This window comes from Oleomonas cavernae (genome assembly GCF_003590945.1).
Lineage (GTDB): Bacteria > Pseudomonadota > Alphaproteobacteria > Zavarziniales > Zavarziniaceae > Zavarzinia > Zavarzinia cavernae.
Genome location: NZ_QYUK01000011.1, coordinates 549179 through 604746, shown reverse-complemented (window position 1 = coordinate 604746; position 55568 = coordinate 549179). Strand labels below are relative to the sequence as shown.

The 55568-nt window shown below is 66.8% G+C and carries 57 protein-coding genes (1 of these 57 cut by a window edge); 32 read left to right on the top strand and 25 right to left on the bottom strand.

Going from position 1 to position 55568, the window contains the following annotated elements; all coding sequences use genetic code 11:
* Positions 1-1185, bottom strand: partial view of a DUF1329 domain-containing protein gene (locus tag D3874_RS06350; protein ID WP_119777337.1) — the 5' portion only. Its footprint begins 198 nt before the window's first position; the window shows 1185 of its 1383 coding nt (coding positions 1-1185); it begins with the start codon at positions 1183-1185; its stop codon lies off the left edge, out of view.
* Between the two features lie 364 nt (positions 1186-1549).
* Between D3874_RS06350 and D3874_RS06345 the strand changes: the two genes are divergently transcribed.
* Complete coding sequence (locus D3874_RS06345; RefSeq protein WP_119777336.1) at positions 1550-2428, top strand: helix-turn-helix transcriptional regulator; 879 nt, start codon at positions 1550-1552, stop codon at positions 2426-2428.
* Between the two features lie 136 nt (positions 2429-2564).
* Here D3874_RS06345 and D3874_RS06340 read toward each other — a convergent pair whose 3' ends face one another.
* The 4 genes from D3874_RS06340 to D3874_RS06325 all read right to left on the bottom strand — a co-directional run bounded on the left by D3874_RS06340 (position 2565) and on the right by D3874_RS06325 (position 5078).
* The gene (locus D3874_RS06340) at positions 2565-2987 is read right to left on the bottom strand and encodes a hypothetical protein (protein ID WP_119777335.1); all 423 of its coding nucleotides are present in this window, start codon (positions 2985-2987) and stop codon (positions 2565-2567) included.
* Entirely contained in the window at positions 2977-3225 is a 249-nt protein-coding gene (locus D3874_RS06335; protein WP_119777334.1) for a type II toxin-antitoxin system Phd/YefM family antitoxin, read from the bottom strand. The genes D3874_RS06340 and D3874_RS06335 overlap by 11 nt, the downstream gene beginning before the upstream one ends.
* A gap of 93 nt (positions 3226-3318) precedes the next feature.
* Positions 3319-4194, bottom strand: coding sequence for a universal stress protein (locus D3874_RS06330; protein WP_119777333.1), 876 nt, complete (start codon positions 4192-4194; stop codon positions 3319-3321).
* A gap of 89 nt (positions 4195-4283) precedes the next feature.
* On the bottom strand, positions 4284-5078 hold the full coding sequence (locus D3874_RS06325; RefSeq protein WP_233559859.1) for a Crp/Fnr family transcriptional regulator: 795 nt from the start codon (positions 5076-5078) through the stop codon (positions 4284-4286).
* 229 nt (positions 5079-5307) lie between these two features.
* Between D3874_RS06325 and D3874_RS06320 the strand changes: the two genes are divergently transcribed.
* From D3874_RS06320 to D3874_RS06300, 5 genes are all read left to right on the top strand, one after another.
* Positions 5308-6231 carry an EamA family transporter gene (locus tag D3874_RS06320; protein WP_119777331.1) on the top strand — a complete coding sequence of 308 codons (924 nt, stop codon included), beginning with the start codon at positions 5308-5310 and terminating at the stop codon, positions 6229-6231.
* A 191-nt stretch (positions 6232-6422) separates the two neighbouring features.
* Positions 6423-7565: an extracellular solute-binding protein gene (locus D3874_RS06315; RefSeq protein ID WP_119777330.1), complete on the top strand. Its 1143-nt coding sequence runs from the start codon at positions 6423-6425 to the stop codon at positions 7563-7565.
* A gap of 181 nt (positions 7566-7746) precedes the next feature.
* Entirely contained in the window at positions 7747-8820 is a 1074-nt protein-coding gene (locus D3874_RS06310) for an ABC transporter ATP-binding protein (RefSeq protein ID WP_119777329.1), read from the top strand.
* 1 nt (position 8821) lies between these two features.
* Positions 8822-9706: an ABC transporter permease gene (locus tag D3874_RS06305; protein ID WP_119777328.1), complete on the top strand. Its 885-nt coding sequence runs from the start codon at positions 8822-8824 to the stop codon at positions 9704-9706.
* The gene (locus D3874_RS06300) at positions 9703-10497 is read left to right on the top strand and encodes an ABC transporter permease (protein WP_119777327.1); all 795 of its coding nucleotides are present in this window, start codon (positions 9703-9705) and stop codon (positions 10495-10497) included. Before D3874_RS06305 ends, D3874_RS06300 begins: the two co-directional genes overlap by 4 nt.
* A 154-nt stretch (positions 10498-10651) precedes the next feature.
* Here the strand turns inward: D3874_RS06300 and D3874_RS06295 are convergent, their stop codons facing one another.
* Positions 10652-11494, bottom strand: a complete 843-nt coding sequence (locus D3874_RS06295) for an aminoglycoside phosphotransferase family protein (protein ID WP_158595867.1) — start codon at positions 11492-11494, stop codon at positions 10652-10654.
* A 121-nt stretch (positions 11495-11615) separates the two neighbouring features.
* On the opposite strand from D3874_RS06295, the gene D3874_RS06290 reads away from it, so the two are divergent.
* The 6 genes from D3874_RS06290 to D3874_RS06265 all read left to right on the top strand — a co-directional run bounded on the left by D3874_RS06290 (position 11616) and on the right by D3874_RS06265 (position 18217).
* Positions 11616-12995, top strand: coding sequence for an aspartate aminotransferase family protein (locus D3874_RS06290; protein ID WP_119777325.1), 1380 nt, complete (start codon positions 11616-11618; stop codon positions 12993-12995).
* Positions 12992-14371, top strand: a complete 1380-nt coding sequence (locus D3874_RS06285; RefSeq protein ID WP_119777324.1) for a glutamine synthetase family protein — start codon at positions 12992-12994, stop codon at positions 14369-14371. Before D3874_RS06290 ends, D3874_RS06285 begins: the two co-directional genes overlap by 4 nt.
* A 9-nt stretch (positions 14372-14380) precedes the next feature.
* Positions 14381-15205, top strand: coding sequence for a C13 family peptidase (locus tag D3874_RS06280; protein ID WP_119777323.1), 825 nt, complete (start codon positions 14381-14383; stop codon positions 15203-15205).
* Between the two features lie 117 nt (positions 15206-15322).
* Positions 15323-15844, top strand: a complete 522-nt coding sequence (locus D3874_RS06275) for a hypothetical protein (RefSeq protein ID WP_119777322.1) — start codon at positions 15323-15325, stop codon at positions 15842-15844.
* Positions 15841-16467, top strand: a complete 627-nt coding sequence (locus tag D3874_RS06270) for a YqiJ family protein (RefSeq protein WP_119777321.1) — start codon at positions 15841-15843, stop codon at positions 16465-16467. The genes D3874_RS06275 and D3874_RS06270 overlap by 4 nt, the downstream gene beginning before the upstream one ends.
* A 13-nt stretch (positions 16468-16480) precedes the next feature.
* Positions 16481-18217 carry a flotillin family protein gene (locus tag D3874_RS06265; protein WP_199698964.1) on the top strand — a complete coding sequence of 579 codons (1737 nt, stop codon included), beginning with the start codon at positions 16481-16483 and terminating at the stop codon, positions 18215-18217.
* A 114-nt stretch (positions 18218-18331) separates the two neighbouring features.
* Here D3874_RS06265 and D3874_RS06260 read toward each other — a convergent pair whose 3' ends face one another.
* The gene (locus D3874_RS06260) at positions 18332-19216 is read right to left on the bottom strand and encodes a branched-chain amino acid aminotransferase (protein WP_119777320.1); all 885 of its coding nucleotides are present in this window, start codon (positions 19214-19216) and stop codon (positions 18332-18334) included.
* Between the two features lie 135 nt (positions 19217-19351).
* On the opposite strand from D3874_RS06260, the gene D3874_RS06255 reads away from it, so the two are divergent.
* From D3874_RS06255 to D3874_RS06240, 4 genes are read left to right on the top strand one after another with little or no spacing between them, the layout of a single operon-like run.
* A complete protein-coding gene (locus D3874_RS06255) occupies positions 19352-19852 on the top strand; it encodes a MarR family winged helix-turn-helix transcriptional regulator (RefSeq protein WP_119777319.1) in 501 nt (166 codons plus the stop codon).
* 11 nt (positions 19853-19863) lie between these two features.
* Positions 19864-20556 (top strand): response regulator, encoded by a 693-nt coding sequence (locus D3874_RS06250; RefSeq protein WP_119777318.1) that lies wholly within the window; start codon positions 19864-19866, stop codon positions 20554-20556.
* Positions 20544-21899 carry an ATP-binding protein gene (locus D3874_RS06245; RefSeq protein ID WP_233559858.1) on the top strand — a complete coding sequence of 452 codons (1356 nt, stop codon included), beginning with the start codon at positions 20544-20546 and terminating at the stop codon, positions 21897-21899. The genes D3874_RS06250 and D3874_RS06245 overlap by 13 nt, the downstream gene beginning before the upstream one ends.
* The gene (locus D3874_RS06240) at positions 21896-22579 is read left to right on the top strand and encodes a hypothetical protein (RefSeq protein ID WP_119777317.1); all 684 of its coding nucleotides are present in this window, start codon (positions 21896-21898) and stop codon (positions 22577-22579) included. The genes D3874_RS06245 and D3874_RS06240 overlap by 4 nt, the downstream gene beginning before the upstream one ends.
* Positions 22580-22821: 242 nt before the next feature.
* On the opposite strand, the gene gor is transcribed toward D3874_RS06240, so the two are convergent.
* From gor to D3874_RS06210, 6 genes are all read right to left on the bottom strand, one after another.
* A complete protein-coding gene (gene gor, locus D3874_RS06235) occupies positions 22822-24207 on the bottom strand; it encodes a glutathione-disulfide reductase (protein ID WP_119777316.1) in 1386 nt (461 codons plus the stop codon).
* A complete protein-coding gene (locus D3874_RS06230; RefSeq protein WP_119777315.1) occupies positions 24204-24878 on the bottom strand; it encodes a hypothetical protein in 675 nt (224 codons plus the stop codon). Before D3874_RS06230 ends, gor begins: the two co-directional genes overlap by 4 nt.
* On the bottom strand, positions 24875-26335 hold the full coding sequence (gene gabD, locus D3874_RS06225) for an NADP-dependent succinate-semialdehyde dehydrogenase (protein WP_119777314.1): 1461 nt from the start codon (positions 26333-26335) through the stop codon (positions 24875-24877). Before gabD ends, D3874_RS06230 begins: the two co-directional genes overlap by 4 nt.
* 740 nt (positions 26336-27075) lie before the next feature.
* Positions 27076-27543 (bottom strand): GNAT family N-acetyltransferase, encoded by a 468-nt coding sequence (locus D3874_RS06220; protein WP_119777313.1) that lies wholly within the window; start codon positions 27541-27543, stop codon positions 27076-27078.
* Entirely contained in the window at positions 27540-28865 is a 1326-nt protein-coding gene (locus tag D3874_RS06215; RefSeq protein ID WP_119777312.1) for an SAM-dependent methyltransferase, read from the bottom strand. Before D3874_RS06215 ends, D3874_RS06220 begins: the two co-directional genes overlap by 4 nt.
* Positions 28866-28965: 100 nt before the next feature.
* Positions 28966-29391: a GFA family protein gene (locus D3874_RS06210; protein ID WP_119777311.1), complete on the bottom strand. Its 426-nt coding sequence runs from the start codon at positions 29389-29391 to the stop codon at positions 28966-28968.
* A gap of 170 nt (positions 29392-29561) precedes the next feature.
* On the opposite strand from D3874_RS06210, the gene D3874_RS06205 reads away from it, so the two are divergent.
* The gene (locus tag D3874_RS06205) at positions 29562-29813 is read left to right on the top strand and encodes a hypothetical protein (RefSeq protein WP_119777310.1); all 252 of its coding nucleotides are present in this window, start codon (positions 29562-29564) and stop codon (positions 29811-29813) included.
* A 74-nt stretch (positions 29814-29887) separates the two neighbouring features.
* Here the strand turns inward: D3874_RS06205 and D3874_RS27870 are convergent, their stop codons facing one another.
* Positions 29888-30448 carry a hypothetical protein gene (locus D3874_RS27870; protein ID WP_147385546.1) on the bottom strand — a complete coding sequence of 187 codons (561 nt, stop codon included), beginning with the start codon at positions 30446-30448 and terminating at the stop codon, positions 29888-29890.
* Positions 30445-31032 carry a ComF family protein gene (locus D3874_RS06200; protein WP_119777309.1) on the bottom strand — a complete coding sequence of 196 codons (588 nt, stop codon included), beginning with the start codon at positions 31030-31032 and terminating at the stop codon, positions 30445-30447. Before D3874_RS06200 ends, D3874_RS27870 begins: the two co-directional genes overlap by 4 nt.
* Before the next feature lie 90 nt (positions 31033-31122).
* Between D3874_RS06200 and D3874_RS28430 the strand changes: the two genes are divergently transcribed.
* A complete protein-coding gene (locus D3874_RS28430) occupies positions 31123-31287 on the top strand; it encodes a hypothetical protein (RefSeq protein ID WP_158595866.1) in 165 nt (54 codons plus the stop codon).
* On the opposite strand, the gene D3874_RS06195 is transcribed toward D3874_RS28430, so the two are convergent.
* Positions 31284-32183 carry a LysR family transcriptional regulator gene (locus D3874_RS06195; RefSeq protein ID WP_199698963.1) on the bottom strand — a complete coding sequence of 300 codons (900 nt, stop codon included), beginning with the start codon at positions 32181-32183 and terminating at the stop codon, positions 31284-31286. The two genes, D3874_RS28430 and D3874_RS06195, sit on opposite strands and share 4 nt — an antisense overlap.
* 92 nt (positions 32184-32275) lie before the next feature.
* Here D3874_RS06195 and D3874_RS06190 point away from each other — a divergent pair, with 92 nt between their 5' ends.
* Positions 32276-33277, top strand: a complete 1002-nt coding sequence (locus D3874_RS06190; RefSeq protein ID WP_119777307.1) for an SDR family NAD(P)-dependent oxidoreductase — start codon at positions 32276-32278, stop codon at positions 33275-33277.
* A gap of 153 nt (positions 33278-33430) precedes the next feature.
* On the opposite strand, the gene D3874_RS06185 is transcribed toward D3874_RS06190, so the two are convergent.
* On the bottom strand, positions 33431-33892 hold the full coding sequence (locus D3874_RS06185) for an SAM-dependent methyltransferase (RefSeq protein ID WP_119777306.1): 462 nt from the start codon (positions 33890-33892) through the stop codon (positions 33431-33433).
* Between the two features lie 91 nt (positions 33893-33983).
* On the opposite strand from D3874_RS06185, the gene D3874_RS06180 reads away from it, so the two are divergent.
* The gene (locus D3874_RS06180; RefSeq protein WP_119777305.1) at positions 33984-35015 is read left to right on the top strand and encodes a 2-dehydropantoate 2-reductase; all 1032 of its coding nucleotides are present in this window, start codon (positions 33984-33986) and stop codon (positions 35013-35015) included.
* Between the two features lie 168 nt (positions 35016-35183).
* Here D3874_RS06180 and D3874_RS06175 read toward each other — a convergent pair whose 3' ends face one another.
* Complete coding sequence (locus D3874_RS06175) at positions 35184-37253, bottom strand: oxidoreductase (RefSeq protein WP_119777304.1); 2070 nt, start codon at positions 37251-37253, stop codon at positions 35184-35186.
* Positions 37254-37381: 128 nt separating this feature from the next.
* Between D3874_RS06175 and argE the strand changes: the two genes are divergently transcribed.
* Positions 37382-38533, top strand: coding sequence for an acetylornithine deacetylase (argE, locus tag D3874_RS06170; protein WP_119777303.1), 1152 nt, complete (start codon positions 37382-37384; stop codon positions 38531-38533).
* Here argE and D3874_RS06165 read toward each other — a convergent pair.
* The 4 genes from D3874_RS06165 to D3874_RS06150 all read right to left on the bottom strand — a co-directional run bounded on the left by D3874_RS06165 (position 38466) and on the right by D3874_RS06150 (position 42215).
* The gene (locus D3874_RS06165; RefSeq protein ID WP_119777302.1) at positions 38466-39470 is read right to left on the bottom strand and encodes a LysR family transcriptional regulator; all 1005 of its coding nucleotides are present in this window, start codon (positions 39468-39470) and stop codon (positions 38466-38468) included. The two genes, argE and D3874_RS06165, sit on opposite strands and share 68 nt — an antisense overlap.
* Positions 39471-39482: 12 nt before the next feature.
* Complete coding sequence (locus D3874_RS06160; RefSeq protein WP_119777301.1) at positions 39483-40157, bottom strand: DUF1028 domain-containing protein; 675 nt, start codon at positions 40155-40157, stop codon at positions 39483-39485.
* 133 nt (positions 40158-40290) lie between these two features.
* A complete protein-coding gene (locus tag D3874_RS06155) occupies positions 40291-40704 on the bottom strand; it encodes a RidA family protein (protein ID WP_119777300.1) in 414 nt (137 codons plus the stop codon).
* 8 nt (positions 40705-40712) lie between these two features.
* Complete coding sequence (locus D3874_RS06150) at positions 40713-42215, bottom strand: 4-hydroxyphenylacetate 3-hydroxylase family protein (RefSeq protein ID WP_119777299.1); 1503 nt, start codon at positions 42213-42215, stop codon at positions 40713-40715.
* 186 nt (positions 42216-42401) lie between these two features.
* Here D3874_RS06150 and D3874_RS06145 point away from each other — a divergent pair, with 186 nt between their 5' ends.
* On the top strand, positions 42402-42704 hold the full coding sequence (locus D3874_RS06145) for a hypothetical protein (protein ID WP_119777298.1): 303 nt from the start codon (positions 42402-42404) through the stop codon (positions 42702-42704).
* The gene (locus D3874_RS06140; protein ID WP_119777297.1) at positions 42701-43123 is read left to right on the top strand and encodes a PIN domain-containing protein; all 423 of its coding nucleotides are present in this window, start codon (positions 42701-42703) and stop codon (positions 43121-43123) included. Before D3874_RS06145 ends, D3874_RS06140 begins: the two co-directional genes overlap by 4 nt.
* A gap of 36 nt (positions 43124-43159) precedes the next feature.
* On the opposite strand, the gene D3874_RS06135 is transcribed toward D3874_RS06140, so the two are convergent.
* Positions 43160-43687, bottom strand: a complete 528-nt coding sequence (locus D3874_RS06135) for a GNAT family N-acetyltransferase (RefSeq protein WP_119782170.1) — start codon at positions 43685-43687, stop codon at positions 43160-43162.
* A 66-nt stretch (positions 43688-43753) separates the two neighbouring features.
* A complete protein-coding gene (locus tag D3874_RS06130) occupies positions 43754-44179 on the bottom strand; it encodes an Lrp/AsnC family transcriptional regulator (RefSeq protein WP_233559857.1) in 426 nt (141 codons plus the stop codon).
* Positions 44180-44329: 150 nt separating this feature from the next.
* On the opposite strand from D3874_RS06130, the gene ald reads away from it, so the two are divergent.
* Both ald and D3874_RS06120 read left to right on the top strand, forming a co-directional pair.
* On the top strand, positions 44330-45448 hold the full coding sequence (gene ald, locus D3874_RS06125) for an alanine dehydrogenase (RefSeq protein ID WP_119777296.1): 1119 nt from the start codon (positions 44330-44332) through the stop codon (positions 45446-45448).
* 134 nt (positions 45449-45582) lie between these two features.
* Entirely contained in the window at positions 45583-45819 is a 237-nt protein-coding gene (locus D3874_RS06120) for an RNA-binding protein (protein WP_119777295.1), read from the top strand.
* Here the strand turns inward: D3874_RS06120 and D3874_RS06115 are convergent.
* Entirely contained in the window at positions 45816-46823 is a 1008-nt protein-coding gene (locus tag D3874_RS06115) for a P63C domain-containing protein (protein ID WP_199698961.1), read from the bottom strand. The two genes, D3874_RS06120 and D3874_RS06115, sit on opposite strands and share 4 nt — an antisense overlap.
* A gap of 125 nt (positions 46824-46948) precedes the next feature.
* On the opposite strand from D3874_RS06115, the gene D3874_RS06110 reads away from it, so the two are divergent.
* The 7 genes from D3874_RS06110 to D3874_RS06080 all read left to right on the top strand — a co-directional run bounded on the left by D3874_RS06110 (position 46949) and on the right by D3874_RS06080 (position 55499).
* The gene (locus D3874_RS06110) at positions 46949-47830 is read left to right on the top strand and encodes an IS1 family transposase (RefSeq protein WP_199698960.1); all 882 of its coding nucleotides are present in this window, start codon (positions 46949-46951) and stop codon (positions 47828-47830) included.
* A 22-nt stretch (positions 47831-47852) separates the two neighbouring features.
* Positions 47853-48800: an alpha/beta hydrolase family esterase gene (locus tag D3874_RS06105; RefSeq protein WP_158595865.1), complete on the top strand. Its 948-nt coding sequence runs from the start codon at positions 47853-47855 to the stop codon at positions 48798-48800.
* A 94-nt stretch (positions 48801-48894) separates the two neighbouring features.
* Entirely contained in the window at positions 48895-49491 is a 597-nt protein-coding gene (locus D3874_RS06100; protein WP_119777292.1) for a DUF1989 domain-containing protein, read from the top strand.
* Positions 49492-49651: 160 nt separating this feature from the next.
* Positions 49652-51175, top strand: coding sequence for a hypothetical protein (locus D3874_RS06095; protein ID WP_119777291.1), 1524 nt, complete (start codon positions 49652-49654; stop codon positions 51173-51175).
* Positions 51175-51573 carry a hypothetical protein gene (locus tag D3874_RS06090; RefSeq protein WP_119777290.1) on the top strand — a complete coding sequence of 133 codons (399 nt, stop codon included), beginning with the start codon at positions 51175-51177 and terminating at the stop codon, positions 51571-51573. Before D3874_RS06095 ends, D3874_RS06090 begins: the two co-directional genes overlap by 1 nt.
* A 3-nt stretch (positions 51574-51576) precedes the next feature.
* Positions 51577-53625, top strand: coding sequence for a hypothetical protein (locus D3874_RS06085; RefSeq protein WP_119777289.1), 2049 nt, complete (start codon positions 51577-51579; stop codon positions 53623-53625).
* A gap of 152 nt (positions 53626-53777) precedes the next feature.
* Entirely contained in the window at positions 53778-55499 is a 1722-nt protein-coding gene (locus tag D3874_RS06080) for a DEAD/DEAH box helicase (protein WP_119782164.1), read from the top strand.
* Positions 55500-55568: the final 69 nt, after the last annotated feature.

Sequence of the window (55568 nt, the reverse complement as noted above, 5' to 3'; positions counted from 1 at the left end):
ACGCCAGAGCTGGCCGCGGCCGTCGTACAGGTCGGCGGCGACGATGTTCCAGCTATCCTCATCCAGATAGAAAGTGCGCCTGGCATAGACATGCCGGGTGCCTTCCTTCAGCTTGGCCTCGACCACCCAGGTGCGGTGCAGCTCATAGCGGTTGAAGTCGGGATTCAGGTGCACGGCCGTCAGCACCTCCTTGTAGGGGTGCTTTTCCGACATCAGCTCGTAGGCGTTGTAGCCGATGTATTTCTCGGTCGGCGCCTTCAGCTCGAAATCGTAGCGGTCGGTGGCACCGTTATACATGTCGAACTGGTCGGTCGTCGCCAGCCCGTCCGAATTGAACAGCGGGTTGTCGTAGGCCAGTTCCGGGGCGCGCAGCACCCGCCTCGTGCCGGGGTTGTACTGCCACGCCTGGCGTGGCAGTTCCTTGGCGTTGATCGTGTCCAGGACCAGGATGATCGACCCCGCGAGGCGGGACGGCGCCGTGGTGATGTTGAGGTACGAGATGCCGATATTCTTGAGCTGCTTGATATCGGTCACGTCGCCGATGTTCGCGAGGCCCGGCCCCGAATAGTGGATGATGCCTTCGTCCTGGGTCTTGAACAGCAGGAAGCTGCCGTCGCGATTGACCGCCGCGCCGCCGAAGAACCGCCGGAATTTGAAGCCGCGGTAGCGCAGGCGGTGGTTCCAGATCGCCTCGACGCCCGACTTGGGAATCGGGAAGGGAACACCCAGCAGCGCATCGTTGAGGCCGTTCTGATCCTCGGTCATGGTCGCGGTGATCGCGTTGCGCTTGCTCGCCTCGTAGACCCGCTCCGGCAGGGCGCAGGAACGCCGCGACTGATAGACGTTCAGCTTGTAGGTCGGATAGATCTTCAGCATCGCCAGCTGGCCGGCCGTCAGCCTGGCCGCATGCTGGCCGGCGTTCTGACCCGTAATCGTCAGCTTGATTGGATCGGCGGCAAAGGGGCTGATGTGATGCATGCCCGGCTTGTAGCCGGCGGGCGGCGCCGTGATGCCGCCCTCGTAAGCCGGAACGCTGCCATCAGCATTCCCGGCTTTCATCGCGCCGATCGATGTCAGATCCCGGCCCAGGCGATCAGCCTCGGCCTGCGGCACCTTGGCCTGCACCGAGCCCACGCCCGTCGCGGCAAGAACCATCCCGGCCATCGCCATCGTAATCTTATGCATCTCCAATCCCCCAACCGTTTTTCTGACAGCCGTTTTTATGGCCCGGACGACTTCGGGCAAAGCTTCGCCCTGGCAAGAAACACATGCCATGACAGCGGCCATTCCGCGCGAACGGCCGATTGATACTTGTAATGTTACTTTTCTGCCCTCAGGCAAAAGCGCTCCCCTGAGCCGACGCAGCGCAATGCGTTGGCTCCGTGCGAGCGTGTCTCTCCTCCGCGAACCACTCGGGATGGAGGAATAGCAGCCGGAATGGTTCAGAATCTCTCACAGGGCTGAACTAAGTTTTTCATATTTCTGTCGCGTTCCCCTACCGTGCGGGTAACGGGCGGCACGAAAGATCGCTCACCAAGTGGGGGAAGGCATGCTGGAGCTGTTTCAGCGCGATTTCGATTATGTCCGTCACGCCCTGTCGACCGAGCCCGTCGCGCGCTATGTGATCGACGGTGACCGCCCCGCGATGCTCGGCCATTGGCGCAAGCACGTCGGCATTTTCGACATGGCCCCCCTGGCGCATTGCGCTGTCGCCGTGCTGCTGGGCGGCAAGGCCGGCACCCGGTACCGGGTGGGCGACCGCTGGTCGGAGCGCGATGCCGCGCCGGGCTCCACCCAGTTCATCCCGGCAGGCCGCCGCATCGCCTGGCAGATCAACGGCGAACTCGATCTGCTGACCGTGCAGTTCATTCCTTCCGGGCCGGCGCGCGCGCTGATGGCACCGGCTGTGTTCATCGACGAGTTGCAATTCGCCGTCGCAGACCCACTGTCGCTTGCGCTGGGCCTTGCCGTGGCGAACGAACTGGAACGCACGGGCGATGGCCTGAGCCCCAACCACATCAGGGCCCTGGCCGACGCCCTGTGCAGTCACCTCGAGGTGAAGGCGTTGCGCCAGTCGCCAGCCGTGCAGCCCTCCAGCGGCCGGCAGTCGTTCCGCAAGGCCGCCCTGCTGGAATTCATCGAGAAAAACATAGAACGCTCGATCGAGGTCGACGAGATCGCCCGGCTGTTCGACGTCAGCCCGTCCTATGTGTTCCGCTTCTTCAAGTCGGAATTCGGCATGACCCCCCATGCCTTCATCACCAGGGCGCGGGTCGACCGGGCCTGCGTATTGTTGCAATCCACCAGCGTGCAACTGGCCGAACTCGCGGACCAGATCGGCTTTGCCAGCCAGAGCCATTTCTCACTGGTCTTCAAACGCCACCTGGGCGAGACCCCCCAGCAGTATCGCCAGCGCCGCCACCTGTGACCACCGCGGGCAGGTCCACGTTATGGATCTCTGCCCTGCCAATCGCCGGCCTAGTGCGCCAGCAGCACCGGCACCGGGGCGCCGTCCATCACCTCCTGGTGCAATTGAGGCCGGCCCGTAGGCGGAGACTTGCCAATCAATCTGTTTGTGTGCGATCGACACGGGCCTTGGGATCGACCAGGTATTTCCGCAGCAACCGGTAGATCTGCTTGAGGAATGCGTCGCTGAACTGCCCCATCGGTTTGCTCGACGGATCGAAATAGAACGAGGCTTCAGCAATGTCGAAGTTGTATTCCGACATGGTGATCCAGGCCGGCTTCGTCTCATCGAGGCCGGCGCGGCGACGCTCCAACTGAGGAATCTCCAGGGTTACCTGGTCAGCCAATGGCGCCGTGCCCGAAATTGGCAGCAGGATCAGGACCGTCGAACCGCGCAGTTCGCCGGTAATGGCCAGGCAGACCGGGCGCTCCTTGCGTCCTTCCGTCTCGCCTTGAGTCCGCTGCCGGCGCCAGAGATACGGGTATCGGATGACCGAGCCCCGCGGCAGCTCATGGCGCATCGTCGTCGCCCAGAACCTTGTCGATTTCACCAAGCATGAAAGCGCGCAACTCGTCGGGCGTCTCCTCGATCGCGTAGGCTTTCCTGGGGTCGCGATTGGTGATCCGCTCGTAATCTTCCACCGTCATCAGAACGAACCTCGGCTTGCGATACTGCGTGATGGAGACCGGGCTCTTGGCAGCGGCGAAAATGACCGTCCGCAGATCCTTCAGCAGGTCGACGGTGGAAAAGGTCTTCATGGCGTCACTCGCGGGGTGAATATTCTCAATAGGAGAATTATTCGCATATTTCGCAAGATTCATCAATCCCGACCCTGCGGATCGTGTGCGTGTCTAGTGCGCCAGCAGTACCGGTACCGGGGCGCCGTCCATCACCTGTTGGGTCAGGCCGCCCAGCAGGTATTCGCGCAGCCGGCTGTGGGTGTAGGCGCCCATCACGATCATGTCGGCCTCGCGCTCCACCACGCGGTCGAGCAGGACCTTGGCCAAGGTCTCGCCGTTCGAGGCGACACTCTTGCCCGTCACCTCGATGCCGTGGGTCAGGAAATAGTCGCGAACCCGGTCCAGCGCCTCGCGGTCGACCGCGTTGTCGATGGTCAGGATCTCGACCGCCACGGCCTGCACCAGCATGGGCAGGGCCGCCGCGATCGCCCGCGAGGCTTCGGCGCTGCCGTTCCAGGCGACGACGATACGCTCCGGGCGCTTGCCGTTGGCGGAAAAGCTGTCTTCGGCGCCCGGCACCAGGATGACCGGCCGGGCACTGGCCCAAAGGGCGCCGGCGAGGCAATCGGTCTCGCCCCGGCTGCCGTGGGGTGCCCGGGCCACGATCGTCACGTCGGCGATCCGCCCCCGCCGCGCGACCAGCCGCTCGGGCGGCCCGATCGCCGTTTCGAACGATATCGAGAAACCAGCCCGGTGGCCGCGCGCGATGTCCGAGCAGCCGAGCGAGGCCAGTTCGCCTTCGATCATGGCCTTGATCTCGGCATGAAGGTCATCGGCACTTTTTTGTGCCTGGGCCAGCAACTCGGGCGCGTAGGCCATGCCCGAGAGGCCGTCGAAAACCGGCGGCAGAACCATCGCCGGGTCGAGTTGGGGATGAAAGACCTCGACATGAGCGTCCAACTCCCGCGCCAGCTCCAAGGCATAGCGCAGGGCCGTCCGGGCTGTCTTCGGCCGTTCGACCGGAACCAGAAGCTTTCGGAAGGACATGGCCGTCTCCTTGTGATCGCGGCACCGAGGCCATCAGTTTACTGGAGATAAGCCTGGAGGAGGATCAAAGTTGCAGGCCTTGCGGCAGATCAAACCACCGGATCGCCGAGTCCCATGTCCCGGCCGGATTCCTCCATCAGCCGATCCATCTCCAGGATGGCCAGGGCATGATGGCCCTTCAGCGCGATCAGGCCCTCCCCTTTGAGCTGGGTGATGGTCCGGCTGACCGTTTCGATGGTCAGGCCGAGATAGTCGCCAATGTCGCCCCGGGTCATCGGCAGGTCGATCAGGTCGGCCGGCCGGTGTTGGCGGACCGCTCGGTCCGACTGCATCAGCAGGAAGCAGATCACCCGTTCCCGCGCGGTTCGCCGGCCCAGCAGCAGCATCTGATCCTGCGCAATCAGCAAGTCGTCGGTCATCATGCGCAACAGTTGCCGGCCCAGCTTGGGGCACTCGTCCAGCAGCGGGCGCAGACGCGGCCGTTCGAACCGGCACAGGGAAAGCGGTGTCAGCGCCACGACGCTGTAGGGATAGAGGCCGTCGCGCGACAGGCCGATGAAGTCGCCCGCCGTGAAGAAGCCCGTGACCTGGCAGCGGCCGTCGGGCAGCAGCTTGAAGGCCTTGGCGACGCCGTGGGTCAGGTTGAAGGCATGGTCGGCCGGCGCTGCTTCCTCGATCAGGGTCGCCCCGGCGTCGAGATGCAGCGGCGTCGAGATGGCCTTGACCTGCGCCAGTTCGACCGCGTCGAGGTCGCGGCACATGTTGAACTCGCGGCCTTCGCATTGGCTGCACACCCTGGTGTCCGGGCGCGGGCGCCGCGACGCTGGGCGCGCCAGACCGCCGTGCATACCCGTCTCGCTCCTGAAGGCTGGAACCCGATCCATGTCCGCCGATCCTCGCTGATCACCCCCTGCGAGTGCCTGACATTGCCGCCCTACCTCTTGACATGGATCAATCTTGCCCTCGATTGCGCTTGCCTGCGGCAATGCGCAGCGCCTGCCGGCAACCGGCTGGCAGCACTGCCCTGCTATCCGGGCATGGGGCCATGGCAGCGGCGGTGATTGCGGTGCTGGTCGCCATCGGCTTCGATCAGGGGTGGAGGAGCTCCCCAAAATGACCAGTGCCATTTCGGCGACGGCCGATGTTGTCCCGCGGCCGCCGCTTCTGCTGGTTCTGCTGGCCTTCGGCGCGATTTATTTTGTCTGGGGCTCGAGCTACCTGGCGCTCAAGATCGCCGTGGGCGAATTTCCGCCGCTGGCAGCGATCAGCGTGCGCACCTTGAGCGCCGGGGTGATCATGCTGATCCTGGCGCGGGCCATCGGCATTGCCCTGCCCCGTGGGCGCGAGATCGGGCGTTGCGCGCTGGTCGGCATCCTGTTCTTCGGCAGCGGCCATGGCGTGCTGGCCCTGGTGCAAGGACGGGTGCCGTCGGGGATTGCGGCCGTGATCATGGCCCTGGTGCCCCTGCTCATCCCCTTCGTCGACTGGGTGCTGCCCGGCGGGCGGGCGCCGCGCCCGGTGACCGTGGTCGCCTTGCTGATCGGTTTTGCCGGCATCGTCGTGCTGTTTGCCCCCTCGGACGCCGGCCCGCCCGTCGGTCTCGTCGACTGCCTCCTGCTGATCGTGAGTGCGGCCTCCTGGGCCCTGGGCACCGGCGTTGCCCGCCGTGCCCCGCAGGCGACCCAGGGCACGGTTGCGACCGCTGCCGTTCAGCACCTGTTCGGCGGCGGCCTGATCGCCTTGCTGGCCCTGAGCCGCGGCGACATCGCGAGCTTCATCGACACCCCGCCCTCGGCCGCCGGCTGGGCCGCAGTGCTTTATCTGATGGTGTTCGGCTCGCTGGCCGGCTTCCTTGCCTTCACCTGGCTGCTGAAGGTCTCCACGCCGGCACGGGTAGGGACCTACGGCTTCGTCAACCCCGTCGTCGCCCTGTGCCTGGGGGCTGCCGTAGCGGGCGAACCGCTCAGCCTGACCGGCATTCTGGCCTCGGCCATGATCATCGTCGCGGTGGCCATTGTGCTGTTGCGAGATCGCTGATTTTCCAAGGCACAGCACCAGTTTCAGAAATCCGACGAGCGCGTCGTAATCCCACAAATACCGCGACGCAGCATAAGAATCGCACTCGGGTACGCAGTATTTTCTTGTCACACGGCGGTCACAGCAACAGCCTATTGTCCGCCATCGCCGCTGTAACATGCGATGGCCCAATAGGTTGGGGAGACCTCAAGATGATCGACAAGACCTTGTCCGCAGCCGCGGCGTTCAATCGCCGTACCCTTTTGAAATCCGCCGCCGCGGTCGGCCTCGTGGCCGGGGCAGGCGCGCTGGTTTCCCGCCGCGCCCTGGCTTCGTCGGGCGAAGTGCGCGTGTTCGCCTGGTCCGCCCACTTCACCCCTGAACTGCTGAAGAAGTTCGAGGCCGACACCGGCATCAAGGTGGCCCTGACCGAATACGGCACCAACGACGAGCTGCTGAACCAGCTCAAGGCGACCAACGGCGAAGGCTTCGACGTGGTCATGCCGACCGTCGACCGCGTCGCCAACTATGTCGAGCTGGGCCTGGTCCAGCCGCTGGACGAGAAGAAGCTGAAGGTCGACAACATGCTGTCGGGCCCCGCCGCGGGCACGGGCGGCAAGGCCGGCGTGGGCACGGGCGCGCGCTACATGTCGCCGGCCGACTGGGGCACCGAGGCGATCCTGTTCGACAAGAAGAAGGCACCGATCGAATACGGCTTCTCCCTGGGCGACCTGTGGAAGGACGAGTACAAGGGCAAGGTCTCGGTGCGCGGCCATTCGGGCCTGGCCGGCGTCGGCCGCTATCTCGACGCCGAAGGCAAGCTGCCCCATCCCTTCCTGGAGGGCTTTGCCGACGAGACCAAGATGAAGGCGATCTGGGACGAGATCCTGAAGTTCGCCGTCGCCCACAAGGGCAACATCGGCAAGTTCTGGTCGAACGGCAATGAGGCGACCGCGGCCTACCTGGTCGAAGGCTGCACCATCGGCCAGAACTGGGACGAGACCGCCGCCGCCCTGATCAAGGAAAAGAAGGACGTCGGCTATCTCGCCCCCAAGGAAGGCGCCTTCGCCTGGCTTGAAGGCTATTGCGTGCCGGCCAAGGCTGCCAACCTCGACCAGGCCTATGCCTGGATGAACTGGTTCCTGGAGCCCAAGAACTCGGCCGAATATGTCGCCCCCCTGGCCTTCAACCCGGTGGCCAAGGGTGCCGACAAGTTCCTGCCCGAGTCGGCCAGCAAGTTCTTCGCCGACGCCTATCCCAAGGACGCGCTGGACAAGCTGTGGTGGTGGCCGGCCCAGGCCGCCTGGTACGTCGGCAAGCGCAACGAATACCAGGACAAGTTCCTGGCGGCGTAAGAAACCGGCCGTCGCCATTCGGCGTCGGCCCAAGTCTCATCGTCATGCCCGGCCTTGTGCCGGGCATCCACGTCGGGACGCCGCCAAGCCCGTTGACGGAAGAGGCAGCTTGCCGACGTGGATGGCCGGGACAAGCCCGGCCATGACGATTAAGGGGTTCATCCTGACCTAAGGGTACCGCATGACCGCCGCTGTCGAGATCGATCACGTCACCATGCGTTTCGGCGACTTCGTTGCCGTGAAGGACGCGACGCTTACCATCCAGGCGGGTGAATTCTTCTCCTTTCTCGGGCCGTCGGGTTGCGGCAAGACCACGCTGCTGCGGCTGGTCTCGGGCTTCATGGACCCGACCGAGGGGCGCGTCTCGATCGGCGCCAAGGACATGCGCGGCATCGGCCCCAACAAGCGGCCGACCGCGATGATCTTCCAGAACCTGGCCCTGTTCCCCTTGATGTCGGTGGCCGAGAACATCGCCTTCGGGCTCGAGGTGCGCGGCCTGTCGAAGGCCGACCGGCGCAAGCGTGCCGATGAATTGCTGGAGCTGATCGCCCTGCCCGGCCAGGGCGACAAGAAAGTCTCCGAACTCTCCGGCGGTCAGCGCCAGCGCGTGGCGATCGCCCGCGCCCTGGCCGTCGAGCCCCAGGTGCTGCTGCTGGACGAGCCGCTGTCGGCGCTGGACCTGAAGCTGCGCCAGCACATGCGCGCGGAACTCCGGGCGATCCAGAAGCGTACCGGCGTCACCTTTATCTACATCACCCACGACCAGGGCGAGGCGCTGGCCATGTCCGACCGTGTCGCCGTGATGCGGGCGGGCAGGATCGAGCAGATCGCCAGCCCCAGCGAACTCTATGATTATCCCCAGACCGCCTTCGTCGCCGGCTTCGTCGGTGAGACCAATCGCGTCGCCGGCACCTTGGTGCGCACCGAGGCGCAGTTCGCGGTGCTGGAAACCGCTTTCGGCCCGCTGGGCGCGCGGCTGACCCGCGAACCGCAGGCGGGCGAGAAGCTGGGCCTGTTCGTCCGCCCCGAACGCCTGACCCTGGGCGACGGCGGCGGCCCCAACCGGGTCACCGCAACCCTGGAGAATTCGAGCTTCGAGGGGGCCCATATCCACCTGGTCGCCCGCCTCGACGATGGCGCCCCCTTCCTGGTCCAGGTGCCCAATTCCGGCAGCGCGCTGAGTGTGGCACCCGGCGAGCGTTTCACCGTCTCGTTCCGGGTCGAGGACGCGGTCGCCCTGCCGGCGGAGGCCTGACATGACCATGCTGTTCAAGCGGCATGGCTGGCCCCTGGGCGGGCTGATGCTGCTGATCGTGGCGTTCTGGATCGTCATGCAGGTCGTCCTGCCGCAGATCCTGATGATCGATTTCTCGTTCAAGCCCAATCTGCTGCCCAGCGAGATCGGCACCGAGAAAGATGTCTACACGCTGAGCAATTACGAGACGCTGTGGGCGAACTCGATCCACTTCGGCATCTTCGTGAAAACCATCGTCGCCTCGGCCCTGGTAACCCTGGTCACCCTGGTGGTCTGCTACCCGATCGCCTTCCACCTCGCCTACGAGCTCAAGGGGCCGAAGGCCGCGCGGCTGATGCTGGTGCTGGTGATCCCGTTCTGGATCAACGAGGTGCTGCGCACCTTTGCCTGGTACATCGTGCTGGCCTATGCCGGACCCCTGAATGCCGTGCTGGTCTGGCTGGGCATTCTCGATGAACCGGTGCGGTTCCTCGACGGCAACGCCGGCGTGATGATCGGCATGGTCTATGCCTATCTGCTGTTCATGGTCTTCCCGCTCTACAACGCCATCGAAAGCCTGGACCCGGCGCAGGTCGAGGCGGCGCGAGACCTGGGCGCCTCCTGGGGCCGGATCCACCGCCGGGTGGTCCTGCCCCATGCCAAGCCGGGCATCGCCACGGGCTGCATCATGGTCTTCATGCTGGCCGCCGGCTCCTATGCCGTGCCGTCCCTGCTGGGCTCGCCCAACAGCCGCTGGTTCACCGAGATCATCTACAACTGGTTCTTCGAAGGCGGGAACTGGAACCAGGGGGCGGCCTATGCCTTCCTGCTGCTGCTGATGTGCATCGGCTTCATCGGCGTGATGATGCGGACCTTCAAGGTCAGCCTCGGGGAGCTGACCCGATGAACGGCAACCATTCCTCGCCGGTGATGCGCGCCTATCTGGCGGTGTTCCTGATCTATCTGTTCCTGCCCCTGGTGATCATGGGGCTGGCGACCTTCAACGACAGCCGCTTCCCCACCATCACGCCCTGGGTCGACTTCACCACCAAGTGGTTCGATGCCCTGTTCACCGACGGCAAGATGTGGGACGCCTTGTGGTCCAGCATCGTCATCGGCTTGGGCGTCATCGCCCTGGCCGTGCCCACCGGGGTCGCCGCCGCGCTGATCCTGCAATCGGTGCACAAGCGCGCCCGCACCGTGCTGTACGGCATCATGGTCTCGCCCCTGCTCACCCCCGGCGTGATCATCGGCATCTCGACCCTGATCTTCTGGCGCGAGCGCTTCGGTGTGGGCGGCGGGCCCTTGCTCACCATCATCGCCCAGGCGAGCTTCATTTCGGGCTACGTCATGCTGATGGTCGCGGCCCGGCTGGAGCGCTTCGACCGCACCCTGGAAGAGGCGGCGCTCGACCTCGGCGCCACCCAGGGCATGGTGTTCCGGCGGATCACCCTGCCCTATCTGGCGCCCAGCCTGATCGCGGCGGCGTTCCTGGCCTTCCTGCAATCCTTCGAGAACTACAACACGACCATGTTCGTGCGCGGCATCGACACGACCCTGACCGTCTACATCGCCTCCAAGGTGCGTACCGGTGTCACCCCGGCGGTCAATGCCCTGGGCCTGATCCTGATCGCGCTGACCATCCTCGGCGCCGTGTTCTATGAACTGAAACGCCGCCGCACGCCGGCTACGCCTTAAGGCCCTCTCCGCCGCTTGCGGGGGAGAGGGAGGGGACCCGGCGCGTAGCGACGGGGAGGGTGAGGTGGTGGCTTGGGCCAAAGCGAGCTTTATGCCACCAACCCACCTCACCCAACCCTCTCCCCCCTGAAGGGTGGAGAGGGCTATATGCCCGTCACGCCGCCGCCCGGCGGAGTCTCCGGGCCAGGTGCTTGAGATGGCGCCTGATGGCCGGATCGCTTTCCTGCTCGCGGCGGCGGCGGACGATCTCGAACATCAGCCAGGCCAGGATCGGGCGCGGTGGCGTGCCGGTCAGCCGGCAATATTCGGCCAGGTAGATTTCGGCGAGCCGGTTGCGGAACGCCAGTTCCACCTTGCCGATCCTGCGGCTGTCAGTCGGCCCCAGCGACAGCCAGGCCAGGGTGCGCCCGACATCGGCGGCGACCGGGCCGCGCCCGGCACGGTCCCAATCGATCATGATCAGGCCCCGGGCGCTGACCAGGACATTGCCACCGTGGAAATCGCCATGGCAGAAGCCTTGCGAGGCCGCCGCCGCCACCTCGCGCTCGACCAGCGCCGCCAAGGGGGCGGACAGGCCCCGCAAGAATCCCCTGATGCGCTTGGGATCGTGAAGCCGGGCGGGCTGTTCGACGACCACCGGCGTGGTGTGCAGCCTGGCCTGGATCGCGGCCAGTGCCCGCAGCAGCCGCGGGATGCGCCAGGGCCGCCGACGCATCTGGTCGCTGACGCTGGGACCGTCGACGAAATCGCCCAGCAGCGCGCGCCAGCCGCCCTCGAGGATCAGCTCGTGGACGGGCCAGCTCGGCAGGCCGGCCCGGTTGGCGGCCTGGGACAAGGCGTATTCGGCCTGGACCACCTCGTCGGGGATCTGCGGATGGTAGAGCTTCAACACCCGGCCATCGGCCAGGCGATACAGGGTGGCGCGCTGGCCCTGGCCGATCACGGCCAGCCCATCGCACACATCCGCCACCGCCTGCCTTGCTATTTCGTCCGACAACGGCCCCAACCCTCCTTGCGCCCCTAAGGCACCTAGCACGCCTTCCTTCATGATCCTATTGCCCAATTCAGGGGCGTCGACGCATCATCCCGGCCGGCTTTGTAAAATTTCAGGTTCTTGAATGGATGCCCTCGTCGCCGGAATCAAGTCCAGCCACATCGATTCCGTGCTGGCCCGGGAAACCGAACGCTTCGTCGCCACCCACCCCAGGTCGGCGGCCCTGGGCCAGAAATCCCGCGCGCACTTCCCCGACGGCGTGCCGCTGCACTGGATGACCGACTGGGGCACGCCCTTCCCGCTGTTCGTGGCCAAGGCCCAGGGCGCCAGCCTGACCGATGTCGACGGCAACCGGTATCGCGACTTCTGCCTGGGCGACACCGGCTCGATGTTCGGGCATTCGCCCGAGCCGATCCTGAGGGTCCTGGCCGAGCAAGGCGGCCATGGCCTGACCTATATGCTGCCGACCGAGGATACGCCGGCGGTGGGCGAACTGCTGGCCATGCGCTTCGGCCTGCCGTTCTGGCAGGTCGCCTCGACCGCGACCGATGCCAACCGCTTTGCCCTGCGCTGGGCCCGGGCCATCACCGGCCGGCCCAGGATCCTGGTGTTCAACGGCTGCTATCACGGCACGGTGGACGAGACCTTCCTGCGCCTGGATGCCGACGGCGGCGCCATCCACCGGCCCGGCCTGCTGGGCCAGGTGACGGACATCGCGACCGTCGCCAAGGTGGTCGAATTCAACGATCTCGAGGCGCTGGAAGCGGCGCTGGCGGACCGCGATGTCGCCTGCGTCATCACCGAACCGGCGCTGACCAACATCGGCATGGTCCTGCCGGAAGCGGGCTTCCTCGACGGCGTGCGCCGCCTGACCCGGGCGACCGGTACGCTGCTGCTGATCGACGAGACCCACACGATCTCGACCGGGCCGGGCGGCTGGACCCGCGCCCACGGGCTCGAACCCGATTTTTTCGTGGTCGGCAAGGCGATCGCCGGCGGCGTGCCCTGCGCCGTCTGGGGCTTCACCGCGGCGGTCGCCCAGGCGATGAAGGCGGCCCGCGCCAGGACCGGCCCCGGCCATTCCGGCATGGGCACCACCTTGTCGGCCAATGCGCTGGCGATGCGGGCCTTGCGGGCCAACCTGGAACAGGTCATGACCCCGGCCGCCTATGCCCAGATGCTGGCGATGTCCGAAGGCGTGGAGCGGGGGCTGCGCCGGATCATCGAAGTACGCAGCCTGCCCTGGCACGTCTCGGCGGTGGGGGCGCGCGCGGAATTCGTCTGCGGCCCGACCCCGCCGCGCAACGGCACGCAGGCGGCCAAGGCGATGCACGGGCCGCTGGAAGCAGCTATTCACCTCTACCTGATGAACCGCGGCGTGCTGATCGCGCCGTTCCACAACATGACCCTGACCTGTCCCGCGACCACCATTGCCGATGTCGACCATCTGGTCGCGACCGTCGCCGGCGCCTGCGACGCCCTGATTTCCGGAGTTGAATCGTGAGCACCCCCCACCCCGCCGCCACCGACGGCGCCGAAGCCGCCCGCTTCCTGGCCGCCAATCCCGATATCACGGCGGTGCAACTGGTCTTGACCGATACCAGCGGCGTTGCCCGCGGCAAGACCGTGCGCGCCCACGAGCTCGCCTCGGTCTACGTCAACGGCCGCCCCCTGCCCTGCTCGATCTTAGGCCTGGACGTGACCGGCGCCGATGTCGACGAGACCGGCCTGGTGTGGGAGGAAGGCGACGCCGACCGTCTCGCCTTCCCGGTGCCCGGCACGCTGAAGCGGGCGCCCTGGCTTGCCGGCACGGCGCAGGTGATCCTGACCGTCCATCACCTCGACGGCCGGCCCGAGGAAGCCGATCCGCGCCATGCCCTGGCCCGTGTCGTCAAGCGTTACGAGGCGCTGGGCGCAACCCCGGTGGTCGCGGCGGAACTGGAATTCTATGTCGTCGATCCCAAGCTGGGCGATGACGGCATGATCAGGCTCGCCTCCTCGCCGCTGACCGGCCGGCCGCTGGTCACCACCCAGGTCTACGAGCTGAACGCGCTGGAGGAATTCGGCGCCTTCCTGACCGAGTTGCAGGCGGCGGCCGATGCGCAAGGCTTGCCGGCCGAAACCGCGATCAGCGAATTCGCGCCCGGCCAGTTCGAGATCACCCTGCGCCACCAGCCCCATGCCATGAAGGCGATCGACGATGCCATCTTCTTCAAGCGCACCATCCGCGGCGTGGCCCAGAAGCACGGCCTGATCGCCACCTTCATGGCCAAGCCCTTCACCGGCCGCACCGGCTCGGGCCTGCACCTGCACCTGAGCCTGAACGACGCGGCGGGGACGAACATCTTTGCCAGCGTCGAGCCCGCCGGCCCGCCGATCATGCAACAGGCCATCGCCGGCCTGATCGAGACCATGGAAGCGGGCACGGCGATCTTCGCCCCCAACGCCAATTCCTATCGCCGCTTCCGCCTGGGTTCCTACGCCCCGATCGCGCCGTGCTGGGGTGTCAACAACCGCTCGGTCAGCGTGCGCGTGCCGATCGGCCCGGCCTCGAGCCGGCATATCGAACACCGGGTCTGCGGCGCCGATGCCAATCCCTATCTGGCAGCGGCGGTGGTGCTGGCCGGTGTCCATCATGGCATCACCAGGCAGCTCACGCCGCCGGCCATGGTGATCAAGGACGGCTATGCCGAAACGGCACAGCGCCTGCCGACCCAGTGGAACGATGCCATCAACCTGTTTGCCGCCTCCGATCTGATGCGCGACTATCTGGGTGCCCGCTACGCGGATGTCTTCACCGCGATCAAGCGGGCGGAACTCGATCGCTTCAACGCCCAGGTGACGGCACTCGACTACACCTGGTACCTGCGTAACGCCTGAGGAGGTTAGATGCGGTCTTGGCGCGTTGCCCCGGTTCTGCTTGGCCTGCTGATGCTGGCGGGCTGTGCTGCCGATGGCCAGAAGGCGTCGGGTGCCTTGCCGACGCCAATCGCGGCCCCGGCAGCACCCGTCCCGCCGCCGGCGCCGGGCAACGCCGCCGGCTTTGCCAACTGGGCCGCGGTGGTGGTCGCCGGCGACTGGCGGTCGGGCGAAGGCGTGCCCAGCGCGACCTTCGACAATGCCCGGCGCGACCTGAGCGCAGCCTTCGTGCGGGCCGGTTTCTCGCCCGCCAATATCCGCCAGTTCTCAGCCGGCCCGGGACCGGATCCTGTCGCGGAAGCCAGCCGTTTCGGTGACGTCGCCTCGACCCTCGGCCGCCTGTTGACCCGGGCCGGCGAGGGTTGCCTGGTCTACATCACCTCCCATGGCAGCGAGGACGGCGTGCTGATGGGCCACGACCTGATCGCGCCGTGGGCGATGGCGCAGTTGTTGGATTCAACCTGTGCCGGCCGCCCCACCGTGGTCGTCATCTCCGCCTGTCACTCGGGCGTCTTCCTCCCCGCGCTATCGGCCCCCAACCGCCTGGTGGTGGCCGCAGCGCGGGCCGACCGGTCGTCGTTTGGCTGCAGCGAAGATGACCGGTATCCCTATTTCGATGCCTGCACCTTGCAGAATCTCCCTGCCGCGGGCAACTTCCCGGCCCTGGCGGAGGCTGCCCGCGTTTGCGTTTCACGGCGCGAGCAAGCCGAGAATTTCGTCCCGTCCCTGCCCCAGATCAGCTTGGGGAGCAGCGTCGCGCCGACGCTCGAACGCCTGCGTTTCCGCGACCGCTGATGAAAATCGGCGCAACCCTGCTTGAAGCCGGGTCGGCACAATCACATCTTTTACGCGATCGGGGTCTCGCCCCGTGACGTTCCCTGCGGCATCCTGTGCTTCAGGGAAAGGGCCAGGATGATCCGCGAATCCTCAACCGCAGCAACGTCGCCGGCCACCGGCGACAGCCTTGCGGCATTGACCCAGGCGTTGGCTGATCTGACCGCGGGGGCCGATACCGGCGGCGCCATGATCGCCGCCATTCGCGAGGTCGTCCCGCGGTTGAGCCTGCCGCCCGCCCGCCGCAGCCTGATCAGGCGCCTTTGGGGCCGCGTGCCCGGCGAACAGGCCGGCCCGGACGATGCCGTCGTCGCCATGACCGGCCGCCTGCGCGACCTGATCGCCCATGCCGAGGGCCGGGCGGCCACCATCGACTGGATCGCCGACCAGGCGAAAGCGCTCGCCGTCGCCAACGGCGGCGAGGAAAGCGTGCGCCTGCAATTGCTGGCCGCCGCCCAAGCCGCGCTCAGGGCGGAGCACGCGGCGGCGGCCTGGGGCCGTCATTTTGTTGAAACGACGCTGCCTTTGTGGCGGGCGACACAGAATACAGTGGCGCGCCATGCCATCCTGACCGCCGCCCTGAAGCCTGAGGACCAATGATCCACGAGATCTTTTCCGGCCCGAATACGCCCTTTGCCATCGCCATCGTGTTCCTGGTGGCACTGGTCGCGATCGAGTTGATCGGCACCCTGACCGGCCTGTCGCTGAGCGGGCACGGCGACCATGCCGATGCGCCCCATGTCGACGGCGATGCCGGCGTGTTCGACTGGCTGGGTCTGGGCAAGGTGCCCTTGCTGATCCTGATCGCCGAATTCTGCGCCGCCTTCGCCGCGATCGGCCTGAGCCTGCAGGCAATAATTGAGCATTTTTCGAACGGCGTGCCGCTGACCGCCTGGCTCGCCGGCCTGGTCACCCTGCCGCCTGCGATCTTCGCCACCCGCTGGCTGTCGATCGGGGTCGCCCGCGTGCTGCCGCGTGAAGAAACGGAAGCCGTCACACAGGATTCGCTGGTCGGCCGGATCGCCGAAGTGACGACGGGCACGGCCCGCTCGGGCAGCCCGGCGGAGGCGCGCGTGCGCGATGCCCATGGTCACACCCACTACGTCCGCGTGCGCCCGGCGATCGACAGCGAATCCCACCCGCCCGGCACCCGCGTGGTGCTGCTGGCCCGGGAAGGCACCGTCTATACCGCCGCCGCCATGCCCGATGCCGACAAGATCTGAGGAGGATTAGACCATGGAAGAGATGATCCCGACCATCCTGGTGCCCGTCATCCTGGGCCTGGTATTGCTGTTCGCCATCGGCCTGGTGTTCGCGCGGCTCTACCGCCGGGCCTCCAAGGAAATGGCCTTCGTGCGCACCGGCCTGGGTGGGTCCAAGGTGATCCTGGACGGTGGCGCCCTGGTCCTGCCGGTGTTCCACGAGATCACCGCGGTGAACCTCAAGACCCTGAAGCTGGTCGTGCGCCGGGCCGAGAACGAGGCCCTGATCACCAACGACAAGCTGCGCGCCGACGTGACGGTCGAATTCTTCGTCCGCGTGAAGCGCGACAGCGACGCGATCCAGATGGCGGCGCAGAGCCTGGGCACCCGCACCAACGACACCATGGCCCTGAAGGAACTGGTCGAGGGCAAGTTCGTCGACGCCCTGCGCGCGGTCGCCGCCCAGATGACCTTGGAAGACCTGCACCTGAAGCGCGCCGATTTCGTGCAGAGCGTGCAGAACGTGGTGGCCGAGGATCTGTCCAAGAACGGCCTGGAGCTTGAATCCGCCTCGCTGACCGGCCTTGACCAGACCGACCAGAAATTCTTCAACCCGGAAAACGCCTTCGATGCCGAGGGCCTGACCAAGTTGAAGGAGAAGACCGAGATCAAGCGGCGCGAACGCTTCGTCATCGAGCAGGACACCGAGGTGGCGATCAAGCGCAAGAACCTGGAGGCGACCCGCGAGAAGCTGAGCCTGGAGCAATCCAGCGAGGACGCGACCCTGGCCCAGGAACGCGAGATCGCCTTCATGCGCGCCGCCGCCAAGATGGAAATCGCCAAGCGCGAAGCCGACTCCGACCAATTGTCCGAGAACGCCCGCATCGAGGCGCTGCGCAAGGTCGAGACGGTGAAGATCGCCAAGGACCGCGACCTGGAGATCGAACGCCAGAAGTCCCAGATCGATATCGCCAAGCAGTCGGAAGCCCGCGTCGCCGCGGAAGCCTCGGCCGAGCAGGCGCGCATCACCGCCGACCAGCAGGTCCAGACGGTGAAGATCGAGACCGAGAAGACCGTCGCCATCACCCGCCAGCAATCGGAAATCGCCATCGCCGAACAGTCCAAGGCCCGCTCCGCTGCGGAAGCCGCGGCGGCGCTGGCGAGGGCCGAGGAAGTGCGCGCCGATGAACGGGTCGAATCCGCCCGTGCCATCGAACAGGCCGAACGGCGCAAGGCGGTCGAACTGACCGAGGCACGCAAGGAAGCCGAGAAGGAAGCCTTGAAGGTGACCGTCGGCGCCGAGGCCGACCGCACGGCAGCGGATGAACGCGCCGAGGCCCTGCGCATCGAAGCCCAGGCGTCAGCGGATGCCGAGCGGATCCGCGCCGATGCCCGGGCGCGCAGCTACGAGGTCGACTCGGCGGGCCAGCGCGCCTTGAACGAGGCGCGCAATTCGCTGTCGGAGAAGATGGTGGAACTGGAGCTGCGCCTGCGCATCGTCGAGGCCCTGCCGGCCATCGTCGCGCAGATGGTCAAGCCGATCGAGAAGATCGACTCGATCCGCATCGTCGACATGGGCGGCCTGGGCAAGGCCACCGAAGGCGCCGAGAGCAACGGCGAAGCCGGCGACAACCTGGCCGACAAGGCCGTGGCCGCGGCGCTGCGCTACCGCACCCAGGCCCCCCTGCTCGACCGCCTGCTGGGCGAGTTGGGCCTGGGCAAGGGCCTGGACGGCCTGGTGCCGGAGATCGGCCGGAAGGCGGAGGAGTAAGGTCAGTAACCTCAATCGTCATCCCGGCGAAAGCCGGGATCCATGGTGGTGGAACGCGAGATGGATCTTGACTGCCACGGCAATGGATCCCGGCCTTCGCCGGGATGACGATTGTTAGTCCCTGAGCTTGCCGCGGACCAGGTCGTCGTAGGTGTGCATCAGGGTCTGGGTGATCGTGCCGACTTCGAAATTATAGGGGCCGATCTCGCGCAAGGGGGTCACTTCCGCCGCGGTGCCGGTCAGGAAGGCCTGCTCGAACCCTTCCATCTCGCCCGGCATGATCGCCCGTTCGACCACGTCGATCTGATGCTTTTTCGCGATATCGATGACCGTGCGCCTTGTGATCCCGTCCAGGAAGCAGTCGGGCTTGGGCGTGTGCAGCTTGCCGTCCTTCACGAAGAAGATGTTGGCGCCGGTCGCCTCGGCCACCTGGCCGCGGTAGTCGAACATCAGGGCATCGTCGAAGCCCGCCTGCTCGGCCTTGTGCTTGGAGAGGGTGCAGATCATGTAGAGGCCGGCCGCCTTGGAACTGGTCGGCGCCGTGTCGGGCGACGGGCGCTTCCAGTCGGCGATGGCCAGGCGCAGGCCCTTCAGCTTGGCCTCGGGCGAGAAATAGGACGGCCACAGCCAGCAGGCCATGGCGACGTGGATCCTGTTGGCCTGGGCCGAGACGCCCATCATCTCCGAGCCGCGCCAGGCCAGCGGGCGGACATAGCCGTCGACGATGCCGTTGGCCGCGACCACGGCGCGGGTGGCGTCGTCGATCTCCTGCACCGTGTAGGGCAGTTCGAAGCCCAGGATCCTGGCCGAATCGGCCAGGCGCTGGGAATGCTCGGTCAGCTTGAACACCGTGCCGCCATAGACCCGCTCGCCCTCGAAGACACAGCTTGCATAGTGCAGGGCATGGGTGAGGACGTGGACCTTGGCGTCGCGCCAGTCGATGAGTTCGCCATCGAACCAGATGAAGCCGTCGCGATCGTCAAAGGGTTGGGTTGCCATGGCCGGATCCTGGGGTCGTTTGTCGATTTTCGAGGGAGCGTAGTCTGGTCCGCGGCCGGTTGATACGTCAATAGACCTGACTTATGCAAAGCTAGCGACTTGCGCAATTTTGCGCGTTGGGCAGGATGACGCCCCATGAGCAGCCCGCCCCCCGGATCGAGACCCAACCCCCTGTTCCTGCGCGACGAGGAAATTCGCCAGGGCATCGAACTGCTGTTCTTTGCCTATCGCGATTTCACCCTGGACGCCGATACCGTGCTGGCCCGCCACGGCATGGGCCGGGCCCACCACCGGGTGATCCATTTCGTGGGCCGGCGCCCCGGCATGACGGTAAACGAGCTGCTGTCGATCCTGCGCATCACCAAGCAGAGCCTGTCGCGCGTGCTCTCGCAACTGATCGAGGAAGACCTGGTGGTGCAGGTCCAGGGCACGCGCGACCGGCGCCAGCGCCTGCTGTCGCTGACCGCCAAGGGCACCGAGTTGGAGCGCCAGTTGTCGGGCCTGCAGCGGGCCCGGGTGACCCGGGCCTATCGCGAGGCCGGCGCCGAGGCGGTGGCGGGGTTCCGCAAGGTTCTGGTCGGCCTGATCGACGAGGCGGACCGCGAAAGCATCCTCGCCGCCGTCGACCGCGACTAGGGCACCACGCCATGGCCGAGCCCCAAGCCCATATCCTGATCGTCGACGACGACGCGCGGCTGCGCGCCCTGCTGGCCAAGTACCTGGGCGACCAGGGCTTCCGCATTTCGACCGCCGGCGACGCGGCCGAGGCGCGGCGCCAGCTCGACATGCTGACCTTCGACCTCCTGGTGCTGGACGTGATGATGCCAGGCGAGGATGGCATCAGCCTGACCCGCCAGTTGCGCGAACAGTCCCGGGTGCCGATCCTGCTCTTGACCGCGCGGGGCGAGCCCGACGACCGCATCGCCGGCCTGGAAGCCGGCGCCGACGACTACCTGCCCAAGCCGTTCGAGCCGCGCGAGCTGACCTTGCGCATCGGCACCATCCTGCGCCGGGCGATCCCGGCCGATCCAGGGCCCAGCACCGAGGCCGACATCGTGCGCTTCGGCGCCTGGCGCCTGGACCTGAAGCGGGGCGAATTGCAGCGCGGCACGGAGACCGTGCGCCTGACCTCGGGCGAGCTGACCTTGATGCGGCTGCTGGCCGAGCGGCCGGGCACCCCGGTCAGCCGCGAGGAACTGGCCGAGGCCACCGGCCAGGCCCAGGAGCGCACGATTGACGTGCAGGTCACCCGCCTGCGCCGCAAGATCGAAGACGATCCCAAGGCGCCGCACCACCTGCAGACCGTGCGCGGCAAGGGATATGTCCTGTGGCTGAACTGACCGGGCAGCCCAACCCGTTCGACCGCCTGGCGCAACTGATCAAGCGGTTCATGCCCAAGAACCTGTTCGGCCGCTCGCTGATCATCATGGTGGCGCCGGTCCTGCTGTCGCAGTCGATCCTGTCCTTCATCTTCATCGACCGCCATGTCGAGCTGGTGACCCGGCGCATCTGCTATCTGGTGGCCGGCGACATCGCCTATGTCGTCGCCGAACTGGACATGACCCCGGGCGGCGACAACGAGCGCACCTATCGCCTGGCGCGCCAGACCATGCAGCTCGACGTGAACTACAAGCCCGGCGCCGAGTTGCCGGCCCCGGGCGAGGTTCGCTTTCCCATCCTGGAACGGGTGCTGCGCACCGAGTTGACCCGGGTGGTCGGGCTGCCGGTCGAGATCGACACCATGTCGGACCCCGACGAAGTGCGCATGAGCTTCGACCTGGGTGACGGCATCCTGAATGTCATCGTGCCGGTGAAGCGCATCACCACCTCGACCAACGAGCTGCTGTTCTTCTGGATGGTCGGCCTCGCCATTCTGCTGCTGACCGTGGCGATCCTGTTCCTGCGCAACCAGATCCGTCCCATCGTGCGCCTGACCGAGGCGGCCGAGGCCTTCGGCAAGGGCCAGCGGGCGGACGATTTCAAGCCCTCGGGCGCCACCGAGGTGCGCCGCGCGGCGGCGGCCTTCATCGCCATGCGCCAGCGCATCGAACGTCACCTGCGCCAGCGCACCGAGATGCTGGCCGGCATCAGCCACGACCTGCGCACGCCGCTGACGCGCATGAAGCTGCGCCTGGCCATGATGGGCGACGGCGAGGACGAGGACGAACTGGCCCAGGAGGTCAACGAGGTCGAGCGCATGATCGAGGAATTCCTGGCCTTCGCCCGCGGCCAGGAAGGCGAACAGCCCGACGATGTCGACATTGCCGACCTGGTCGAGGAAGTGGTCGAGGAGGCCAATGCCGGCGCCCGCGGCACCCCGGTCGAGACCGACATGCTGGGCTCGCTGACCGTCAAGCTGCGGCGCCAGGCGATCAAGCGCTGCCTGACCAACCTGGTCGACAATGCCCAGCGCCATGCCGCGGCGGTGAAGGTCTCGATCACCGCCTCGAACCGCTGGATCGAGATCGTGGTCGACGACGACGGCCCCGGCATCCCTGAAAAGCTGCGGGAAGAAGCCTTCCGCCCCTTCGTGCGCCTGAACGAGGCGCGCACGCCGGCCGACGGCGGCGTCGGCCTGGGGCTGGCCATCGCCCGCGATGTCGCGCGCAGCCATGGCGGCGACATCTTCCTGGAACCCAGCCCGATGGGCGGGCTGCGCGCGCGCATCCGGCTGCCGGTATGACCAGGCACTGGCTGGTTGCCGCCGCCCTGCTGTCATTGCCGGCCGGTGCGCGGGCGCAGGATGACACCGCCTGGCGGGTGGAGTGTGCGCCGACCTCGACCATCATCGGGGGCAGAATGACACCGGCCGGCGCCTGCGCGGCCCTGCTCGCCGGCGAGACCGGCCTGCGCCTGTGGACCGCCGCACGGACGGCGGACGGGCGCGAGGTGCGCGCGCCCTCGGTGGCGGTCGATTTCGCGGTGCCGCCCGACCGCGTCGCCATCGTGGGCGGCCGCTTCAGCGCCAACGCCGCCGTGCTTGCCGCCGGCGCCAGCTATCGCTTCGCCTTTCCCCAGGCGCCCGCGATCGAGGGCAAGTGCGACCGGCTGACCGTGCCGCCAAGGCCCGCCGTCGTCGCCGAAGGCGGGCCAAGACCTAAGGACATCGACCGCATCGGCTGCCAGATCGAGGACGCCGCGGCACTTCTGCGCGGCGCGCTCGAGGCGGAAGAGTCGGTAACTGTCAGCATCACCGTCGCCGGCATCCGGCTGTCGGGCACCATCGCCCTGCCCCAAGGTGCCGGCGAGGCCTACGGGCATGCCGAAGCCCGGCTGAACGGCGCGCCGGCGGCAGCCGAACCTGCCCCGCCCGACCTCGACGAGGTCGAAGACCCCGGCGGGCCAGCGAAACCTGAGAAGTAACACAGGGCAGCCCTCCCCGCACGCGGCAGAGAGGGGAACTCGACATCGTCATCCCGGCGCAGGCCGGGATGACGGCTGTGAGATCTTGGTAGCCCTCTCCGCCCTTCAGGGGGGAGAGGGTGGGGTGAGGTGGGTTGGTGGCATAGAGCGAGATCTGTCCCGATCCACCACCTCACCCTTCCCATCGCTGACGCGACGGGCCCCTTCCCTCTCCCCCGCCTGCGGCGGAGAGGGAGATTGGGCTACTCCGCGGCGACCGCGGCCTGCCTGGCCGTGCGGGCTTTGGTGCGCATCAGGACCAGTTCCTCGGCGGTGGTCGGGTGGACGGCCACGGTGCGGTCGAACTGGGCCTTGGTGGCGCCCATCTTCACGGCGATGCCAAGGGCTTGGACGATCTCCGGCGTGTCGTCGCCGATCATGTGGATGCCCACCACCCGGTCCGAGCGCGGCTCGACGATCAGCTTCATGTAGGCGCGGGTGGCGCGGCCGGTCATGGTGTGTTTCATGGCGCGGAAGCCGGCCTCGTAGATGTCGACCTCGCCGAAGCGGGCAACCGCTTCCGCCTCGGTCAGGCCCACCGTGCCGATCGGCGGCTGGCTGAATACCGCCGTGGGGACATCGGTATGATCGGCAACCGCGGGCTGGCCGCCGAAGATCGTATCGGCAAAGGCATGGCCTTCCTTGATCGCGACCGGCGTCAGGGCCAGGCGATCGGTGACGTCGCCGACCGCATAGATGTTGGCCGCCACGGTGCGGGAATAGAGGTCGACCGGGACCTCGCCGCCCGGGCCCGGTGTAATGCCGGCCTTCTCCAGGCCCAGGCCCCTCGTGTTGGGGCGCCGGCCGGTGGCGAACATGACCGCGTCGGTCTCGACCGTGCTGCCGTCGGCCAGGTGCAGGATCAGCCCGCCCTCGACCTTCTCGATCGCGGTGGGGGCGGCGCCGAAGCGCTGGTGAATGCCCTTGGTGGCATATTCCTCGCCCAGGCGCCGGGCAACGTCGTCATCGAAGCCGCGCAGCAACTGGCCGCGCCGGACCACCAGGGTGGTCTCGGCCCCCAGGCCGTTGAAGATCCCGGCGAATTCGACGGCGATATAACCCGCCCCCACCACCACGATGCGCCTGGGCAGGTCGGGCAGGTGAAACGCCTCGTTCGAGGTGATGGCGAACTCGCGCCCGGGAATATCCGGCACCTCCGGCGTTGCCCCCGTGGCGATCAGCACGGTACCGGCGCTCACCCGGCGCCCGGCGATGTCCACCGTGTGGGCATCGACGAAGGTGGCCCGGCCTTCCATGATGGTGACGCCGGCGACCTCGAGGTTCTTGATATAGAGGCCGTTCAGGCGGTCGATCTCGCGGTCCTTGGCCTCGATCAGTTTCTTCCAGTCGAAGCGCACCGTCCCCTCGACGCTCCAGCCATAGGCCGCCGCATCCTCGATCTCGTCGCCATAGTGCGAGGCATAGACCAGCAGCTTCTTGGGCACACAACCGCGGATGACGCAGGTGCCGCCCACCCGGTATTCCTCGGCGATGGCGACCCGCGCGCCGTAACCGGCCGAGATCCGCGCCGCGCGCACGCCGCCCGAGCCGGCGCCGATGACGAACAGGTCGTAATCATAGTCGGTCATGACAGCAGCACCGTTTCCATGTCGCGGATCAGCGCGTCGGGCCAGACCGGCTCGATGATCGCGCCGTCGAGCCGCAATTCCAGCACCAGCCGGTCGCCCTCGAGGCGCAGGCCGCCCTCGCCCTGGACGGGGTGGATCAGCACCCCGCGCACGCTGCGGCTGAGCACGTCGCCCAGGCCGCGGGAATCGATCGTCAGGCGGCGCAGCACCTCGGACACGGCATCGAGCACGCCGTTCAGCGCCAGCATCGCCAGATCGTCCTGGGGGAAGCGTTCGAACATCAGCTCGATGGCGAAGGGCGTGGTAATCTCGGCCGATACGGCGGCGGCGATGCTGCCGGCGCGCCTGGTCAGGTTCATGCGCGTCGGCACCCGGGGACCGGCGCCGTTGCTGCCGATCCGGCGGGCCGCCTCGGCCGAGACGCTGATCCGCGAGACATCGGTCAGGCGCACATGATGCAGTTCGGCCCCGTCGATCAGGACCAGCCAGCGCACGCCGGCACTGCCCTCGATCAGGGCCAGGATGCGGCCCTGGACTTCCGCCGCCTCGGACAGGCCCAGGGTCACGGTGGAGAGGTCGTCGATGCTGCCGTTGGCCCGCGCGGCCAGGCCCTGGCCTGCCAGGGCCTCGATCAGCGCCTCGCCGGTGAGGATGGGAAGGGGATCGCTCACTTGTCGATCCCGCCCAGGCACAGGTACTTGATCTCGACGAAATCATCGATGCCGTGGCGCGAGCCCTCGCGCCCGATGCCGGACTCCTTCACCCCGCCGAAGGGCGCCACCTCGGTCGAGATCAGGCCGGTATTGATGCCGACGATGCCGTATTCCACGGCTTCCGCGACCCGGAAGATGCGGCCCACGTCGCGGCTGAAGAAATAGGCGGCGAGGCCGAATTCGGTGTCGTTGGCCATGGTGATCGCCTCCGCCTCGGTCTTGAAGCGGAACAGGGGCGCCACCGGGCCGAAGGTCTCCTCCCGGGCGACGGCCATGGCCGGGGTGACCCCGGTGAGCACGGTCGGCTCGAAGAAGCTGCCGCCCAGGGCGTGGCGCTTGCCGCCGGCGGCGATGGAAGCCCCCTTGGCGACCGCGTCGGCGATGTGCTCCTCGACCTTGGCCACGGCCTTCATGTCGATCAGCGGGCCCTGGGTGGCGCCCGGCTCGATCCCGTTGGCGACCTTCAGGCCGGCCACCGCCTTGCCCAGTTTCTGCGCGAAAGCGTCATAGACACCGTCCTGGACCAGCAGGCGGTTGGCGCAGACGCAGGTCTGCCCGGTGTTGCGGAACTTGGAGGCGATGGCGCCCTCGACCGCGGCATCGAGATCGGCATCGTCGAAGACGATGAAGGGGGCGTTGCCGCCCAGCTCGAGACTCACCTTCTTCACCGTGCCCGCGCATTGGGCCATCAAGGTCTTGCCCACCTCGGTCGAGCCCGTAAAGGTCAGCTTGCGCACGATCGGGCTCGACGTCATCTCGCCCCCGATCTCGCCGGCCGCCCCGGTGACGACGTTGAGCACGCCCGCCGGCAGGCCGGCACGCTCGCCCAGTTCCGCCAGGGCCAGGGCCGAATAGGGGGTCTGGGTCGCGGGCTTCACCACCACGGTGCAGCCGGCGGCCAGGGCCGGGCCGATCTTGCGGGTGATCATGGCGGCGGGGAAATTCCACGGCGTGATCGCGGCGACCACGCCGATGGGCTCGCGCAGCACGATGATGCGCTTGTCGGCGGCATGGCTGGGGATGGTCTCGCCATTGATGCGCTTGGCCTCCTCGCCGAACCACTCCAGGAAGGCGGCGGCATAGGCGACTTCGCCCTTGGCCTCGGCCAGGGGCTTGCCCTGCTCGCTGGTCATCAGCAGGCCCAGGTCGTCCTGGTTGGCCAGCATCAGGTCGGCGAAGCGGCGCAGAATCACCGCCCGCTCCTTGGCCGTCTTCTTGCGCCAGGCCGGGAAGGCGGCATTGGCCGCCTCGATCGCCCGGGCCGTCTCATGCCGGCCGGCCTTGGGCACTGTCCCTAAGGTCTCGCCGGTGGCGGGGTTGGTCACGGCGACCGTCGCGCCATTGTCCGCATCGACCCAGGCGCCGTCGATATAGTTCCGGGTGCGGAACAGGCTGCGGTCCTTGAGTTCGACCATGACGATCCTCCATGCTGCTCAGGGCGTGCATCTTAGGCCTCTCCCGATGCCGGGCGAAAGCCCCCGCCCCTTCCCTCGGCGGCGCCATGGGTGCATATCAGGGGCGATAGAAGAGAGGAGAATTGCCGGCATGCGCGCCCTCGCCCTCCTTGTTGCCTTGATCAGCAGCGCTCTTACACCGGCGGCAGCATCGAATCTGGATTTGATTCGCGATCCGACAGCCCTCAGATCGCTCTTCAGCGGCCGCACCCTTTATGCGCGTTACGCCGATGGCGAGCGTGTCGCAGAATTCTATTCGCCCGACGGCCGATCGGCTTATCGCCAATACCAGTGCCTTCACGCCGGAAAATGGTGGGTTGACCAATTGCCTGCCGCTTTTGGCAGCATCGAGGCAGGTACGCCGATGATCTGCTTCAAATATGCATCCATCGAGCCTGCCGACCGCCCCACTTGCTTCGCTGTCGGCGGGTCTCGGGGGCCGAGCGCTTCTACCCTCTGCACGGCAGGCCGGAATATGCAGATCGGCCTGTTGTTTTCGCCGTCCGCTGGGCCGAGGGCAATGCGGAGCCTCTCCCCCTCGACATGGATAACTGCCCGAGTGTTTGACCCCAATACCCCGCGACGGCCCAATGGATCCCGGATCAAGTCCGGGATGACAGCTTGGGGTTATGGCGTCATTCCGGCGAAGGCCGGAATCCATTGGGCCGTCGCGGGGTCTGGCAGCATTTGTCCCGACAAGGCTAGAGGAATTTTTCCATTCGGTAGTTGGTGAGCTGCTGGTCGCCCAGGGAAACGCTCTGCGCGGTGATCACCGTGAAGCCGCGCCGCGCGAAGAACGGCCGGGCGGTGATGCTCGCCTCGGTATGGAGGCGGGGTAGGCCGGCGGCGCGGGCGGCCGCCTCGACCGTCGCCAGCAGGCGGGTGGCGATGCCCTGGCCCTGGTGCCCGGCGTGGACGAACATCATGTCGATGTGGCCGTCCGCTTCCAGGTCGCTGAACCCCATCGGCTCACCGGCGATACGGGCGACCCAGGTCCGCTTGGCGGCCAGCCGCGGGAGCCAGTCGTCCGCTTCGAGGTCGTCCGGCGCCCAGGCCAGGATCTGGGCGGGCGTGTAATCGCGCGCGGCCACCCCGCGCACCGCGCCGCGAAACAGCTCGATCAGGGCGGGCAGGTCCCCCGCCTCGTAAGCCCTGATCGACAGGGTCACCGATAGAGATCCGCGCGGGTCGGCGGCAGTTCCACGGGGACATTCTTGTTGTGGCGCGTGGCGACGGTCTGGAACAGGCGCAGGGTGCCGTTCTTGAAGGCGAAGGAGACGCCGGCCAGATAGGCCACCCACAGGCGGTACTTGGCCTCGCCCACCTGGGCGATGGCCTCGTCCCGGCGGGCCGACAGGCGCTGGCACCACAGGCGGGTGGTCTGGGCGTAGTGCTCGCGCAGGCCCTCGACATCGTGCACCTCGAAGCCGCTGGCCTCCATGCTCTCCACCGAATGGCCGATATGGTCGAGCTCGGAGCCGGGGAAGATGTATTTCAGGATCAGGCGGTTTTCCGGGCGGATGCGGCGGAAGCGCTTCTTGTCGCGCTTGGCCCGCCGGGTGATGCCGTGGTTGAGCAGCACGCCGCCCGGCCGCAGCAGGGAGAGGAGCTTGCCGAAATAGGCCGGGTAGTTGGCGATGCCGACGTGCTCGTACATGCCGATGGAGGCGATCTTGTCGAACTTGCCGGTGAGCAGGCGGTAGTCCTTCAGCTCGATCGTCACCTTGTCCGCCAGCCCCAAACGCGCCGCCTTGGCGACCGCGAAATCATGCTGGTTCTGCGACAGGGTCACGCCGTGGGCGGTGACGCCGTAGTTGAGTGCGGCATGGCACACCAGCCCGCCCCAGCCGCAGCCGACGTCGAGGAAGCGGTCGCCGGGTTTGAGCCGCAGTTTGCGGCAGATATGGTCGAGCTTGTCCTTCTGCGCCTGCTCGATCCCATTGGCGAAATCGGTGAAATAGCCGCAGGAATACTGCATCTCGGGATCGAGGAAGAGGCGGTAGAAATCGTCGCCGATGTCGTAGTGGAACTGGATGTAATCCTTGTCGTGACGCCGGTCCGAGGCGACGCGCGCCGCCTCGTCTTCCGCGTAGCGATAGGCAGCACCCGCCTTGGTCGAGCGGGCGCGGGCGAGCGTCCACAGGCTGCGCAGCAGCAGGCCCTTGTCCAGGTCGCGCCATTTCAGCTTCATGCGCTTGGCCTGGGCCGCCTCGACGAACTCGATCAGGTCGCCGCCGATCAGGTCGATATGCCCCTCGGCATAGTGGATCACGAGGTTTTCGAGCGTCGGCCGGCGCAGCAGGCTGCCCAAGGTCGCGGCCGAGTCGAAGGTCACCTGATACCTGGTGTCGGCCTGCGGACCCAAGGGAATGACGCTGCCGTCCCACAGGCGTACGGCGATGCTGCCGTCCAGCCTGGTCGCCACATGTTCGAACAGGCGCCTGGCGGCGCTCAGGCGCTTGTCCCCGACACTCGATGCTGGTACGGCCACGCTGGATCCCCTGATTTGGCCGGGCAGTCTGCCAGCGCCCCGCGGCCGGTTCAACCGGCGGCTTGAGGCCGGCCCACGGGCCTCGCGGCGGGGTGCGCCGCTACTCGGGGATGGCGATGCCCGAGCCGCCGAACTCCGCCGGAAAATCCTTCAGCTTGGGCAACCCGTCCTTCATGGGCAGGACGGTTTCGGCATAGTTGACATGGACGCCGGGCTTGAAGGCCAGGCCGGGGATGGTCGCCGCATAGACGTCGATCAGGCCTAGCGGCGGGTGGTCGGTCATGAGATGGCCGCCGCACGTGCCGCAATACATCCGGTCGCTCGACGCGGTCTTGGAGAAGTGCCGGACGGACTCGGCCCCCTTCGTGACCTTGACGTTCTCGGGCTTCCACAGGGTGAAGGCATTGACCGGCCCCGCCGACCAGGAACGGCACGAGCCGCAATGGCAATAGCCCATCACTTCCGGCGCCCCGCTGACCTCGATTTCCACCGCCCCGCAAAAGCATTTTCCCGTGCTGACCGACATTGCCTTTACTCCCCTTGTTCTTTTTCTGCCGCGGCGCGTCGAGCCTGGCGCCGCAAGGCCGCGGCGCATGATGCCGGCGCTGATCTCATAAGCTCGGCGCCGGGCTGTCAATGGCCGGCGGGCGGATCGGGGAGCATGGTGCAGCCCAACAGAATCCGGTCCAACCTGACATGCTCGACCTGGTTGCCGGCGCCGCGACGCTCGGCGTGATCGCCATCGAGACGATTGCCGACCTGCGGCTTCACCGCCGCCCGTCGGCCCGGGGTGTTCATCCAAAGCGGCTTGTGAGCCTGGCCGCGGCACCGCGAGGCTGGCCCTGCATCGCCCCCGGCGCAGTGACCATCTCGGCGATGTTCACCTTCGCCAGCGTTCCTTTGATGGACCAGTACAGCCTGGAGCGCCGGGGTGGACGGGGACTATGACACGCTGGGCGTGATACCCACGGAGGCCGAGGCGACGGTGATCAAGGGGCGACCCGGCAGGTGGTGGATTTGGCTTAGAGGCCGAGGAAGGTTTCCTGTGCCGGCGTTTTTACGGCTTCCCATTCCTCGGGCAAGGCACGGTCCTGTAGATCACGCCTGAAATCCCGGTCACAGCCCGCGACGAAGTTCGTCCAGTCGTCGATAGATTTGAAATTTGTAGCCGTGTTCTTCGATATGTTCAGCAGTACCGCTTTCTTTCCAGCCCGAAGAAGGCGAAGCACATTTAGAGCGGTTCCAGGGCTTTTCCCATCCCATATCATGAGACCAAAATCCGCCTCTTGCGCCATTTCCCGATCTTTGGCCGCGTAGAATTGAAAACCCTTGGCATTTCTTCCTGGCGATATGTTGCTTACCGGCCAGTTGCCAATATTGTTGCGAGGGTGATCGCCTGAAAAGAATATCGTAACTTCCGTATAGGCGGCATCGTGGAAATGTTTCTGGACAGCCTTATCGGCGCCATTGGCATCACCAATGATTACACGATATCCCCCATCGATGATATTATTCAGCCGTTCTTTGGCTTGCGTCGGCAGGCTGGAAACGCGGCGAGAGCCACCAACAAAAACCGTGTTCATTGATTGCTCCGCGATTTGGTGATCGTCAGGGCCCGCACGGTTTTTGCCCTCCCCTTCCCCAACAGCACGTCGGTAACGGCATTCATGGTCGAGCCCGACCGGAAAAGATCATCGAACAATAGCACATTCTTGTCTGCCACGTGCGTCGCCTCGACGGTATAGAGCCCAGCCAGGAGTGCCTTGCGCTTTTCCGGATCCTCCACGCTTTTCAGCTGTTGCGTCGGGCGCGTGATCCTTATGCAATCCACGACCGGCAAGTTTAGCGCCGCGCCAATTCCCGCGGCGAGAACTTGAACCGGCTGCCACGCGCGGGGCGTGGAGGCCGGAACCGGCACGAGTACATCAAGCTTTCCGCGATGCGGCCTCAAGAAGCCGGCAGCCGCATCAATGATGCCGGCAGCAGCCGCTTTGTTCAGCCTGTATTTAAGCTGATAGAGAAGCTCGGCAATTTCAGGGCGAACCGTTTCAAATTGGCGATGCCCCGCTTCGCTGTATCCTACGAAAGTGCTGCTGGTCGTTTGGAAATCCAAGGCCACGCCCGACTGCCATCTGCCATAAATTTTCTGCGGATTAATAGCAACCATGAGTGGCTCCGGAACCGACGCCACACGCTAATCCCTCGGGCGCGACCCCGCAATCAGCTTCCTTCCCACACCGAAGTCTATGCCGCCTGGGTGGCGGAGGAAACCGAGGCGCTTGCCAACGCCACCTGGGCCTTCGCCGAGGAGATCATCGCCCACCAGGTGAAGCACAAGATGTTCCGCCGCTCCTTGCGCGCGCCCACCGTGGAGAACCCGGCGGGGGGTGCCGGCGGAGGCGAAGGCGATCCGGTTGCCTAGCTAACCCCCTTTGTCCCCACATACTCCCCCAACGCCACGCCCAAGTGATCGTACAGCGCCCGCACCCTTCGGCTGGTACGCAGGTCCTCGTGCATGACGAGCCACACGGGGAGTTCCGGGGCGAATTCCTTGGGGAAGAGATGCACCAGGTCGGGGTCGCGGCGGACGAGGCCGAGTTGGGCGATGCTGATGCCGTAGCCGGCGCGCAGGGCCGAGAGATGGGCCAGGTGGCTGTCGACGCGTAGGGAAAAGACGTCGGCGGTCAGGATGTCCTCGATGCCGGGGATGCCGCGCAGGGACTGGATGTCGCGGTCGGGGCCAACCAGGGCGTGATGCACGACCTCTTCCAGGCTCTTGGGGGTGCCGTGACGCTCGAGATAGCGGCGGTGCGCGCACAGGCCCAGCGTGACGCCGCCGATGTAGCGGGCGATCAGCGCGCCTTGCGTGGGCTTGACCATGCGCACGGCGATATCGGCCTGGTGGCGCAGCAGATCCTCGCTGCGGTTGGAGAGCGAGAGTTCCACCACCACCCGTGGGTGCCGTTCGCGGAAATCGGCCAGTATGGCCGGCAGGACTTCGGCCCCCACCACCTCGCTGGCGGTGACGCGCACGGTGCCGCGCATCTCGTCGCCCTCGCCCGAGGCGACGCGGCGCAGGGCATCCGCCGCCGCCGCCATGGTCTGGGCATGGGGCAACAGGGCCTGGGCCGTATCGGTCGGGGTCAGGCCGCGCTGCGAGCGGGTGAACAGCGCCGCCGACAAGGCGATCTCCAGCGCCGCGATGTGATGGCCGACGGTCGGCTGGGTGAGCCCCAGGGCGCGGGCTGCACCCGACAGGCTGCCCTCGGCCATCACGGCAAGAAAGGATCGGTAAAGTTCCCAGCCCGGCTCAGTCATAAATATATTTATAGCAGCGACAGATATTTCCGCAATTTCTGTTTACCAGGTCCGGCCTCATCCTGCCCCCATCGACACTGATGGAGGCAGCAATGACGAGCGAACGGACGGCCCTGGTGCTGGGCGCCACAGGCGGCATCGGCAGCGAGACGGCCAAGGCGCTGGTGCGCGCAGGCTGGCGGGTGCGGGCCATGCACCGCCAGGCCGAGGCGATGGCCAAGCGCTTTGCCCATTGGGGGCCGATCGAGTGGGTTCAGGGCGATGCCATGAATGCCGCCGATGTCCTGGCCGCGGCCCGGGGCGTCCAGGTCATCGTTCACGGCGTGAACCCGGCCGGCTATCGCAACTGGCCGGCCCTGGTCCTGCCCATGATCGACAACACCATCGCGGCGGCCAGGGCGCAGGGTGCCCGCATCGTGCTGCCCGGCACGATCTACAACTACTCGCCCACCGGCCCCGCCGTGCTGACCGAGCGCACCAGGCAGGAAACCACCACCCGGAAAGGCCTGATCCGCATCGAGCTGGAACGCCGGCTGGAAGCGGCGCAGGCGGACGGCGTGCGCACGCTGATCGTGCGCTTCGGCGATTTCCTGGGGCCGCAGGCTGGGGGGAGCTGGTTCTCGCAGGCCATGGTCAAGCCCGGCAAGCCGATCTCTGCCGTAACCTACATGGGCAAGCGGGACGTGGGCCACGCCTGGGCCTATCTGCCCGATGGCGGCGAGACCATCGCCCGCCTGCTGGACCGGGCCGCCGATCTCGCCCCCTTCGAGACCTTTCACTTCGCCGGCCACTGGTTCGAGCGTGGCGTGGAGATCGCCGAGGTGGTGCGCCGGGTGGTGGGCAGGCCCGACCTGCCGATCCGCCGGTTCCCCTGGATCGTGGTGCGCCTGGCCCAGCCCTTCATGGAACTGTTCCGGGAGATGGTCGAGATGTCCTACCTGTGGCGCCGGCCCTTCCGCCTGGACAACACCAAGCTGGTCCGTTTTTTGGGCATCGAGCCGCACACCCCGATCGACGAGGCGGTGCGCCACACGCTGGACGGCCTGGGCTGCCTGCCCACGACAAGCGGGGTGCCGGTACTGGCGAAGGGGTGACCTTGCTCCCTCGCCCCGCTTGCGGGGAGAGGGCCGGGGTGAGGGGTCGGGGCCAAGGCGCCTGCTGTCCGGCGTGGCCCCGACACCCCTCACCCTAGCCCTCTCCCCGCAAGCGGGGAGAGGGAACGTGTTCTTGCGGCGAGATGGTTGAGGTTACCAGTATTCCGCCATGATCTCGCGTGCCCAGTCGGGTTCGTGGAGCGCGCCGCGCGGGGCAAAGCCGGACATCACCGGCTTGATGTCCAGGACCGGGGTGCCGTCGATCGCGTCCAGCCCCTCGACCTCCAGGCGCAGGCCGTCGACGGCGACGATCCGGCAGACGGAGACGCCGATGCGGTTGGGCCGGTTCTTGCCGCGCTGGGCGAAGATGCCGATTTTCGGCCAGTCGGTGCGGCCGCGGGGGTGGCGGGCACCCAGGGTGATCTCGTCGTCGCCCACCCGGTCGAAGAGATAGACGATCTCGGCATGGCTGAAGCTCTCCAGGCCGGCCAGGGCCTCGGGCCCGAATCGGCTGGGGTCGAGGGCGATCGCCGCCCGGCTTCGGCCCCAGTCGTCATCTTCCGGCACGTTGCGCCCGCCGCGCACCTGGCCGACCGGCTGCATGACGATATCCATGGCCCCTCCCCCCACATTGTCAATCAGGCGACAATCTTCTGGCCTGATGCCTGCTACAAGGCAAGCATAGGGCGGGATCAAGGAACAAGAGATGGGCGAGACAACGAGGCGGATCGCGGTCCTGGGCGCGGGGCTGATCGGGACCTATGTCGGCGGGCGGCTGGCGGCCGGCGGGGCCGATGTGGTGCTGATCGGCCGGGGCCGGGTGCTGGCGGACCTGCGAACGCACGGCCTGCACCTGACCGACCTGGAAGGCGGCGACCGGCGGATTGCGGCCGACCGGCTGAACCTGGCCGAGGATCCCGCCGCCCTGGGCCAGGCCGACCTGATCCTGCTGTGCGTGAAGAGCCCGGCCACCGAGGACGCCGCCCTTCAGATCGCGCAATTCGCCAGGCCGGATGCCGTGGTGGTGAGCCTGCAGAACGGTGTCTCCAACGCCGACCGGCTGCGTGCCGCCCTGCCCGGCCGCACGGTGCTGGCCGGCATGGTGCCCTACAACGTGGCCCAGCCCGGCCCCGGCCATTATCACCAAGGCACCAGCGGCGTGATCCTGATCGAGGACAGCCCGGCCATCGCGCCCTATGTCCCGCTGTTCGCCGCCGCGGCGTTGGCCGTGGGCCTGCGCGCCGACATGGCGGCGGTGCTGTGGGGCAAGCTGCTGATCAACCTGAACAATGCCGTCAACGCCCTGGCCGGCGTGCCCCTGGCGGCCCAGATCGCCCAGCGCAACTACCGCCGGTCCGTCGCTCTGTGCCAGTCCGAGGCGCTGTCCCTGCTCAGGCGCGCCGGGATCAAACCGGCCCAGTTCGCGGCGGTGCCCATGTGGCTGCTGCCTCATGTCTTTTCCCTGCCCGACGGGCTGTTCCGCCGGGTCGCGGCCCGCGGCGGCATGCCCCGCATCGACCGCCACGCCCGCTCCTCGATGGCCGAGGACCTGGCGTCGGGTCGCAAGACCGAGGTCGATTACCTGAACGGCGAATTGCTTGTGCTGGCCCAGCGCCTGGGGCGGCGTGCACCGGTCAACGCCCGGGTGATCGAACTGGTCCGCAAGGCGGAGGCCGGCGCCGCCCCGCGGAGTGCCGATGCGCTCTATGCGGAATTGAAGAAGGCGCGGCGGGGCTGAACGCCCATCCCCCATCGTCATCCCCGCGGAGGCGGGGATCCACAGCAGGGGCGATACGGGTCTGTCCCAGTGCGCCACGACAGTGGATCCCGGCCTCCGCCGGGATGACGACCGAGGTTACGGCACCCTTCATTGTCATTCCAGTTCAAGCCGGGATGATGGCTGAGGTTACCAGTCCTCCAGGCCGGCGATTTCCCGTTTGAAGGGGACGGTGTCGCCGGTGATGGGCGGGGCATCGAGTTCCTCGGCGAAGCGCCGGCCGGCGTGGACGGCGTGGGCGATGGTGGCCGGCGCCCGGGCGTCGCCGATGGCGGTGACGGAGAGGATGCCGGCGTCGCGCCAGTTGGCACGGTGCGCATCAAGGGCCAGGAACAGGGATTCGTTGGGCAGGCGGCCGGTGACGGGGATGATCGCGTCGCAGGGCAGCGTGCTGGGGCGCCTCGTGTAGATGCAGGCGAATTGGGCCTCGCCATTGGCCGCCGCGGTCAGGGTCAGGCCGGTGCGGATGGCGATGCCTGTTTCGATCAGGCGGGCTTGAATGAAATGCTGCTCCATGGTGGCGCGGGTCCAGGTTGCGACCTCCGCCGCCGGGGTGACATAGGTCACGCTGTAACCCTCGCCGGCCAGCAGTTCGGCCAGGACACTGCCCATGTAGTAGTGATCGTCGTCCCAGACCACGACGGTGCGGCCCACGGGGCGCTTTCCCTCCATCAGATCGTCGGGGGTGAGGATCGGCGCCTCGAACCGCACTGGCCTGGTGTGCTGGTGGCCGACGCCGTCGCCGCGCCAGCGGGCGCCGGTCGCCACCACCACATGCTCGAAGCCGAAGCCCAGGACGTCGTCGGCGGTCAGGCTGCTGTCGAAATAGGTCTCGACATTGGGCAATTGGTGCAATTGCTGCAGGCGGTAGTCGCGCACCCGGGCCCAGGCGGCGAGGCCGGGCAGTTTCGCCTCGCGCGTCACCCGGCCGCCCAGGCTGGTGCCGGCTTCCGCGATCACCACGCCGTAGCCGCGCTTGCCCAGGGCCTGGGCGCACTCGAGGCCGGACGGCCCGCCGCCGACGATCAGCACGCGGGCCTCGCTTTCCCGCGCCCGGATACGCTCCGGATGCCAGCCGCGGCGCCATTCGTCGCCCATGGTCGGGTTCTGGGTGCAGCGGATGGGGGCCGACGAGAAATCGCCCGAGACGCAGATGTTGCAGCCGATGCATTCGCGAATGTCTTCCAGCCGCCCTTCCTCGATCTTCTTAGGGAGAAAGGGATCGGCGATCGAGGGCCGCGCCGCGCCGATCAGGTCGACCAGGCCGGATTTCACGATGCGCACCATGGCATCGGGCGAGGTGTAACGCCCCACCCCCACCACGGGCTTAGTGGTCAGGCGCTTGACGTGCTTGATGAAAGGTTCCTCGTGGCCTTCCTCGGCAAAGCGCGAGGTGCGGGAGTCGTTCTCCCAGCCGGCGATGGTGACATCCCACAGGTCCGGCAGCTCGGCCATCAGGCCGATCATGTCCTCGACCTCCTCCTTGTAGAGGCCGCCCTCGCCCATCAATTCGTCGAGCGAGATGCGCAAGGGCACGGCGCAGGTGGCGCCCACCGCCTCCTTGGTATCCTGCGTGATCTCGCGCATCAGGCGGATGCGGTTCTCCAGGGAACCACCGTATTCGTCGGTGCGGTCGTTGTAGCGGCGCGACAGGAAGTGATGCAAGAAGCCCAGGGCATGGGCGGCATAGACATAGACCAGGTCGAAGCCGGCAGTCCTGGCGCGCAGGGCGGCCTGGCGGTGCCAGCGGCGCAGGTTGGCGATGTCGGCCTTGTCCATCCGCCTTGCCTGCACCGGCTCGTAGGTGAAGGTGGCCACGGGGAGGTGCGCCGGGCCCATGGGCACTTCCCGGCCATAGAGATTGGGGCCGTTCATGCCGTTGTAGGCGAGTTCGATCCCGGCCAGGCTGCCGTGTTCGTGGATCTTGTCGACCATGCGGGCCAGCATGGGCACGTCGCGGTCGTCCCACAGGCGCAATTCGATGAAGGGCGTGATATCGGACGAATAGTGGAATTCCACCTGCTCGGTGCAGACCACGGCCCAGCCGCCTTCGGCCTTGATGCCGCGCATGGTCGCCAGCGCGGTCGGATCGCGGTAGCCCATGCCGTTGCAATGGGGGACCTGGAAGAAGCGGTTGCGGGCGGTCACCGGGCCGATCTTCACCGGCTCGAACAGGATGTCGTAACGAGGATCGCGCATGCACCGCCCCAGAAAGCTTGACCGTCGCATTGTGGCATCACGCGGTGAAGCGGCCAGAAGGCTTTTGCGAAGCGCTGCTTCGGCAGGGCGTGGTTTCGCGGCCGGCAGCCCGGGGCTACAAGGGAAGCATGAGTGAATCGATCGAGATCCTGGAACGGCTGATCGCCTTTCCAACCGTCAGCCGGGACAGCAACTTGGGCCTGATCCGCTATGTGGAGGGCGAGCTTGCCGCACTGGGCGTGGCCAGCCGGTTGGTGTTCAGCGCGGACGGCGCCAAGGCCAATCTCTTCGCCACCATCGGGCCGGCCGGCATCCCCGGCATCATGCTGTCGGGCCACACGGATGTGGTGCCGGTCGACGGCCAGGCCTGGAGCAGCGACCCGTTCCGGCTGCACCGCCAGGACGGCCTGCTGTTCGGCCGCGGCAGCGCCGACATGAAGGGCTTCATCGCCTGCGTGCTGACGCTGGCCCGCCGCGCCGCGCGAGAGACGCTGAGCACGCCGCTGCACATCGCGCTGTCCCATGACGAGGAGATCGGCTGCGTCGGCGTGCGCCGGCTGATCGAGATGATGGCCGGGCTGCCTGTCCGCCCGCGCGCCTGTGTGGTGGGGGAGCCGACCTCGATGCAGGTGGTGGTCGCGCATAAGGGCAAGACCGCCCTGCGCGCCCATTGCCACGGGGTCGAATGCCATTCCAGCCTGGCGCCGGACGGCTTGAACGCGATCCACCTGGCAACCGACCTGATCGCCGCCTTACGCCGCCTCCAGGACGATATCGCCCTGACCGGTGCCAAGGACGCGGATTACGAGGTCGACCACACCACCTTGCATGTCGGCACGATCCGCGGCGGCACCGCCTTGAACATCGTCCCGAAGGATTGCGTGCTGGACCTGGAAATCCGCCACCTGCCGGCCGAACCCGCCGGCCCGCTGGTGGCGCGGCTGGCCGACGAGGCCCGCGCGATCGAAGCGGCGGCGAAGGCGCGTTTTCCCGAGGCCGGCATCAGCCTCGAGACCCTGTCGGGCTATCCCGGCCTGGACACGCCGCCGGCGGCGGAAGTGGTCGCTTTCGTGAAGGCGCTGACCGGCGGCAACAGCCACGGCAAGATCAGCTTCGGCACCGAGGGCGGCCTGTTCACGGAGAACTTGGGGATTCCCACCGTGGTGTGCGGGCCGGGCAGCATCGTCCAGGCCCACAAGCCGGATGAATATGTCAGCGCGAGCCAACTGGCAGAATGCGACCGCTTTCTGTCGGCCCTGCTGGGCTACCTTCGCCGTTGAGGTGATTGTCGAGCCGGGGCGGCACCATGCCGGGGATGTAACCGTCCGAGATGAAGGTGCGGCAGTGGGTCTCGAAGGCCTTGAGCAGGCGTGACTTCTTCAGGCCCTCGGCGGTGGCGAGGCCCACCACCACCGGCCGATGACCGCCGGCCAGCCTGACCCGCACCACCCGGCGCCCATCGAGCGCCAGTTCCGAGCGCGGCCGGACATTGGCCAGGGTATAGCCATAGCCGTTGGCGACCATGGTGCGGATCACGTCGGGGTAGGCGGAGCGGGCGGCGATATGCGGCTCGATCCCGTCGCGCTGGTACATGGCCAGGAAGTATTCCCGGCTGTAGGGCAGGTCGAGCAGGATCAGCGGCTCGTCCTTGAGGTCGGTCAGGCTGACCGTGCCGCGATTGGCCATGGGATGGATCTCGCTGACCACCACATGGACGGGCAAGCTGACCAGCGGCTCGAAGGCGATGTCCTTGGGCACCTGCAGGTCATAGACCAGGGCGACGTCCAGCCTGGCGCGCCGCAGGCCCTCGAACAGGTCTTCCTGGTGGCCTTCCTGCTGCCGCAGGTCGGCGCGCGGGAACGAGGCCATGAAGGAATGGCACAGTTCGGGGATGACCATGGGGGCCAGCGTCAGCATGCAGCCCACCGCCAGCGGCCCCCGCACCTCCTCGGTCACTTCCGAGGCGACGTCGTAGAGGCCGTTGGCCTGGTCCAGCAGGTGCTTGGCTTCACGCAGCAGGCGGCGGCCGGCCGGGGTCAGGGACAGGCCTTGCGCATGGTGGCGCACGAAAAGCTGGACGCCCAGCTCCGCCTCCAGGTGCGAGATGGCGGTGGAGATCGAGGGCTGGGAAATATTGATGCGCTCGGAAGCGAGCGTGATGGAGCCCGTTTCGCCCGCGGCGACGAAATATTCCAGGTGCCGAAGGGTGAAGCGCATGGGCCCTTTCCGTCAGAGATCGCCGGGCACACCGTAGCTTGGCGCCTCGCGCGGGTCGAGGGCGCGGGAAACATAGGCGCCGAGTTGCGGCGCATAGATGTCCCAAACCTTGCGAAGTTGGCCGAGGGGATCCTCGTCGGCCCAGTCCACCCGCAGGTCGACCACCGGCCACGAGTGCTTGTCCACCACGAGAAGGCCAGCGGAATGGATCGGCCCGGCCTCGCCGCCCGCGGCAAGGCCAGCGTCCATCGTCTCGAGCAGGCGCGCGGCGAGATGGCCCCTGGAAGCCTCGAAGGCCTTGACCAGGGCGGCGGGCACGCCGTCGTGGGCCAGCAGGTTGCCGGCGGCGACCGCGTTCAGCCCCTGCGCGGTGTTGTAGATGCCCAGGGCCTTGGCCCCGCAGAAGACGGCGGTGCCGCCCGCGGCATCGATCACCGCCAGTTGCCGGTATTCGATGAAGGGGGCGCTTGACACCAGGACATCCAGCGCCTGGGCGGCACTGGCGCCCTTCTCCATCAGGTCCAGCCCGCGGTTGCCCAAGGTCGGGTCGGTCACGTTCTGGGTCGCGACCACGCCCACCCCCGCCCTGGCCCAGGCGCAGCGCGCCGCCACCGCCGGGGAGGACGAGGTGATGGCAATGCCGAACATGCCGGTATCCGGGCAGCGGGCGGAGAGGGAGAAGGTCATGAACGCCTCTTAACCTGGTTAGCCCTCTCCTCCCCCGGAGGAGAGGGTTGGGTGAGGAGGGGGGCACGGTGGGCCGGTGCAGCCCACCTCCCCCAACCCCCTCCCCCCAATGGGCGGAGGGGGCTTTTCAAGCCTAATCGGGAATGACAGCGGTGGCGTCGATTTCGACCAGCCATTCGGGCCGGGCCAGCGCCGAAACCACGATGCCGGTCGAAACCGGGAAGACGCCCTTCAGCCAGCGGCCCACGGTGCGGTAGACATCCTCGCGGTAGCGCGGATCGACGATGTAGATCGTGATCTTGCAGATATGGGCGAGCTCCGAACCCGCCTCCTCCAGCAGCATCTTGATATTGGCCATGGCCTGCTCGGTCTGGGCCGTCACGTCGCCGATGCCGACACTCCTGGACGTGTCCAGGTCCTGGCCGATCTGGCCGCGCACGAAGACCATGGTGCCGCGGGCGACCACCGTCTGGCACAGGTCGTTGTCCAGTTTCTGCTCAGGATAGGTGTCGCGGGTGTTGAACGGGCGGATACGCTTGTGAACCATGGCATTCCCTATTCGGCGGCCCTGAAATACTGGGTGATGGCCCCGTCGCCGGCGGGACGGCCGGTCTTGCCCATGACCTTGTCCGACAGGCCGGCCGACTTGCGCACCATGTCCAGGGGGCCGTCCCAGTCGAAATTGCGATAGACCGCAGCCAGGTGCGCGAAGGGCGGGGACTGGGCGAAGAGCTGGAAGGTCAGGCGGTGGCCGGCATAGTCGGAATTCAGCAGGTCGCGGGCAAAGGCCAGCAGCTTGCGCCGGTCGTCCGCCACCCAGTCCGCGTTGATCGTGTAGTATTTCTCCAGCCAGGGGCCGGATTGCGGATCGCGGAAGGCCGCCGCATCCGGCGTGATGCAGATCTGGCCGCCGCACAGTTCGCGGGCAATGTGCATCATCTCATGAAGCTGGGAGCAGGCCAGCACCCGGCCGGTGTAGAGCAGCGACTGGTTGGGCATCAGCAAGCCGCCCGGGCTGCGCTCGGCCAGGGCCACGGCCGCGGTCAGGTGGGCGTTGATGCCCTCGCGGTAGACGGCGAGCTGTGCCAGCTTCTCCTGCACCGCCTGCTGCTTGTCCAGCCCCGTCTGGCGAGCGTTGAACAGGGCGGCGCCGATCATCATGTCGGCCAGCTTCAGGTTGCGCTGGACATAGGCGAAGGCCGAATAGCGGTGCAGGGTGGCGCGGATAAAGGTCGCCGCCCTGGTATGGCGGTAGAACAGCACGTTCTCCCACGGGATCAGGACATTGTCGAAGATCACCAGGGTGTCGACCTCGTCGAAGCGGTTCGACAGGGGATAGTCCTCGGCCGGCGCCCGGCCGGCAAAGCCGGTGCGGCAGATGAACTTGAGGCCGGGACTGCCCAGGTCACAGATGAAGCCCACGGCATAGTCGGACAGGGCGGCATTGCCCCAGTTGGCGATGGTCGGCTTGGTGAAGGCCTGGTTGGCATAGGCTGCGGCGGTCTCGAACTTGGCCCCGCGCACCACGATGCCGGCGTCGGTCTCCTTCACGACATGCAGCAGCATGTCGGGATCTTGTTCCTGCGGCGGCTTGGAGCGGTCGCCCTTGGGATCGGTATTGGCCGAGACGTGGAACGGGTCGTGGTGCACGACCTGGTGGATGTGATTGCGGATGTTGACCGAGAACTGGGGATCGACCTCGTTCAGCAGGTCCTGGCCGTCGAACAGGGACCACATCTCGCCCACCGTCTCGTCGCCCACCCGGGTGACGACGCCGCCGATGGTCTCGAGCACCGTGTCGGTGGCACGGCGCTTGTCCCACCAGTCGCTCTGGACCAGGGGCAGCTTGTTGCCGATGGCGCTGATCTCGCCGTCCTGGCCATAGGTCATGATGCCGGCCGTGGCAGGATCATGCTGCATGTCGTAGATGCGGGCACGGATGTCCACCAGCGGCTTGAACATCGGGTGCGTGGTGACGTCTGCCACCCGCTCGCCGTTGATGTGAACCTCGCGGCCATCGCGCAGCGAGTCCCTGTATTGCTGTCCCGTCCGGATCATGCCGCCTATCCTCTCGCGCCGGTCGCCCGTGGCACGATGATGGGCCGGAACAGATTCCGAGAAAAATATTGCTTTCCGGGGCCCGGCTTCAGCTTTCCCGAGGCGCCGCCGCCCTTTGGGGGAAACGCGACTTGAAAATCCGGATATGCCTGGATATATATCTGGATATATTCAAGGATTGCCGACATGGTCGACACCCCGCAGAAGCGCGCGCTCAAAACCTATCGCGACCGGTTGCAGGATCGCGGCATGGCCCGGTTCGAGGTCATGGCATTGGAGACCGACCGGGCCTTGATCCGGTCGCTGGCAAAACGCCTGGCCGAGGGCGACGGGCAAGCGGCGCAGATTCGCGCCGTGGTCACCCAGACCCTGTCGAGTGAACCGCCGAAAAAGGGCGGCATCCTGGCAGCACTGCGCCGTTCGCCGCTGGTTGGCGCCGATCTCGAAATCGAACGCCCGGTCACCACCGGCCGCAAGGTCGACCTGTGACTCGCTATCTCCTCGATACCAACATCATCAGCAATGTCACCAAGCCCATCCCCTCGCCCGAGCTGATCGCCTGGATGGCCGATCAGGCGGACGAGACCTTGTTCATCTCATCCCCAACCATCGGTGAAATCTGGCGCGGCCTGCTGGAGCTGCCGGCAGGCCGCAAGCGCCGGCTGCTGGAACAATGGTTCTCAGGCCCGGAGGGACCGCCGGCCCTGTTTCAGGGCCGCATCCTCGCCTTCGACGAGGCGGCCGCCCTGGCCTGGGCCCGGCTGATGGCGGCCGGCACCGCACAGGGCCGCCCCCGCAGCGCCCTCGACATGATCATCGCCGCCATCGCCGAGGTGAACGATTGCACCGTCGTCACCGATAACGAGCGCGACTTCGAGGGGCTGGGGTTCATCAACCCGATGCGCTGACGCCCACCCTTCAGCTCGTCATCCCGGATGACGCTGTCAATGCCCATCGCCGATCCGCTTCCAATAGATCAGCGTGCCCGTCAACCCGCCATGGGGCTTCAGGGCGTAGTCCGGGATCTCGCCGGCGAGGGTATAGCCCAGCCCTTCGTAGAGAGCCGCCGCCCCGTCCTCGGTCGCCGTGTCGAGGACCAGGAGGGTGCGCCCGCGTGAGGCCGCCAAGACCTCGGCGGCGCGCATCAGGGCGGCGGCGATGCCGCGGCCGCGATGGCTGAGGCGGGTCATCAGCTTGGCGATTTCGGCGCGGTGGGGCTGGTTGGGCGGGCAGTCGAGCAGCAGGGTCACGGTGCCGACGATGACCTCGCCGTCCCAGGCGCCCAGCACCACCCGCTCGCCGCGGGCCGCCGCCGCCAGCGACTTGTCCCAGAAGGCGCGTGCCATCGCCGGGTCGAGCGGGTGCATGAAGCTGACCGAACCCCCATTGGCGACCACCTCCACCAGGATGTCGCTCAACATGCCGCAGACCGGCGGCGAGGCGCTGAGGGCTTTGATGTCGATTCCGGGCATGTTGTCCACTATATAAACTGAAAGTCTCTTATGTTGGACAATCCCCGCGAGACGGTCAATATCCGTTCAGCCCACCACTTTCCGCAGGGCGAAATTGGATTGCATGCGCGAGACGCCGGGCAGGCGCGAGAGCTGTTCCTTGTGGATGCGCTCGTAATCGCCGACATCGCGGGCCAGCACGCGCAGCGAATAATCGAACGGGCCAGAGAGCAGGTAGCCTTCGACCACGTTTTCGCAGCGCTGCACCGCCCGCTCGAAGGCGGAGAGGAATTCCTCGGTCTGGCTGTGCAGCGAGACGAAGACGACGACGGTGAGGCCCCGCGCCCGGGCCGCCTCGTTGATGGCGGCGCCATAGCCGGTGATGACGCCGACGTCTTCCAGCCGCTTGATCCGCCGCGAACAGGCCGAAGCCGACAGGCCGACGCGGCCGGCCAGTTCGGTGGCGGTCATGCGGCCGTCGCGCTTGAGGACATCCAGGATCGCGTGATCCATGCGATCCAACGCCACCTCTTGCATGATTCCACCGTTTTTTGAATTCCAACGCCTGAATCATGCGCCGCGAATGAATTCAGGCGCAAGCTTTGCACGCACTTGGCGCTCCAGCTTTGGTAAAATCGACAGGCTCGCCAAAGGAGGCTGGACATGCGCATCGGTGTCCCCAAGGAAATCAAGAACAACGAGTTCCGCGTCGGCCTGACCCCGGGCAGCGTGCAGGAATTCACCGCCCACGGTCATCAGGTCGTGGTCGAGAGCAAGGCCGGCATCGGCATCGGCGCGTCCGATGGCGACTACCAGGCCGCCGGGGCCGCCATCGCGGCCGAGCCGGCCGAAATCTTCGCCGGCGCCGACATGATCGTGAAGGTGAAGGAGCCGCAGGCGGGCGAACGGCGGATGCTGCGCCCTGGCCAGATCCTGTTCACCTACCTGCACCTGGCGCCCGATCCCGAGCAGACGCGCGACCTGGTCGCCAGCGGGGCGGTGTGCATCGCCTACGAGACGGTGACCGATGCCCAGGGCGGCCTGCCCCTGCTCGCCCCCATGTCGCAGGTGGCGGGCAAGCTGGCGGTGCAGGCCGGCGCATCCGCCCTGGAACGCGCCCACGGCGGCGCCGGCATCCTGATCGGTGGCGTGCCGGGCGTGCCGCCGGCCAATGTCGTGGTGATCGGTGGCGGCGTGGTGGGCGAAAACGCGATCGAGGTGGCGCTGGGCATGGGCGCCGATGTGACCGTGCTGGACCGGGCGCTGCCCGTGCTCGACCGGCTGGCCAAGCGCTTCGGCCCCTCGCTGACCACGCAATATTCGACGAGGGCCGCCTTCGACCAATTGCTGCCGGCGGCGGACCTTGTAATCGGTGCCGTGCTGGTGGCCGGCGCCGCGGCACCGCGGCTGGTGACCGCGGCCCATGTCAAGGCGATGAGGCCCGGATCGGTGCTGGTCGACGTGGCGATCGACCAGGGCGGGTGCTTCGAGACCTCCCACGCCACGACCCACGAGAACCCGACCTATGTCGTCGACGGCGTGGTGCACTATTGCGTCGCCAACATGCCCGGTGCGGTGCCGCGCACCTCGACCTTTGCCTTGAACAACGCCACCCTGCCTTTTGGCCTGGCGATCGCCGACAAGGGTTACAGGCAGGCGCTGCTGGAAAGCCCCCACCTGAAGGCGGGCCTGAACGTGCACCGCGGCCAGGTAACCTATGCCGCTGTCGCGCGCGACCTGGGTTATGCCTATGCCGCGCCGGAATTGGCCCTGGCCGGTTAAAAGGCTTGAGGGCGGACGCCCGGCAGGTCAAGCTCGGGTAGTGTCTCAGTTTGAAATCCAGCCCTGTTGACGCTGGCATCGCATCCGGCCGGCGCCTCCTATATGCTTAGCGGAAAGCATAGGACGGAACCAACATGCCTAAAGGCCCCAAAGGCGAGAAGCGCCCCGCCGACGTGATCGGCGCCGCCATCATGGTCGCCAAGATCGCCACTGGCGAGATCGAGGAAGCCCCGCCCAAGGATGACGGCAAAGACCCTGCCGCCAAGGCGCTAGGCGCCAAGGGCGGCAAGCGCCGTGCTGAGACCATGAGCCCAGAGCGGCGGACGGAGATCGCCAAGAAAGCAGCGGAAGGCCGTTGGAAGAATCGCTAAAGCCCCTTGTCGCCAAAATCCATTGGGATCGTGTCGCCATAGCGCGGGTGTATCTTGTCTAGGTTCCGCTTGAATTCCTCGTAGTTGCTGCTGAGCCGCATGATGGTCGTAACCGAGGCTAAGTGTTCACGCAACTTGGGGTGCCCCATCTCGGGCGTCAGCTTCCGATGCATATGATGCTTGCGCCGACCGGACGGCAACTTGGGCGTGGTGTTGCGCAGTTCGTCCTTTATGCCGGGCGCTAAACGTTCGTAAATAATGTCGTTGGTTAGATGTCCAAAGTATTGCGGACGCTTCACGGTCTCGCGGGGAAAATCAAGTCCGCGCAGTCGAAACAGTTCCTCATAGAACATGTCAGGGAATGTCGGAACCCATGGCTGCAATTCCTTGGCGATGAACTTTTCAAGTATCTTTGCGAGCGCGTCGGCGGCACGATCCCGCTGGTATCCCGTGGCCTCATCGACAAGAGCCACAATGCCGACAGTCGCGAGGCCGCGCATGAGAATATCTGCCTGCCGCGCAATGTGCTCCTGATTGTGAGTGAGTCCATCCGCATCCCGCGCCTTAAGGTAAACTTCGCAAACCTGAGGCAACATTTCTGCGCGATAACCGAATGCTTTTTGTCCTGAAGGCAAGCGGAATTCGATCTGGCTGGACGTCACATACAACTCATTGGGAATAAAGGGCTTTAGGTTCTTTGCCGTCAGGAAGGCAGGCAGGTTGACGTCAGCATCATAAAAGCCACGGCCCTTGGCCTGACGCGAACGTCCCAAGGCCCGCATCATGTCGCTTTGGGTGAGAACGCGAATACCATTTTCCAGGACCGCGCATGAAAGCCGAGCGTCTCCGATTTCGATTTCGCCGGTGTAGATCGCAGCCGGAAGGTCTTTGTTCCACCGGTTCACTGCTGCCCGTTTCGCAATGTCGCTTCGTTCTGCCGGAGTGAGCGCCTTTGCGCGCGCGATACCTCCGGCGACCTTGGTTTTGTCCCTAGCGTTTGTCACGGCCGCAACTCCTTGCTTGCAGTTTTATTCTGCAAGCATATGCTTGCACGATTATTTTGCAAGCATGAGAATTCGATATGGCATATTTGCTTGACGCTAAGCATAAAAGTTCATATCTTATGGGCATGAACAAGCTGCCCCTCGCCAAGCGCGTCCAAATCCTCTCGCTTCTCTGCGAGGGCAGCAGCATGCGGACCATCAGCCGCGTGGTGGATGTCTCGATCAACACCGTGACCAAGATGCTGGTCGACGCTGGCGAGACCTGCGCCGAACTGCATGACGAGATGGTCCGCGAGGTTCGCGCCTCTCGCGTCCAGTGTGATGAAATCTGGTCTTTCTGCTACGCCAAGCAGCGGGTTGCTAAGACGACCGGCAACGCGGATGCGGGCGACGTTTGGACGTGGACGGCCCTCGACGCCGAAACCAAGCTGATCGTCAGCTACTACGTCGGGGATCGCTCATCAGAGTCGGCAATCGTCCTGATGGATGATCTGCGGTCGCGGCTTGCCAACCGTGTCCAGTTAACGACGGATGGCCACAAGGCTTACCTCGAAGCGGTCGAGGGAGCCTTTGGCGACGATGTGGACTATGCGATGTTGGTAAAGATCTATGGCGACATTCCCGAGGCTCACAAGGGCCGCTACAGCCCCGCTGAGTGCGTCGGTGCCCGCAAGCAGCGGATCACGGGCAACCCCGACAAGGCGGCGGTTTCGACCAGCTACGTCGAGCGGCAGAACCTCACCATGCGGATGAGCATGCGCCGCTTCACCAGGCTGACGAATGCGTTCTCTAAGAAGCTCGACAACCACATGCATGCGCTGTCGCTGTACTTCGCGTTCTACAATTTCATCCGCATCCACAAGAGCCTGCGCGTATCGCCCGCGATGGCAGCTAAGATCACTGATAAGCTGTGGTCTTGGGAGGACATCATCGCCCGGATGGATGCGCGCGAAACCCCGAAGCCTCGCGGGCCTTACAAAAAGCGCGGCGCAGATAATTCAAACTGAGACACTACCCAAGCTCGCCGCCATGCGCCCGCTTCTCGTGCTTGCCCTGCTGCTGATCCTTGCCCCGGCGGCCTCCGCCGGTGCCTTTCCCGACAAGGGCAACCCGCGGCAGGCCCAGGTGCGCCACCTGGCCACAAACGATGGCGACCGCACCTATCTGGTGCAGCCCGTCGCCGCGGCAGGGCACCACCCCATCGTCATCCTGCTGCACGGCGGCACCCAGACCGCCCAGCAGATCTGGCGCCAGACCAGCCTGCCGACCCTGGGACAGCAGGAGGGGTTCATCGTCGTCGCCCCGCAAGGGGTGAATGACCACTGGAACGACGGCCGGGGCGCCACCATCGCCGGCGACAAGGCCTCGACGGCCGACGACATCGGCTTCATCAAAGCCATCATCTACGATGTGACGGCGCGCGATGGCGGCGATGCGACCGCAGTCTTCATTGCCGGCCCGTCCAACGGCGGCTTCATGGCGATGTATTTCGCCTGTCAGGCCGGCAGCCTGCTACGGGCCGGGGCCAACCTGATCGCCAACCTGCCGGCCGATCAGCTTGCCGCGTGCAAGCCGGCCAAACCCCTGCCCTGGCTCTCGCTCAACGGCACCGACGATCCGCTGGTCCCCTTCAATGGCCAGCCGTCCGGCGTGAAGAAGCGTGGGCAGGTGCAGCCGGCGCTGGCCTCGGCCGACCAGACCTTCGCCTTCTGGGCCGACCGTGCCGGCTGCGCCGCCCCGATCAGCAGCGAGAAGCTGCCCGACCTCGACCCGCGCGACGGCTCCTGGGTCGAACGGCGCCTGCGTGCCGGCTGTGCCGGTGGAACCACCTCGGTCCAGTACGTGGTTCACGGCGGCGGCCATATCACGCCCGGCCTGACCGTCGGGCCGGTGATCGCCCGCATGCTGGGCGGGGCCAACCAGGACATCGATACCGGCACCGTGCTGTGGGCCCATTTCAAGGCGACGCTGCGGTAGCGTGGTGCTGCTCCAACAATGATTTGAGAGACGGCGAAGGTTGGCGGCGCGATCCTGCCCTAGGCTTGCCCGGGTTCAATGCAAGAGGTTCGAGATGATCGAAGGTGTGGTGCCGGCGCGGCAAGGGGTGGCGGTCAGGGTCGGCAAGGGGCAGTCGCTGAAACTGATCAACACCCATGGTTCCCAGGTGGTCGATTTCTGGGCCTTCAGCGCCGACGACCCGCGCGAGTTCCTGTCGATGGAGCACCTTCACACCAGGCTGCTGCGGCTGATCCCCAGGCCGGGCGATCCCCTGGTGACCAACAAGCGCCGCCCGATCCTGACCTTCGTGGAGGACACCACGCCCGGCATCCACGACACGGTGATCGCCGCCTGCGACCTGCAACGCTACATGGAACTGGGCTGCACCACCTATCACGAGAACTGCACGGACAATTTGGGGATCGCCATGCGCCGCCTGGGGCTGGCGGCGCCCGAATGCCCGGCGCCGTTCAATGTCTTCATGAACGTGCCGGTCTCAGGGCCGGACCTGAACGTGGCCTTCGTCGCCCCCACCTCGCGACCGGGCGACCATGTGGTGTTCCGGGCGGAAATGGACTGCATCGCCGTCATGTCCGCCTGCCCGATGGACATCACCCCGGTGAACGGCGACGGCCTCGCCCCCACCGAGGTGCATTACGCGGTGTTCTGACGAGGCACCGATCTCTCTCTAAAATAGCATTCATGTTGCAATAATATTTTAAGGTTGCATCACCGGAGAGTCGGGTTCAGGCTCCCCTCGTTCCTCACAGCGGGATCGGGAGGGAGCCCTGACGACAGTCGTTGATCTTGGCGAACTGACCACGGCATCGGTGACGATCGATGTCTCAAGCGATCGCGTGTTCCAGGCGACGCTGGGGGCAACCGTCGGCGCCTATGCCATCAGCCTCGATGCCGGAACCCAGCCTGCCGACACCTTCATCGTCGTGGTGCTGCGCCTGATCCAGGGCACGGCCGGCGGCCGGGCACTGTTGCCGGCCAGCGGGATCACCTGGGCCAACGGCTATGTCCCCGGCATCAACCCGGCCCCCGGGGCCGTGGCCGATATCGAATACACCTCCTATGACAGCGGCGTCAGTTGGACCGCGGTCGTCATCGACATCATCACCGCCTGGCCGCCCGGCGTGGTCACCAGCGTCGGCCTGAGCGCGCCGCCCGAATTCGCAACCGGCGCCCCGGTCACCGGCGTGGGTACTTTGTCGCTGACCGCGCTGGCCCAGGCGGCCGGCAAGGTGTGGGCCGGCCCCACCACCGGCGCGGCCGCCGCCCCCGGTTTCCGCGCCCTGGTCGCCGCCGATCTGGCCGCGGCGCTGGCCGCCCCGCCCGCCATCGGCACGACCACCCCGGCAGCGGCCGCGTTCACCACCGCCGCCCATGGCATCGGCAACGCCAACGCCCCCAGCGTCGGCGTCGGCTATACCAACGTCGGCCTGTTCGCGCCGGCGGCCAGCGCCCTGGGCTTTGCCGCCGGCGGCCAGGTCGGCTATGTCGATGCGGCCAAGCGCTGGCTGCTGGCGACGACGTCCGTGGCAGCGCAGACGCCCATCCCCAACACGGCACCGCGCCTGCAGATCCTGGGCAGCGATGCCGGCACGTCGATCTTCCTCGCCCGCTATGCCAGCAGCCCGATCCAGAACCCGGCGATCATCCAGGGCAAGTCGTCGGGTGCCGTCGGCGTCCACGGCGCGGTAACTGCCGGCGACACGCTGGGCCGCAACATCGTGGTCGGCAGCGACGGCACCGATTGGCAGAATGCCGCGGAACTGCGCTTCACGGTGGAGGGCACGGTCGCCGCCGGGATCGTCCCCGGCCGGATCAATTTCTATGTCACCGACAGCGGCGGCACGCAGCGCCTGCGCCTGGCGGTCGACAGTGCCGGCAACCTCAAGATGGGCGGCGAGAATATCGTCGTCGACGCCAACCGGGCGCTCTACTTGCCCTCGTTCACGGTCGCCGGGCTGCCCACGGCCGCGGCCGTGGGGGCCATGGCCTATGTCACCGATCTTGGCGGCGGCGTCGGCGGCCCGGTCTGCTGGGACGGGGCGTTCTGGCGCCGGCTGAAGGAAACCGGCAGCCAGACGATCACGGCCAATGCCAACCAGACCCTGACCGTGCTCTCGCAGCAGCCGGTGATCATCACCGGCGGCACCTGGACCGCCAACCGGACCTATACGCTGTCGACCACCAGGGCCTATAACGGCGCCCGCTTCCGCATCGTCCACATGGTCGCCGGCTTCACCGTGACCATCGGCAGCAAGACCCTGTCGCAGAACCAGTTCGCCGAATTCGAGTACGACGGCACCACCTGGAACCCGATCGGCGCGGGCAGCCTGTGATGCTGAAACTCGGCACGCCCCTGGCCAACACCCTGGCAACCGCGCTGGGCGCCGTCTTCGACGACGGCTGGCTTGACCTGTTCGCCGGCACCGCGCCCGGCAATCCCGACGACCCGATCACCGCCACGCCCCTGGTCTCCATCCATCTGCCGGCGGCCGCCTTCGCGCCGGCGGCGGGGGGCACCATCGCGCTCTCGGGCACCTGGTTTGCCACCGTGGCCCTGATCGGCACCGCGGCCTGGTTCCGCCTGCGCGATCCCACGGGGCAGCAGATCCTGATCGGCTCGGTCACCGGCATGGCCGGGGCCGGCCCGCTGAAGCTGTTGAGCCTGGGCCTGATCAGCGGCGGCGTGGTGCTGGTCACCGGCTTCTCCCTGACCCTGCCCACCGGGAGCTGAGCCTTGACTGCGCTTGCCACCGCCTTCGGCGCCGCCAACCTGGGCGCGCTGGCGGCCGCGGGCCAGTCGGCGGCCATGTCCTTCAACGTGCTGGGCGGAAACCTGCTGGCGGTCGCCATCGGCTGGACCACGGCCGACGCGCCGCCGCCGCAGGTCAGCTATGGCGGCGCGCCGCTCTCGGCCCTGCGCAGCCTGGATCTCGGCGACCAGGATTTCGGCATGGCGACGGTCATGTTCCTGAATGCGCCGGCGGGTGGCGCGCAGACGCTGACCGTCACGGCGACGGCCCATCACGGTTACATCCGGGTCGCCGCGGTGGCCCTGTTCGGGGTCTCGGGCGCACTGGGCGCGCGCGCCGTCAGCCCGATCATCCACGGCGCGACCGCCGCCTCGGTTTCCCTGCCCGGCACCAGGCTGACCTCAGCCCTCGCGGCCTTCGCCCTGTCGTCATGGGATGCCACGGTGACCATGGCGCCGTCCAGCGGCTGGACCCTGCGGGCGAGCGCGGACGACACCGGCGGCACCGCCTCCGTGTTCTCCTATGGCGGGTTGCTGGGCTCGACCGTCGGCCTCACGGTGACCCCGTCGGCCGGGACGCATTACAGCGTCATCGCGCTGGAAGCCGAAAGCGGCCTGACACTGCTGCCGGGCGTGACCGGAACGGCGGCGATTACCCTGCCAGGGGTCACCCTGGCGGCGACCGCCAGCTTCGAGAGCGTGCCGACGCCGTCGGGCCAGAAGCTCCACCTCTATTGGGAAAGCTGGATGGATGTCCCGCCCGTGCCCTATCCCCTGCCCGATGATTTCCGCCTCTCCCGCATCCCGGCCTATGTCGAGCAGGTGGTCTTGAGCTTCGGCGTGCCGCTGTGCACCTACCAGGGCCTTGGCGACGACATCAAGCACACGGTCGGCCTGAACTGGCGCTATTCCGCCCAGTTGCTGAAGGACACGCTCGACCTGCTGCGCAGCCGCAATCCCGGCATCAAGATCATGCTGGGCATCAACCAGACCACGCCCGACGCCAACGACATCCCCGCCTTGTCGGCCTGGGCCAGTTTCACCGGCGCGGTCACGCTGGGCAGCGCCGTGGTCGAAAACGTCTCGTCGATGACCAATGTCTTTGCCGGCCTTGCGATCACGGGCCCCCACATTCCCGACGGCACCACCATCCTAGCCTTGGACCCGCCGGGCAGCCCGCCCAATTCGCTGCTGTTGTCCCAGGCGGCGACCGCCACCAGCGCCAGCGTGGCCCTCAGCGCCGGCGTCATCTATTCCGCCGGCTATCGCGGCTACCGGCCGCAGGCCTATTTCCCCTTGGGCTTCGGCGGCATGACCGCCGCCCATGTCGCCTGCATGCGCCAGTTCTGCGACGACATGGGCGTTGCCGGCGTGGTGATCGACTATGAGAACCTGCCCCCCGATCTCGATCCCGCGCACCATTGCTGGGACAATCCCGATGGCACGCGAAGCTGCTACACCGACACCGAGATGATCAGCGTCGTCAACCTGGTAAGGGCCGGGTTGCCCTCGCCCTATCTGGTGTTCCTCGATGCCTTGCATGTCGGCGCCTATGGCCAGGTGCCCTATCGGACCGCCGCCCCCTTCGGCTGGAATTCGGGCTACAACCTCGCCCTGTCACGCGACGCCGGGGCGACCGCGGCCCTCGACGGCATCCACATCATGAGTTACGACGCCGGGGTGGACTACGACCCCACGGTGGCCCTGGCCGCCTATCAGTATTTCTTCCCGGCCACGCCCTTGTACCTGGGGCTGCGGGTCGGGCCGCCCGAAACCGGCCCGGTCAAGCGCACCATGGCCGACTTCACCACCTATCTGAACCAGGTGGTGACGACCGGGGCCGCCGGCGTCTTCATCTATTCCATGCAATGGCCGGACATCGAGCCGACCGGCGATATCGGCCCCGACTACCCCAATGCGACCTGGGCAGCCTGGCTGGCGGCCAGCCGCCTGGACCTGCCCGAAAGCGCCCTGGCCCTGGTCAGCCCCGCCCGCAAAGGCCCCATGCCCCGGGCCACCTGGACCGCCCCCTAACGCCGCACATGGCAGATCCCACACCGGGTCCATGGCTTTTCCGGCCAGGATCGTATATTGAAGCGGCACAAATGCTCGCCGCCGCGCCCTGTTGGACCGATCCTGTGATCGAAGGCTGCAGCGCCTCCTCACAAAAGTCGATCCGGACCTCAATGCCCTTTCCTATTCTCAATGCCCATTTGGCGCAGGCCCTGGCCGAGCGCGACTATGCCGAACCGACCCCGGTTCAACTCGCCGTCCTGGAACCCGCCGCCGAGGGCAAGGACCTGCTGGTCTCGGCCCAGACCGGTTCGGGCAAGACCGTCGCCTATGGCCTGGCCATCGCCGAAACCCTGCTGGCCGGCGCCGAACGGCTGCCGCCGCGCTCGCCGCCGCTGGCCCTGATCGTCGCCCCCACCCGCGAACTGGCCATGCAGGTCCATGCCGAGCTGACCTGGCTCTATGCCAAGGTCGGCGCCCGGGTGGTTTCCTGCGTCGGCGGCATGGATGTGCGGCGCGAGCAGCGCGCCCTGTCCGATGGCGCCCATATCATCGTCGGCACGCCCGGCCGCCTGCGCGACCATCTGGAGCGTGGCCGCATCGACACCTCGGAAATGCGCGCCGTCGTCCTCGACGAAGCCGACGAGATGCTGGATCTGGGCTTCCGCGAGGACCTGGAGTTCATCCTCGACACCACCCCGCCGGAACGCCGCACCCTGCTGTTCTCGGCCACCATTCCGCGCGAAATCGCCGCCCTGGCCAAGAGCTACCAGCGCGATGCCTTCCGCATCGAGGCGACCAACAAGGGCGAGGCCCACGGCGATATCGAATATCGCGCCGTGCGTTGCGCGCCCAACGACATCGAACATGCCGTGGTCAACGTGTTGCGCTATTTCGAGGCGCGCGCGGCCATGGTGTTCTGCGCCACCCGCGACGCGGTGCGCCACCTCCACGCCAGCCTGGTCGAGCGCGGCTTTGCCGCCGTCGCCCTGTCGGGCGAATTGAGCCAGAACGAGCGCAGCCATGCCCTGCAGGCCGTGCGTGACGGCCGTGCCCGCGTCTGCGTGGCCACCGACGTGGCCGCCCGCGGCATCGACGTGCCCGATCTTGCCCTGGTCATCCATGCCGAGCTGCCCAACAACCGCGACACCCTGCTTCACCGCAGCGGCCGGACCGGCCGCGCGGGCCGCAAGGGCACCTGCGTGCTGATCGTCCCCCACACCCGCCGCCGCAAGGCCGAGCAATTGCTGATGGGCAGCCGCCTGGACGTGGTCTGGTCGGGCGCCCCGACGGTCGAGGAAATCCAGGCCCTGGACCAGGAACGCCTGCTGGCTGATCCGATCCTGGCCGAGGAGGCGACCGAGGAGGATCTGGTCCTGGGCCGCGCCCTGCTGGAAAAGCAGTCGGCCGAGCAGATCGCCGCCGCCCTGATCCGCCTGCAGCGCAGCCGCATGCCGGCGCCCGAGGAACTGGACGCCGCCCCGAGCAGCGCCCCCACCCCCTTGGCACCCCGCCGTGGCGGTGGTGACGGCGTGTGGTTCCGCATGAACGTGGGCCGCAACAACAACGCCGATCCGCGCTGGCTGCTGCCGATCATCTGCCGCATGGGCCAGGTGACCAAGCCCGACGTCGGCTCGATCCGGATTCTGGACCGTGAAACCCGCTTCGAGATCGCGCCCAGCGCCGCCGCCCGTTTCGCCGCCGCCCTGCTCGAATCGCGCGATCCCAAGATCCGCATCGAGCCCGCCGGTGCCGAAGGCGCCCCGCCGCCGCGCGAGCGCAAGCCCTACCGGCCCAAGGAAGGCTACGACCCGGCCAAGCAGAGCTATCCGCCGCGCGAAGCCGGTGCCGCCCCGGCCCCGAAGAAGAAATTCAAGAAGGCCAAGGCCGGGTAGAGAGCACTTCCGTCGGCTGGGAGGGCGTCATCCCCGCGCAGGCACGGCTGCCCGGTTAAGAAAAACGAG

Excerpts from the sequence above, each read along its gene's own strand:
- D3874_RS06300 (WP_119777327.1), top strand. The coding sequence starts at position 9,703 with ATGAACGGCAACCATTCCTCGCCGGTGATGCGCGCCTATCTGGCGGTG.
- D3874_RS06335 (WP_119777334.1), bottom strand. The coding sequence starts at position 3,225 with ATGAAGACCTTTTCCACCGTCGACCTGCTGAAGGATCTGCGGACGGTC.
- D3874_RS06280 (WP_119777323.1), top strand. The coding sequence starts at position 14,381 with ATGCGGTCTTGGCGCGTTGCCCCGGTTCTGCTTGGCCTGCTGATGCTG.
- D3874_RS06155 (WP_119777300.1), bottom strand. The coding sequence starts at position 40,704 with ATGGTTCACAAGCGTATCCGCCCGTTCAACACCCGCGACACCTATCCT.
- D3874_RS06270 (WP_119777321.1), top strand. The coding sequence starts at position 15,841 with ATGATCCACGAGATCTTTTCCGGCCCGAATACGCCCTTTGCCATCGCC.
- D3874_RS06080 (WP_119782164.1), top strand. The coding sequence starts at position 53,778 with ATGCCCTTTCCTATTCTCAATGCCCATTTGGCGCAGGCCCTGGCCGAG.
- D3874_RS06180 (WP_119777305.1), top strand. The coding sequence starts at position 33,984 with ATGGGCGAGACAACGAGGCGGATCGCGGTCCTGGGCGCGGGGCTGATC.
- D3874_RS06185 (WP_119777306.1), bottom strand. The coding sequence starts at position 33,892 with ATGGATATCGTCATGCAGCCGGTCGGCCAGGTGCGCGGCGGGCGCAAC.
- D3874_RS06200 (WP_119777309.1), bottom strand. The coding sequence starts at position 31,032 with ATGGTTGCTATTAATCCGCAGAAAATTTATGGCAGATGGCAGTCGGGC.
- D3874_RS06105 (WP_158595865.1), top strand. The coding sequence starts at position 47,853 with ATGCGCCCGCTTCTCGTGCTTGCCCTGCTGCTGATCCTTGCCCCGGCG.
- D3874_RS06305 (WP_119777328.1), top strand. The coding sequence starts at position 8,822 with ATGACCATGCTGTTCAAGCGGCATGGCTGGCCCCTGGGCGGGCTGATG.
- D3874_RS06260 (WP_119777320.1), bottom strand. The coding sequence starts at position 19,216 with ATGGCAACCCAACCCTTTGACGATCGCGACGGCTTCATCTGGTTCGAT.
- D3874_RS06345 (WP_119777336.1), top strand. The coding sequence starts at position 1,550 with ATGCTGGAGCTGTTTCAGCGCGATTTCGATTATGTCCGTCACGCCCTG.
- D3874_RS06100 (WP_119777292.1), top strand. The coding sequence starts at position 48,895 with ATGATCGAAGGTGTGGTGCCGGCGCGGCAAGGGGTGGCGGTCAGGGTC.
- D3874_RS06210 (WP_119777311.1), bottom strand. The coding sequence starts at position 29,391 with ATGTCGGTCAGCACGGGAAAATGCTTTTGCGGGGCGGTGGAAATCGAG.
- D3874_RS06250 (WP_119777318.1), top strand. The coding sequence starts at position 19,864 with ATGGCCGAGCCCCAAGCCCATATCCTGATCGTCGACGACGACGCGCGG.
- D3874_RS06310 (WP_119777329.1), top strand. The coding sequence starts at position 7,747 with ATGACCGCCGCTGTCGAGATCGATCACGTCACCATGCGTTTCGGCGAC.
- D3874_RS06120 (WP_119777295.1), top strand. The coding sequence starts at position 45,583 with ATGCCTAAAGGCCCCAAAGGCGAGAAGCGCCCCGCCGACGTGATCGGC.
- D3874_RS06205 (WP_119777310.1), top strand. The coding sequence starts at position 29,562 with ATGCTCGACCTGGTTGCCGGCGCCGCGACGCTCGGCGTGATCGCCATC.
- D3874_RS06290 (WP_119777325.1), top strand. The coding sequence starts at position 11,616 with ATGGATGCCCTCGTCGCCGGAATCAAGTCCAGCCACATCGATTCCGTG.
- gabD (WP_119777314.1), bottom strand. The coding sequence starts at position 26,335 with ATGGTCGAACTCAAGGACCGCAGCCTGTTCCGCACCCGGAACTATATC.
- D3874_RS06340 (WP_119777335.1), bottom strand. The coding sequence starts at position 2,987 with ATGCGCCATGAGCTGCCGCGGGGCTCGGTCATCCGATACCCGTATCTC.
- D3874_RS06165 (WP_119777302.1), bottom strand. The coding sequence starts at position 39,470 with ATGCGCTTCACCCTTCGGCACCTGGAATATTTCGTCGCCGCGGGCGAA.
- ald (WP_119777296.1), top strand. The coding sequence starts at position 44,330 with ATGCGCATCGGTGTCCCCAAGGAAATCAAGAACAACGAGTTCCGCGTC.
- D3874_RS06110 (WP_199698960.1), top strand. The coding sequence starts at position 46,949 with ATGAACAAGCTGCCCCTCGCCAAGCGCGTCCAAATCCTCTCGCTTCTC.
- D3874_RS06315 (WP_119777330.1), top strand. The coding sequence starts at position 6,423 with ATGATCGACAAGACCTTGTCCGCAGCCGCGGCGTTCAATCGCCGTACC.
- D3874_RS06175 (WP_119777304.1), bottom strand. The coding sequence starts at position 37,253 with ATGCGCGATCCTCGTTACGACATCCTGTTCGAGCCGGTGAAGATCGGC.
- argE (WP_119777303.1), top strand. The coding sequence starts at position 37,382 with ATGAGTGAATCGATCGAGATCCTGGAACGGCTGATCGCCTTTCCAACC.
- D3874_RS06160 (WP_119777301.1), bottom strand. The coding sequence starts at position 40,157 with ATGACCTTCTCCCTCTCCGCCCGCTGCCCGGATACCGGCATGTTCGGC.
- D3874_RS06150 (WP_119777299.1), bottom strand. The coding sequence starts at position 42,215 with ATGATCCGGACGGGACAGCAATACAGGGACTCGCTGCGCGATGGCCGC.
- D3874_RS06130 (WP_233559857.1), bottom strand. The coding sequence starts at position 44,179 with ATGGATCACGCGATCCTGGATGTCCTCAAGCGCGACGGCCGCATGACC.
- D3874_RS06145 (WP_119777298.1), top strand. The coding sequence starts at position 42,402 with ATGGTCGACACCCCGCAGAAGCGCGCGCTCAAAACCTATCGCGACCGG.
- D3874_RS06135 (WP_119782170.1), bottom strand. The coding sequence starts at position 43,687 with ATGCCCGGAATCGACATCAAAGCCCTCAGCGCCTCGCCGCCGGTCTGC.
- D3874_RS06090 (WP_119777290.1), top strand. The coding sequence starts at position 51,175 with ATGCTGAAACTCGGCACGCCCCTGGCCAACACCCTGGCAACCGCGCTG.
- D3874_RS06320 (WP_119777331.1), top strand. The coding sequence starts at position 5,308 with ATGACCAGTGCCATTTCGGCGACGGCCGATGTTGTCCCGCGGCCGCCG.
- D3874_RS06265 (WP_199698964.1), top strand. The coding sequence starts at position 16,481 with ATGGAAGAGATGATCCCGACCATCCTGGTGCCCGTCATCCTGGGCCTG.
- D3874_RS06330 (WP_119777333.1), bottom strand. The coding sequence starts at position 4,194 with ATGTCCTTCCGAAAGCTTCTGGTTCCGGTCGAACGGCCGAAGACAGCC.
- D3874_RS06190 (WP_119777307.1), top strand. The coding sequence starts at position 32,276 with ATGACGAGCGAACGGACGGCCCTGGTGCTGGGCGCCACAGGCGGCATC.
- D3874_RS06325 (WP_233559859.1), bottom strand. The coding sequence starts at position 5,078 with ATGGATCGGGTTCCAGCCTTCAGGAGCGAGACGGGTATGCACGGCGGT.
- D3874_RS27870 (WP_147385546.1), bottom strand. The coding sequence starts at position 30,448 with ATGAACACGGTTTTTGTTGGTGGCTCTCGCCGCGTTTCCAGCCTGCCG.
- D3874_RS06275 (WP_119777322.1), top strand. The coding sequence starts at position 15,323 with ATGATCCGCGAATCCTCAACCGCAGCAACGTCGCCGGCCACCGGCGAC.
- D3874_RS06255 (WP_119777319.1), top strand. The coding sequence starts at position 19,352 with ATGAGCAGCCCGCCCCCCGGATCGAGACCCAACCCCCTGTTCCTGCGC.
- gor (WP_119777316.1), bottom strand. The coding sequence starts at position 24,207 with ATGACCGACTATGATTACGACCTGTTCGTCATCGGCGCCGGCTCGGGC.
- D3874_RS06195 (WP_199698963.1), bottom strand. The coding sequence starts at position 32,183 with ATGACTGAGCCGGGCTGGGAACTTTACCGATCCTTTCTTGCCGTGATG.
- D3874_RS06240 (WP_119777317.1), top strand. The coding sequence starts at position 21,896 with ATGACCAGGCACTGGCTGGTTGCCGCCGCCCTGCTGTCATTGCCGGCC.